We start from the raw sequence: 51,698 nt of genomic DNA on the forward strand, positions 1-51,698 counted from the left end.
GTTTTCACCAATCATGCCGACTAACGCTTCGGTTTGTTCATCAATTTTTCGGTAAGCCACGTCTTTCAATTTCCCGGTCACTGCTTGCTTACTGCGTGTCTGCGTGGCCCGGATACTCGATTCAGTCGCAATCTGCAGGGCATGAATTTTCCCGTCACGACTCTGAGCGATGAGCTGGCGAAAATGGTCATGTACTTCGTTTTTTTCTTCCGGACTCAGAAACGAGTAATTGTAGGGAATCAGTTCATAATAGGCGAAGCACTCGCCGTCATGATTAAAAACAAGATTATTTTCGATGTACTTGATCGGGTACGCCATAGCGTTCACTCCTCACGGCGGTAATCGCTCCGCCGACATTTTCTTTTTTCAATTTCACAGGTTTTCCCGCATAGGTCACTTTAGGGCGGAGCAGGTAGGACAATACGGATTTGAGAAAACCATAGGGCTTTTTTCCATCAAAGGTCTTCTGTGACATGAACCACGTGAAGCCAACCGGAAGACCCACATATTTCAGCAGGACGCCTTGGATGAGGGAGAGGGGTGGCAGGTTGGCAAATAAGATCACGAACAGCAGCGAGCAGACAAACCACGCCATCTGTGTGAAGGTAACCGGAAAGGGCAGTTGGAAATCGTTAATGGCATAGATCACCTTTTCCACGTTCCAGATACTGGTATAACTTCTGATTTTTTTCACCTGTCATCGGTCCTTTCTGTTTAAATTTCCAAGTGAAAAAGCAACCTGTACTACAATAGATGTACGGGTTGATTGTTTAAGAGACTTTTTAGTTAACTGACGTATTCAAAAACACCGTGTGGAGTGACCAGAAAATTTCCTTCAATCTCCAAATCACGCCCGTAGGCTTCATAATCGATATAACTCTGTAAATGAGAGGGAACTTCACCAAGCGTGCCGGATTCTTCCAACAGGTAACGAGCCACATCTGCCATATCATCACAGTCGGGATAACAGATGATGTCATCCTTATGCTCGACCATTTCTTCAAAGCTGCCAAAGAAAGTGTTCTGGACTTCCCGCATCTCTTCCTCAATTGGCGTTCCTTCCAAATCATCCGCCAGAGCACACAAACGGTTGATTTCCTCAATGGGCGTGTACTCATCAATGTCAAAGGGCAATTCGTAATCGTGGATGGCATATTCTTCATACGCGTTATTAAGTCCGATACGCTCCTTGACGTCCTCAAAGTCTACGGGCGGAGTGAACCACGCACCAACTAATTCGCCCTCGTTGTATTTACCTAGATTAGCGATATAGACTTTCATTTCCATGGATCAATCACTTCCTTTTTCTAAAAATAGATACAAAAAAAGCAGTGGATTTTTAAATCAACTGCGCAATGGCTACCCATTTATTTAGATAAAAGAGCATTTCCCTGTCGCACTACCGTTTGACGTACCGGTTTTTTGGCCTGCATAAGAAAAGCCCTTATACAGGCCAAAAGAACAGGTGTTAATGTTACGCACCCACGACTCTGTTAAACAGATTCAGCAGGACATCTTTAACCCCTGCCGCATTGAAGACCAGGCCCACAGCAATCAGCGCAATCACTAGAAAGCCAATAAGCTTGGAAAATTCCCGTTTAAAACCGAGGTAAAGCCCAATGACCACAATCGCCATCAAGACGAGAGACTGAGCATTATTTAAAAACCAGGTGTATAAGTTCCGTCCAAAATTCATGAGCGCTTTCTCCTTTAATTCATCCAATTTGTGATTAAAATTTCGTTGATGCATTGTTTAAAGATCATTTTTGCCGATGATGATTCGTGACCATCTGTTCGGCAGCATCGGCCTGCTGCTGGACTATTTTTTCGTGGCGTTTCGTGAGCTTGGCATGTCGGATCATGTCATCAATAACCGTGGTATCTTTGATCTGATCAAGCCAAAGCGCCACTTTTAACGTCGGGGCTACCTGTCGTTGTAACCAGCCTAAGGTCCGGTCAAAAGAATACGGCTCCGGTTGCGTGGTTAATTTCAATTTCTCCCGGTTTTTCCCGATAAACCAGGCCCAGTTTTCGTTCATTTTCCATGTGCTGCGTCGCTTATTTTCCACTTTGTCCACAAAACGTAGGTAACGGTTGATGATGGAAAAAGCCGTACGCTCCGCATCGTGGTAAGCCATCAGGTCAAAGATGGCGTGATCGGCACGTTCGTTTTTCAGGCGGATTTCAAATCGGTTTTTGACTTCGGCTTCCTCGATAGGGATGTCACTCTTTACAAACTGCTCGTAGTCCTTTTCATAAAGGCAGAAATAGATTTCACTTTTCAGGGAACCGATATAGAGCGTGTGCCCCATCGCTTCCTTTTCCTCTCGGCGGATGAGCTCGCCGCTGCGATAACTCTTAAAACTGCGAAACACGGAGATGCATTCCTCATTTCGACACTTCTCCGTCAGCAGTGGGATATCCAGGATGCCTGCCTTGTCATCGATCGCTAAGTCTAACCGTTTGAATACGCCTCCCTCGCCGATGGTATCCATGAAAAAATCGTTCCAGCCTCGATGTTGAGCTAAAAGAAACCCCTCAAACTGACGACAGCCCCGTCCTTTCAGTTCCAGCAGCACACCTTTCTGTTCATCGGGAGAGACCATCACGAAAATGTCTCCTAAAGCGTAGTGTTCCATGTAGGAATAGAAACCGTAGTCTTCATGGAGCATGTAGTCTATCTTCAGAAGTAGAATGTCTTCGATGACATGCTTCACATCCGTGGTTGGGAATCGTATCCGCACATAGTCAAACAGCATCTCAAGCGGTGCATCGGGATTGAGCCGTTCAAGTGCTTTCAGCAATGCTGTCTTGATGTCAGCCGACGGGAAAGCTCGACCGTTTTCAATGTCGTTTAGATACTGCCGGGTAATACCGGCGGCGACCGCCAGACGATTTTGTGAAAGGCCGAAGGAAAGCCGCTTTTCTTTAAATTGGTGCACCCATAAGCCAATTCCGCTCAATGGTCACCCTCCAATCAAAAAGAGGATGTCAACTGAAAGGGCTATAGTTGACATCCTCTAAAATTCTTGAAACCTCTATGGAATAGGGTGTTTCCTGGATTTTGAAACTGTTTTTTATTGTATTTGTGCCCCCCTGTTAGATACGGGGGGCTAATCGCTGGTGTGGCTCACGCCACACCAGCAGCAGGCTAGTCCGTCCCTACGGCTTTCGCTTCGCACGCCGCCGGTCCGTCCGGCCTGCTGCTGACCAGTTTTCCGATTTTTGTAATAAAATCGTATCCTTTAGGCACTAAAGGGGTATAAAATTCTGAGATGACACTTCTGCCGGTATCGACATAACCGCGTCCCTTGATAGGTTTCAGAAAAAAATCCTTTTCCACCTCATTAAACATCATGTTGTAGCCCATCTCTGACATTCGTCCTAGTGCCACACGAAAATTGAATTGATCTCTAATCCCATCGCCTAAAAATTTAGCATCCGGACGCTGGCAGGCCAAAATCAGGAAGTACCCAGCCTGTCGTCCAAGCATGACGATCTGCTTTAGCTTACTTAAAACCTTAGTACTTTCTTTTCCAATCATCTCCATAAACGCCACGTATTCATCAAAGAAGAGAAAGTGGGGAGGCAAGCCCAGATAGGCATAGTTTTCTCCCGTTTTGTAGCCATCCATCTGTTTCATGGCTTCACTGCGCGCCATCATTTCGTCATAAAATTGATTCAGGCAGGTCATCATGTCTTCTTTCCGATAGTAGACGTTGGGCATGACTTCCGAAAGATCGGCAAGGTCTGCATTCTTCGGGTCGAGGATGTAAAGTCTGGCGTCGGTGCGCGCCAATGCCTCGATGAGCGAGAAGATGAAGTATGTCTTTCCTCCGCCTGTGCCTCCGGCAATGAGCATATGAGGTAACTTATCATACTCCCAATAAACAGACTTCATCAGCTTTAATCGACCGTCTTTAGCAGTGACTTCCTCAATGGAAATGCGATTAGCAATCGTATCATAGAGTAGAGTATAGGCGACATAGGAATCTTTGAGTTCTTTGTCCACCAGTTCACAGTACAAACCACTTTCCAGTTTCTTCTCTAAGTGTAGGAGCTGATCCTGATATTTACCCAACGTAATTTCTACGTGGATGTAAATCAGCCCATCTTTGATCCGGTAATACATCTTTGGGAAATGAGTGATTTTCTCCTTTGTCCTGCCGGATGGCCAGTCTTTGAAGAGTCCGTCATGTTGCACCTGTTCGGATTCATACCATTTATTTTCTAGAATCATTTTGGCTAGCTTTTGGCGGTGCACGAGCTGTTTCACACGATCACGATTAAAATGGTAAAAAAGGCAGGTTGCGAGTAAGCTCACTCCTACGGCAGTACTTACACTGAACACGAGATAGGGCGTGATAGCAAACTGCAAGCTGCCGTCATGTAAAAATCGTACTTTCTGCCAGTCCGTTAGTATGAGTCGCTTTCCATGGAAGGCCAGCAATACGAGTAGGAAAACGAGAACAAGCGAGGTAGTAGCAAATCGAAAAACAAGGTGTTGATCACCTGCTCGAATCCGTTTTCCTTTATACACGAAATGTTTCATAAATGATCCTTTCCAGAAAATAAAAATGAATTATTTCCCTTTTGTTTGTGGCTGCGATTGAGCGACGGCTTGTTTCTTTTTCAACACAATATCCTCGGCCTTGATGTACCAGTCCACATCTGCACCTCGGAAAGTAGCGGTTGCCACTGTATTTGCCACCGGGTTGATCAGTTCCACTTCAGCATTATAATCAAATTCTTTTAATGGGACCGTAGCTGGGATACTAACTTGGATCATCCGTCCCTGTCCACGAGATTTCAGGTCATAAGTCCGTTCTTTAATTTCATCACTAACCGTCCCGTCCTCATTATTCACGCGCACCTCACGGCGGAGTGCGGAGAATTTCAATGCGCCAAATGTCTTTTCCTTATCAATCACAATACCTTCAGCTAATCTCATTTTTTGCCCTCCTTATGCTTTCACCATATCGTCTGCGTGCAGAATATAATTTGTAAAACCACGAGCACCAATTTTATAACCCTCAGCGGTAATGCGAGGATTAATCAGTTTCACTTTGTCTTCGACTTCAAAATGCTTTTCGCCCGCTTCCGGTGCCAGCACCAAGACGATATCATCCGCTCTCTGGATGTCAGAATACAAATTATAGCTGCGGGAAAGGATCATCGTACGGCCATTTACTCTGCGCTGTTCCACATTGCCTTCTCCAGCATATTCGAGGTTTCCAAATGTCTTTTCCACGTTTGGAATAATGTGTTTCAGTTCCATAAATCATTTTCCTTTCTGTAAATTATTTTGTTTTGATTAATAAGCTGATTCAAACTTAAAGTTTGTCGGGAAAAGAGCGGGACGCTTTGGTTAAACCACATCCCTTCCAACGCCAAAAACTTGAAATAAAAATGCTGAAATGATTTCTCATCTCAGCACAGGATTGATTAAAATTTGTAGCACAGTAAGGGTACCTTTCGAAACAGAATGACTTGGCGGAAAATAAGACAAAAAAAGAAGGCATATTCTTCTAAATATACCTTCCGAATCTTGAACTAACACGGTTCTCTGACTTCAATCCTTGGCGGAATTTTGGCGGAGATCCTTATCAATTTAAGTGTTTTTATCCATTTTACCTTTGCCAAAAATGCTGTTAAATCAACGTTTCGACACCAAACGAGGTATCTACTTTATTCCCACTCTATCGTTGCCGGTGGCTTGGATGTGATGTCGTACACAATCCGGTTAACATGCTCCACCTCGTTGACGATTCGGGTTGAGATTTTTTCAAGGACTTCCCATGGAATCCTCGCCCAGTCAGAGGTCATGCCGTCGATCGAGGTGACGGCTCGGATGGCGACGCAGTTGTCGTAAGTCCGTCCGTCACCCATGACACCGACACTTTGAATGTTCGGCAGGACGGTGAAGTACTGCCAGATGTCACGGTCGAGGCCGGCATTCTTGATTTCTTCGCGGAGGATCGCGTCGGATTCGCGGACGATTGCCAGTTTATCTTCCGTGATCGCGCCGAGCACGCGGATGCCGAGGCCCGGCCCCGGGAACGGCTGGCGCCAGACGATATCGTCCGGAAGGCCGAGCTCGGTGCCGAGCTTGCGCACTTCGTCCTTGAACAGTGTGTTCAGCGGTTCGATCAGCTTGAACGTCATGTCTTCAGGAAGCCCGCCGACATTGTGGTGCGACTTGATTGTCTGCGAAGAACCGCCCGCGCCGCTTTCCACAACGTCTGTATAAAGCGTTCCCTGTACGAGGTAGGAGATATCATCCAGTTTGCTGGCTTCTTCTTCAAAAACATAGATGAACTCGTTGCCGATAATCTTGCGCTTTTTTTCCGGATCATTGACATCTGTCAGTTTGTCCAAAAAACGTTTCTTCGCATCGACGAAAATAAAATTCATGTGGAACCGGTTCTGGAAGGTTTCGACTACGCCTTCCGCTTCACCCTTCCGAAGCAGACCGTGATCGACAAACACGCAGGTCAGCTGGTCGCCGATTGCTTTGTGAACCAAAGCGGCTGCGACTGACGAATCCACCCCGCCGCTTAGTGCGCAAAGTACTTTTTTGTCACCGACTGTTTCCCTGATCTTTTCAACCTGCTGATCGATAAAGTGAACCATCGACCAATCATTTTCCGCTTTGCAGATTGAAAAAACAAAATTTTTCAACAGATCATTACCATACTTTGTGTGGCGCACTTCCGGGTGGAACTGAACGCCATACAGTTTTTTCGCATCGTGGCTCATCGCCGCTACAGGACAGGATTCACTCTTTGCCTCAACCTTGAATCCGGCAGGTGGTGCTTTGACCAGATCACCGTGACTCATCCAGACTGTCTGTTCCGCCGGCTGTCCAGCAAACAATGTGCTGTCCGTATCCGCGGAGATTTCCGCTTTTCCATATTCGCGGTGAGAAGCGCGTTCTACATCAGCTCCAAAATGCATGCTCATCAGCTGCATGCCATAGCAGATGCCAAGAATCGGAATACCCAATTCAAAGATCGCCGGATCGCACTTCGGCGCACCATCGTCATAAACACTACTAGGACCGCCGGAAAAAATGATGCCTGTCGGCTGCTTTTCCTTAATCTGTTCCGCTGTCAATGTGTTAGGCAGCAACTCGCTGTATACACCCAGATCACGAATTCTTCTTGCGATCAGCTGATTATACTGACTGCCAAGATCCACCACAATAATACAATTCTTAGGTTGTCCCATTCCCACGCGCACCCCGCAATCTTTTTTTCCGTGACCCAGTTTCTCATCTTCATATTAAATCGGGACGCGCCTTCCAAAGGCATCCCGCTTGTATCCTCTAAAAAAACTTTTTTTCAGTGCTACTTTCCTATTTTATCAATCTGCCTGAACTTCATCAACCCGTCACAGTAAATACCTCAGGTAGACGTATATTGTTGCAATCACAATCGACAACAACATCACCGGCAGGCCGATTTTCATAAAACGGATGAATGTGATCGGATACCCTTCTTTTCCAGCAAGCCCGGCAACAACGAGATTGGCACTGGCCCCGATCAGCAGGCCATTCCCGCCAAGACAGGCGCCGAGTGACAGACTCCACCACAAGGGTTCCAGATTGTTCATCCCCATTTCACCCATGTCCTTGATCAGCGGGATCATGGTCGCAACGAATGGAATATTATCCACAAAAGATGAAGCAAGGGCGCTCATCCACAGAATGAGAAAAGTGGTGGGCACGGGTCGGCCACCGGTCAGCTCCAGCGCAGCCGCCGCGAGTCGGGTAATCACGCCCGTCTCCACGAGTCCACCCACAAGAACAAACAGGCCGGCAAAGAACCAGATCGTGCTCCATTCCACATCTGAAAGCGCCCGATCCAGATAATGATCACCAGTTAGCAGCAGGAGGAGGAAGGCACCGGCAAGCGCAACAGTAGCCGTCTCTACCCCAAGCGCCTGATGAAAGAAAAAGCCGGAAACCGTCAGCAATAAAACAGTCAGCGATTTTACAAGCAGCACCGGATTGGTAATTTCATCCCTAGGATCCAGATCAGCGAGCCTGTTCCGCATTTCTGCACTGCCCCGAAGTGATTTCCTGTAATAAAAACTCAGAAGCAGAAGTGTGGCCACTGAAATAATCAGGATTACAGGAGTCAGATTTGTTATGAAATCCGTAAAACTCAGGCTTCTGACACTGCTTCCGATCATGATATTCGGCGGATCCCCGATCATCGTTGCAGTACCGCCGATGTTGGCCATAAAAATTTCCGACATTAGGAAAGGGACTGGTGAAATATCAAGCTGTCTTGAGACACTGAAGGTTACCGGCACCACCAGCAGCACCGTGGTTACATTATCCAGAAAAGCAGAGCCAAAGGCAGCGATCAGCGAAAAGACAATGAGCAGAGCAAGCGGATGTCCGTTAACGCTTTTCGCAGCCTGTATGGAGACAAATTTGAACAAACCGGTTTGAGCAGTGATCGAAACAATAATCATCATGCCGATCAACAGCCCAAGCGTATTAAAATCGATATAACGAAGCGCGGCCGCCTGATTCATCACCCCGAAAAAAATCAGCGTCAGGGCACCGGCCATCGCAATGATGGTCCGGTGTATTTTTTCGGAAATAATGAATCCGTATGTAATCATAAATATAGCAATGGCGATGAGTGCCTCTTTATCCATAACTGCATGCCTCTCCTTAGATCAGTTCTACTAGCTGGTATCAACATTCTTCATCTTCCCAGGCTACAGCCTTGATCAAATGAAGCTGAAAAAGGTGAACGATAAACGCTGTATAGGCGCTTCGCTGTACAATGACCTGGTACTCACGGTTTTTGAGCGAATAAAAAAGAATATCTGTGTACACTTTATCGCTCTCAAAAAAATGCCGGATTTCGTGAAGGCGGTGTTCCGCCTCCCCGGTCTTCGCGGTAATCAAGAATTCTGCATCATTTCCGTTTCTCTGTTCTTTTACCGCGATTAAGGTTTCATCAACTTGATAGCTCAAACTTTCCATCAGCCACACATCCTGAATCTATTTTTTTATTCCGGTGATTTCGCAGCGGCGACTAAATCAGCATCGCCAAAAGCAACTAGGATCAGCAGGGTGTAAAATACTTCTTTCAGCAAGTGCGCGCCGATTCCGACAGAGGTCAGAATCAGCGCCGCCTCTTCCACCATGCCCGCTGAAGACTTCCAGTTATATCCGGTCAGTCAGGCATCGGCGAACTCAGTCAAGATTGTTATCGCTGTCATGATCACAATACATCCAAAACGTCCTTTCTTTAGCTCAATCAAAGCAAAAGGAGCCTGTATTGACAGGCTCCACCAGTTTACTCTCCGTTATTCAGTTCCTTTTTTCAGAATACCTGTATCTCACTGAAATTGTCAAGGAATCGTTTTATCAGCCGTTTTGACTCTCGGGCAGATAGGGCTATAGAATTGATATTTCGAACCATTGCCCAATTTGTAATTTTGTTGATTTGTTCCGGTTTAATGTCGATTTTCTCACTGGTCGTGTCGATTCCCCTCCGGTTTTTGTTGATTCTTATGCTGGTTCCGTCGATTTTCCCTCTCTTTTATTACTTGCTGCATCATGAGAATAAAAAAAGAGCCCCTTCACAGGGACCCGTTAAGAATAAAAGGGGGAAAGCTAGATTATTCTTGCTTCAACATCTTAAGAATAGCGCCGATTCCTTAAAAATCGCTTAATTTTGATAAATATTTGATTTCGAAATTTATAGTTGACACTTTGCATCTACTTGAAAATTTTGTAGGGAACGTTCAGATGAATGATTCCGTTCGAATACGGAGCCACCTCGTATTCCTGAAAAATGAGCACAATACCTTGATCATAAAAATAGTACTGTCCGTTGCGGTTATCGATGCTTTCGAATGCGTCAGCGAAAAAGTCATAGCGGCCCCTGTCTTTAAGGTCAATCATCCTTTTTTTAACAAATGTGTTTACTCTTTGCAGTTCTTCTTTATTTTTAATGATGTCGCTCAATCGATATTCTTCTCCGGACCGATTGTCGAAATTATAGACTTTCTCATAGTGCATGCCATGTGCCCCGCCGGTGTAGGACTCATCGATGAATGAAACGCTCAGCAACCGCGCATTATTATACCGGACAAAGGGTCTCGTACTAGCATAGTAAGAACTCGCCGCGCTGATCAGCCGGTCGTGTTCATACTGCTTTTTGTATTTTCTGTCCGTCTTCTGGATGTCTTTTGCGTGTGAATAAAACGTTCGATTTATTTTTTCTTTACTGCGTTTCTGAATCCCTGATGTGACAACGGGGTAAAAAATGTCATCCGAGAGTCTTTGTATTTTTATTTTCAGCGGAATCCATTGTCCGGTGCTCGCGCGGACCTCTGTAAAGCTATAAAAATTCATAAAAAGGAGCAGAATCAATACAAGAAGGGCCGCTAAAATTCGCCTGCCTGTGGCCGCCATATCAAAGCCTCCCTTAATTCTTTACCCTTATTGTGCCCGAAAACGCGGGGACTATTGACATAGATGATGGACGATCAGGCCGCTTTGATACTTTTCCCCGCCCATTCCATGTAAAATGAAACTGGAGGCGATTGTGATGATTATCATTCATGCCCTTTTCAAGGTAAAACATGAAGCAAGGGATCTATTCATTACCGAAACGGTACCGCTGATTGTCGGTTCGCGGATGGAAGCAGGCAACATTAGCTACAGCCTTTATGAAGACCTATCGGCGCCGGATACGTTTATCATGGTTGAGGAATGGAAAAATGAGCAGGCTGTTGAAGGGCACAACAATTCCGCACATTTTGTTCGATTTGGTCTCAGAGCCGAATCATTTTTCAAGATTCCGACCCAAGTCAGAGTTTTCAACGCGGAGGAAAAAAGCTGAGAAACCAAAACTCCTGCAGGTCATCAAAAATGCCCTTCAGAAAGCTATCTGCGTTCTGAAAGGCATTTTTATTCGGATCGTTTTTTCTGTCATAAAAAATGAGCAAACGATTTGGAAATATCAGGATTAATGACACGGACTGTGATATTCTTAATAAAAGGGGCGGTCGTATGTGGTTCACTGAGTCGGAATGCGTTCATGCCATGAAAGTAGCATCACACTATCTCGGATTCTCTTTCACAAGAAATGAATATTCAATCTGGCAGAACGCACATCCGGAATATCCGACGGCCGCCCAGGTTGCCCATCGACTGCACGGATTTAATGAAGCAAAAGTGCAGGCTGGCTTGATTCCGAATGCCGTAGTCAAAACCTCAAATCAATTTTCTGACGATGAGCTGATGTCTGCTCTGAAAAACTGCTATCAGGAACTGGGTGGGAAATTCAGTGCACGCGCTTATCATGCATGGCGGAAAAAGCAGGATAAAATGCCGGCTCTCGACACAATACGGAATAGACTGGGCAATATCGCCGAACTCCAAAAGAAGCTGGAGATGGATCCATCCAGTCTGAATGCAGCATCCATCTACGACAGCGATAAATGGAAAAATCCACTGATCCAATTCATCGCTGGACAGCTCAGCCTCAGGGCCTATAAAAAATGGGCCAAGGAACATAAGGGCCCGTCTGTTTCCGCTCTTCAACGCGATGTGGGCAGTTATGAAGAAGCTATTGTTGAAGCAATGAATCGCTACATACAGCAGATTAAAGACGGTGATCATATACCATTAAGGCATCACTAACAATGAACAGCTGTGTAAGCAAACCATTTTTAAGTCCGGCAAATATCGGGGGAGAGATTTCTGCAATGCAGAACATTGGCCGGCTTTTTCTCAAAGTAATGGTTTTCGTTGGCCAATGGATGCTGTTCCGTTGGCTGCTCGATCTTACCGGATTCCCTCAAATTAACTCCGTTGCCAGTCTTTTCAGCATTGTACTGGTTTCACTGGCTGCCTTGTTTTCGATGATTATTGTTTTTCGCAATCGCTAATACTACCGCGGCTGGAAAAATAAGCATGTGAAAGAGTATTTTAACCAATAATCATGACCATAATGATATTGTTTTCCCCAAACCTCAATACCCATTTGCTGTTACCCCGCGCTTTGGCGTGGGGATTTTTATGTGCTCTTTATCCAGGAAACTCTATTAAGGGCACAGGAAGGGAATTAATTTTATGAAAATATACATTCTTACCTGAAGGGTGAAAGAGCTATTTTGACACCTGAACGATGCAGATTCATTATATGAGTTTAGCTAGTGCAGATAGGTTTCAGCACAAAAGACAGTGCATCTTCTCCAATTGCTTCTACTGTGAGACACGGCATCAGGAGTTTAAATCGGCCAATTTGCCAATTTACGGCTAGGGTCATTATGTATACCCGGTCCATGCCGGGTTTCTTATTCTGAAAAGTTTCAACGATTCAGTGCAGACTTCCAATTCCAGTTTTAGAAAATGCGTCTTCTTGTGCTTAAGAGGAAGATCGCGGCGATTAAGAAAAACGGGATGAATCTCCGTCTAGAAAAGCGATCGCGAAGGAATATGCCTCCCCGTGGATCCACGCCGTCCATTACTCCCCAATAAACCCTGCCATGACAGTCTCGAACTTCGACCGGTTGTCCTCGGTAACTCATTAAATAGTCCATCTAATCATTCCTTTTAAATAATTTTTTATCACCTCAATCTAAATTATGTAATCTATGAATTGTTCGAGTGGATCATCTCATCAAGGATAGCGAAAATCCACGGTTACCGCCGGTTATGTATGCCCGCATAGCGGGCTTTTAATCTATCATTTTGCAAGTAGTTGCTTAAATTCATCCACTGACAAGTCAGTAATCTTTCTTACATCGGCCATGGTTGGTTCAACGGCTTTTTGGACTGCGCCCGTTTCCACTTCGCTTACACTTTCATCGGCACCCGTATTAATAGGCACGTCCTGCGCCGGTACGGTAGCGAACAATGCCTGCTCAGTTTTCATTTTCTGCACTTCTGCTTCAATGAAGGCTGATAGTTTGTCGCCGGTCAGTGACTTTAAACCCAGTCGCCGGGCTTCCTGGGCCACCATGTCAACAACCTTTTTATATTTTTCCTGACCGGATGCTGTAGACAGGTACTGTTCGGCATAGCGAACTGCAATACCGACATAATCACTAATTTGTTTGTATTTGCCGGACGACCGAAATTGCTTGTAGAAAAAGCTGCCGATCGTTGTCATCACTGCCAGGATAATTGTGTCTGCATACTGAGAAAAAATAGAAAAAATTTCATAATGTTTTTAGCCGTGTCGAACATCTCCTCAGTAATATTGATTATGTATCCACCGGTTTTTTAACCGGCGGCTTTCTTACATTATGTTTTATTTTGCAAGCAGTTTCTTCAACTCGGCTAATGTCAAGTCCCCAACCTTCTTGGCATCTTCAGCCACAACATTTGCTGCTACCTGAACAACCGGCTGTGCCGCTTCTGCGACCATTTCTGAACTGTCTGCCGGTGCTTCGGTTGACGCGTCTTGAGCAGGTGCGTTGGCATAAGAGACAAGTTGCGTTTTCAGGCTGCATACAGAAGACTCAATCAGCGCTTTGATGTTATCCGGATCCAGTTTGATATTTGCCTTCGATGCCAGCAGAGTCAGATATTGAGAAGCGACCCGATATTTCTGTTCGCCTGCAGTTCCAGCTGGAAGCGCTTGTTCGGCGTAACGAACCGCGCGATCAGCGAACGTTTCAAGATGATGAGACTGAACAAACTTCTTAACCGGATTGATCAGGAAACCGGCTACCACTGGAATGAGTGCCAATAGAATAGTGTCAATGGAATTAAAAATTAATGTCTGCATGAATGATCTCTCCCTTATTTAACTCGTATTTTTTGTTTCAGATAAATGGTGTACTTGCTGTTCAGATGGTTCCAAGACTTGATCTGACTGATTGACACGCCATAATGAGCGGCCAATCTTCCTACTGTATCGCCATCTGTGACAATATGATAAACGGCAGGTGCCGATTTAGGTGCGGGTTTGCTAACCTGCTGTGACAAGTAGGCGGCTGCCACATAAACCTGGCTGTTATTGCTCTTAAGCGCCGCCCATCCGCCTGATATGGAGATCACCCGTACCTTGTCCCCATGGTTAAGTGTTCCAATGGCTGCACCATTCGGTGACTTTCTGATATTAAGCCTGTCCGTCGTAACAAAATACGAGGTTGTCTTGACAGCGGCAGTGACTGGGGCGCGAGCGCCCACAGCGGTGGCTTCCAGCGGATTGAGCAACAAGCTGTTAAAGTCGGCACCGGAAACATTCTCATCCACATCCCCCGCGATGCCTGGCACACGGGCGTCTGAACAATGTTGCCATGCGGCGTAGGTCGTCACAAGCGGTTTATAAGCATATTGCGCATACCATAGCGGGATACCCGGATGATGGCCACGGAGATTGTCCAAGTAGAAATAGCCCATTGAGTACAATCCAACCTTCTTGCCACTAAGTTGCTTCAGCTCTGTGAAGAACGTGAACATGCTGGTGACAAGTTGGCCGCCTGCATGGTTGACTTCCAAGTCCAGCATGAGTGCTAAATCCAGCGGTTGTCCCTTGACGATAGACCAAAAATACCGTGCTTCTTTCTGTGCGGATGCCGGGTCAAAAAAATTTGCAAAATGGTAACCCCCGATTTTCAAGCCTGCTTTATGTGCGCCCGAAACGTTGCGTTTAAACGTTGGATCGGCGTATGAGGCACCCTGAGATGCCTTTATAAAGGCGAAAGAATAGCCCGCAGCAGCTACTCTTTCCCAGTCTACAGTGCCCTGCCAGTTCGAAACATCAATTCCTTTCAATAATTTCACCTCTCATTTTCTAAAATGCTGGATTTCCCGGATCTCAAAATACAGTGGTGACGAATACCAGGATCCTTAGAAACAAAATGTGAGAACTAAGGCAATAGCAAACGTAACAGCCTGGTATCCCAGCTTTTTAAGCATGATGATCATCTCTTTCAAATGAGCTGTACAAAAAGCGCAGCAAGATAGGCAACACCACAAGCCAGTTCGCCGACAATACCATGAATGGAGGCGGTCAAATCTGAACGGGCTGTACACATTAAAGGAGATCCAGAAGGCAATCAGGATAAAAAAATGATGACAAAAGAAGAATTTGTCATCCAGTGAGCTAATTTCTTAATGCTTTTGTTATACAAAATGGATCACCCGCCAAAATGGGCCAGTACGAATGAGACAACAGCGCCGATCATTCCGCCCAACAAAATGGTTAAAACCGCACCCCACGGAGGCAAACTTTGGAGCGCTTTTCCAGACATTTTAATGATCAATTCTCGCAAATCGCTGAAATGAGCTTCGTTGTCATGCTTGATATCACTCATGTCATCCTTAATTCCAGATATATCGTCCCTTAAATTAGCGACATCGCGCGACAACTGGCCATAATTTTGTTCTAGCGTGCCGACTTTCGTTTTTAGGATTGCAACATCTGTTATCATGTCAGTTTCCACATCATTCATCTCCTATTAACCAGCTGTAGATCCAACAAGTGCCTGTACCGCAGGCCCGATCAGTGCCACAATGGCACTCACTTGTCCGGCTGTTGCTGTAAACTGATCGAGCGTGATGTGTACTGATCCGTTGACATTGTCGCCCGTGGTCGAGTCTGTACCGCTGTAATAGAGAATGACCCCGGTGTAGTTTCCACTGCCATCTTTGACAAAACCTGCGTTGTTAAGTGTGTAGTTCATGGTGATTCCTCCTAAAATTTTGTATTAAAAAAGCACCTTATTTGGCACTCTTCTTGGCTCCTGCTTTTTCAAATTGGTCACACAGATAATCGTAGGTGTCAGCTTCCTGACCTGTTAATTCCTTATCGCATTCATCAAGTATTTTTTTCACTGTCAGCATAACAACCTGATTATCTCCACCGTCAATGACTCGTTCTTCCTCATACAGTTCTTTTCGGGCTGCCATAAAGTGGTCTAAATTCTTAATATCTAGCAGTTCCTGACCAGCCTTCCTATACGTCTTCGGTTCGCCGTCTTCACCAAGATTGCATTCCTCCTTCCGCATGTCCTGCTCATCTTTCGCAAAATCGTCTAGCTTCGCTTGCAGCAACCGGATAAACTTTGTCCGATGTCTGGACTGCTGACCCCTCAGAGAGAGTGAGTATAATAGATTGATAGATAGTACGAGTTTCTGATTTTCGATTCTAATTTCCATTATGATGCAGCTCCTTTTAATTGTACGATTTCTGCTTTTAATTGCTTAATCTCATCATCATGCCGCTTTGTTATAGGGATGAGTAGTGTCCAGAGTCGACTGTACTCGATACCCTCTATCTCTCGATTACCATTGTTATCTGCTGCTCCGTAGGTTACATACTCAGATAATCCTGTTTTTATTAAGTCCTCAGCAATTAATCCGTAATAACGCTGCAAATAGCCGGAACTCATGATGCTTTCATCACGACCGCTTTCTATATACGCTGCAAAGGCTTCGTCTTGTGCCTTATCATGCCAACTAGCGGGTCTCAAGCCGAGGATCTGATCCGCATAATCATCCGTAATGTTATATTCAATGTTTTCCTTATATTTTGTAGCCGACGTACTACGACGAAAATATCCGTTACCATCTATAGTCATATTTGCTGCTCCTGAAGTAGACTGATTATAGGTTCCCATGTTATAGATAGCGTTTGAATCTATATACAAGTTTTGAGATCCACTTCCGGAATGAAGCCATAGAGCAGCCACATCATCTGATATTGAGTTGCCGCCATCCATATAGACATTCCCACTCTTTATTTGCCCGGCGTTATACACTTTCCAGCCTTCCATATTTAGGTTCCCGAAGATGTTAGTTTCCCCAGCCACGGTCTGTATCGCTGTACCTGATCCTGCTAATAGATTAACTGCTCCTTTTCCAATAATGTTTAGATTCTGACCATCATTGCAATAAATATGGTTATTCATAGTTCCGGTGGCATCAAAGCTTATACTACGGGTATTCATATATAAGTCCGTGTTAAAGGCGGCTTGAATAACTCGGCTTCCTATAGCGCCAGTTTGGGTCGCCTCAAACACATTGTAGTAGGTTGTACTCGTCGCCGTATCCCTAATGATAATCTTAAAGTCTCCACGTCCTGCCGCAAAAGCGGTACCGTCCGTATTCGCTTGAAAAGAGCTGGGGAAATAGTTACCATCTGCATAGCCAATCGAAACATAGTTATTTCCTGATTGCGTTGTAAAGCTAATCCCATTATTTGTACCATCATACGTTGCTACTAGTGCCCCAATGTTTGATCCGTCTGCCCCGTAGAATGAAAGCTGTCCAGCTTTCATTTCTATTTTCTGGTCTTGGCTATTCATCGTGACGATATCTGCTCCGTTGATGGTCACACCATTGATTATCCCAGCGTTGACTGTGCCGAGATTCGCACTGATAGCTGCTAGGCTAGTCACCGCCAATTTATCTGCTGTGACCGTTCCTGCACCGATTCGTGCGGCATTTAATATACCGGTATTAATCGTACCTGCATCTACGGACGCAATCATTGCACTCGTAATCACGGCGTTGTCAATCGTCGTCTGCCCGGTGATATGCACCTTATTCCCGGAAATCAGGATAGATTCTGTGGACAAATTGATCTGGTTGACCACATCATTCTTCTGCACCCGCAGATTTATGGCATTGGATAACTGGGTGATCTGTGACTGGTTCGCCATGTCGGCAGGAGCCGGAGACCAATCTGTAGCCTTGTTGCCTGATTCCAGTTTAATTGGGGCAATATCTATATCAGTTATTGCCCCTAATGTCAACCTGATTTTGAATCCACCGTCTATTGGAGAGGTGGTAACAGTCGCAACATGCCAGTTTCCATCTGCAATCATCGTACTATTACTTTTGATAATCGTATTATTCGCTAAGTTTGTTAGACATGGAAAACCGTTTCCTACACTCGTAGATGATCCAGGCACTAATTTATAAGGCAGCGAAACGGTGTATTGCGTCCCATTTTGGAGACCGGTTATACTTCTTAGCAAGCCTTGATCTGTGCCAGAACCCACGCTATTTATGTGCCATGTAGATTGATTATTATAAAAGGCCGAGTTTTCCGTAACCGTGATCGTGTTCGTGGTACTTCCCGAAAACTCAGTAACCGCCCAATTAGCTGAACTGTAATCAGTCGAATTACTCAATAGGTTTGTCCCGCCCACTTGTACATTATTAACTGCTGTCGTAATCTGACTGGTCAGACTGTTTGATGTCTGGCTCAATGCGCTTTGTGTGGCATACGTATTAGATGCATCTGTTTGTGTCAAAAGCGTGGCAATCGTGTTCGCCGTCTGTGCCATGTAACTGTTATAAGTGCTGGTATCAACTTTATTAGCAACCTGTGTGCTGATGCCGTTAACGGTCTGATTCAGCGTACTAAACTGCGTCGCTGTAGCCATATCAGCCGGAGCCGGGCTCCAGCCAGTGGGTTTGTTTCCCGATTCCAGTTTAATTTGTGATACCCAAACCTGAGCTGTGCCCGCAACGTTTTTAAAATCCATCATTAAGGATCCAAAGTAGGCAACGGTTGAAACTGTACTGAATGAAAAGACTATTTTGTTCCATTGTCCCGGTACAAGCTGACCGTTAACAATATCCGTTTCAGGTGCAGCCACAACATAATTACTGCTGTTATACTCAAAAATATAGATACGTAGATTTTTATCAGACGGAATGTCCATAACCGAACTAATGTAGACATATAAAGAAAGCGTATAGGTTGACGACGGGTTGAGCAAAGGTGCAGAAAGGCTATGAACTCCATCGTAACCCGAAGCTGTCGTTGATATTTTTAAAGAGTTATTTCCGTTATAAAGATTAGTAGAGTCGATGACGTATTGACCTGAACCCGTTTTTGCCCATTGTGAGAGATCAGAAAAAGCAGTACCTAACACTAAGTTCGTCCCGCCGACCTGCACTGCAGCAACGGCTCCATTAACATCAGACATCCACACCTTACTATATATGGACTGCTGAGCGCCGTTTGCCGTGCTGGTTGCTGAGTTGGCCGTACTTATTGCCTGCTGGGCTTGCGTGACTGCGCTGCCCGCTGTCGCCACGGCACTGTTTGCCTGGGTAATGGCATTTGCGGCATCCGATGAAGCCTGCTGTGCCGCCGTAGTCGCATTATCCGCCGCCTGCTGGGCTGAGGTAGCGGCGTTCATTGCATTGTTCGTATCGTTGGACAAGATAAGATTCCATGCAACCCCATCAAATCGATACATATCTGTATATTGTCCATTAACAATCTTGTACCAGATGTCACCTGAGATAAGACTTCCCGTTGGCTGAGTCGCAGAGTAATAGGTTTTATTCTTTCCGTTCGCCTGTGTTAGAGCATATCCCGATGTTTTGACTGCTTGATTAGCGGCTGCAGACAGGCCCTGTAAGGATGTCTGCATGCCAGCTATATCAGTAGCAAGGTTTGTTTTAAATTGTCCCAGCTGCATGCTAATGTATCGTTCAAGCAAAGTATCATAAACGGTCTGTATAACCTCAGCCTTTTCGTCAATACCTAAATTCTTAAATCGAACGGTGACCAAGTCGCACAGATTGACCTTTTCAAGCGGCGCGATACTCTTATATTCTTCCGTTTGCCACAAGCTAATAAAGCTGACCGTAAAATTTACGGTAGGCTGCCCGATATTATTATCTGTGATGTATTTTTGCGCTGCTGACCTCAAAGAAGCGACGTCTGTCACAGTAGTGGAACTTAGATCGACAGGGAGACAGCGATTAAAAGCATAGTTGCTGACATACTGGCTATTAATGTTCTTTTCAGGTAATTCCAGAATTATATCGTTCCCGTTAGCATCCTGAATAGTCGCATAGGGATAAATCGACGTATAAGTCTGGTCAATTAGTTCCTCCTGAGTCAGGTCAGTTAGATTTTTACCGTAGGCAATAACGACCCCTGTATCTGTACCACGGTTTTGGGAATGATGAATAACAAAGTTGTCCCACATGAACTCACCTTGCCAGTTCTCAACCAGACTACCATCACCATTTGTTCCCTCTAGGGCATCACCGGCAGACATATGGGACAATGTGGATGTTGCGTTCGTCGTTACATCACTGACACCAGTAAAAGAGTGTGGAAAAACGGTATTTTGCAGAATAGCATCCAGCATAGACTGACCGTTTCCGTTTACGCTTATCTTGCCGATCGGATTGTATTTCAGCATATAACTGATATGCTCGGCCTTATAATCAACCACGCCATTAATCGGTTTTGATATATCGTAAATACGAAACAGCTGCGGATCCATATTGGCGTTATCGTTGGCTTTAGCCTTAACGATGGAGTCTTTCTGAATCAAATTAAATAACGGACTGCTGACCGGATAAGTAAATTCCAGTTCAAACAATCCGTTTCGCTCCTCTGTCACTTGTGCAGATATCGTATCCGTTAATGTTCCTATACCATGATGATTAAAGTTTGTCTCGTTTGACGAGTATAGAATCGGTATCATAATGCCCACCACCTTGGCACGATGTCAACCTGTGTTACAGTTCCGTCCCAACTGATATTGTTGACCCCTGGTTCAAGCACCGGACAATCTGAAAAAAGTTGATTGTTCAACAACTGCGTGCCCTTATAAGCAGATTGTAAATTCGTGTCCAGCTCGATATACTGGCTGACTGATGTTAAAACCACATCCTGATCGTTAATATGCAGCGTGATATTGCCAGTACCCGTAATTTTGATATAAGGGTTGGATGCCCACACTTCCGGATTTGTTATCGTCCCCGGAGCAGTCAAAGTTTGTGTGTTGTCGCCATCTACCCGATATTTAAAAGCCTTGCAGGAAAAAATAATGTTTGCTTTTCCAAAGTATTTGATGACTTCCTGAAGATCGAGCGCGCTATTGCAAAAAGCCATATGGTAATAGTCTGGATCAATGTCAGTCCATAATTTTTGATAACTAAACACGGATTGCAGCCAATTTTTAATAAGACCTGCCTGTTGCGTTAGATCAAGGCCATTTTTCGGGAAAACAGAGCAGTTAAACGAAAAGTTGACGTTTTCGAAACGTTTATTATCAATGACCAAATCCCCAGTTCGTCCCGGAACAGCCTGGAACGTCACATCACGCGAAGGTGAAGGAATCGTCAAGGGCATTGCAACCTTTAATCCGTAGTCAAGCGATGAACCATTATTAAAAGTGAAGTATCCGCTTGTCATGATTTCAGCCCCTTCTTTCTGCGCGTGTAGAAGCTCAGTTCTTCACCGAGTTGCTGCGGACCTTTGCCTGTGTTGTCATAATAATTGTCAATATGCAACGTCACACCACCATCGTTTTGCGTGATGTTTTGCGAATTTCCAGCCAATCCCCCATATCCTGAAATAGAAGGAATGACAATCTGTGGTTGATTAAGATGGGACAGCAATCCATTGACGTTTGGTGTGCCATTGGCATAGCCGACATATCTTCCACCATGAGACGTGGAAACTATCCCGGGAACATTCATAATATTACCGTAGCGTTTGCGGATATAATTGTAGGATGCAATGATGCTGTCGATTGGATTGAGAATATTCTTAAATCCTGGCATCACATTCGCGGAAAAAGTGGATCCAATCATCTGCATCAATCCCATAGATGGATGACCAGCCTTTGCATTAGAGTCCCAATGGTTTACTGAATTTGGATTGCCTCCGGATTCATGCATCGCTATAGAAGCGAGACCTGATGCCCACGACGCTGGAATACGTGCGATGGACATTGCTTCTCCAATCCAGTTTTTAAGCGTTCCAGACACTTTACCTGGAATTTCCAGAAGTCCGCCAATCCAATTCGACATATTTCTTTTCGCCCAATTGACTGCCAACGATCCTGTCTTATCGAGCATACTCCAGGCCACATTGCCAAATTGACCGGGAACAGCATTTGCCATTTTACCTAAACCGAGTGCATTTAATGAGTTATTGATGAATTTGCTTGGGCCCTGTAAGAGCCAATTAAGAACATTGGATAATATTCCTCCCGCGTAGTGAGGAACCATGCCAAACAGTTCTCTCGTAGCTGTCGCTGAGAGTACCGATGTTCCTGCAGGCAAGTCCACTATGGTTGGTTGAGCAGGAGAAAACGTTAATTGCCCACTGGGCAGGAAAATCGCTTCAGGTCCTGCGTTGGATCCGACACCATCTCCAACTAGTGCACGGCCACCCGGATGTCCTCCTATGCCATGCGCATAAGCCATGCCATGCGTATTTGTGGAATGGCTATATGCAACAGGTGAACTTCCTTTACCCGTAAAGAAATTGACAATACTTTGCCACCATCCCTTAATCGTGTTCACCATATCGTTCCAAGGCGATAGTACATTTCCAGTTTCCCAGTCAACCTGATCGGCGTGTCCTTTTGCCTGCTGCTTTGCGTAATAAACAGTCATATCACGCATATTCTGCGCTTTACTTACCACTTGATCGTGCTGCTGTTTTGCACGACCAATTACTCCATCTCGTTCCTGTGTAGCCGTAGTTATAATATCGTCATACTGTTTTCGCGAAATTGAATGATTGACGTAATATTGCTGATCAGCCCAGTTTTTCACGCCATTGAATTTTTGGTTTGCACTTTTTATAACTTGCTTGTACTCATTATTGGCGGCAGAAATAGCGCCTTGTTCCTGTTTATTGGCATTGCGTACAATCGATGCAGCTTGCTGTGCAGAAATACTCCCAGCGTGATCCTTGAGTTTGCCAAGTATAATTTCCTGCTGTTTTGAACTGTTAGACATGGACTGCACCGCGTAGCTATTCATTTTACCTTGCAATTTATTGATCTGTGACTGCTCACTTGCTGTGAGTGTACGATGATTTTTAGCTGCATTGTTATAAATTGATTCAATTTGGCTTTCAATTTTACGAACATTGCTTTCTTTCTGATTCGTACTAGTCGTTGTTTCTTTTAATATTGCATCGTATTCACTCTTGTTTGTTGTTTTCAAACCTGCAAGGGCTTTAGCAGCACCTGATTTCGTCCGGTTAAAATGACCGATAATATCATCAGCCATTTGTTGATAGGGTTTAACTAATGAACCAACATTCTGTTTAGAAACTTTCTGGCCCGTTACAACTATATTTTCAAGCTGACGCTGTGCCGTGTCCGAAAATCCAACATATTGGTTAAGTGCCGACTGAGTATTTTTGCCGACACTTTTCCCCCAATTAATTGACGTATTGATTATTGGTTTTCCGATTTCTTCTACATTTTTCTGTATCCATGATCCGAATGCTTTCCCAAATGCAGAACCGGCGAATGATCCTGCAGCGGCACCAATTGCTCCTCCGATCGGTGTTCCTAGACCGAGTGTGAATGGATCGGCTAAAGTTCCAATGGCCGCACCTGTAGCAGCTCCTCCCCATGTTCCACCGAGTGACCCGATGGTATCTCCAACATGAGATCCGATCGTTTTTTTCGTCATGCCCATTAGACCTGATAAAGAAGAAATTACATCTAATACGGCTGACCCCGCCTCAGCTGCTTTTCCAACCTTTCCTAACGTACCAAGAATTCGTCCGCTTCCGCTTAAATCTTTGGCAATCGTTCCACCGTCTTTCACGACCGTCTCGCTGTCTTTGGCAACTGTTTCACCTGCTCCAACCGCTCCCTTGTTTTTTCCAACAGTTCCTCCTCCAATACCTGAACCGCCTGATCCAATCTCTGCTTCAGCTGATGCCAAGTCTTTGGCACTAGCAGTTGTACGTGAGAAATGTGTTCTGAGTTGTTTTAAGCTGTTCATAACCGTATCAAAGGCACTTATGATCGAGGCAACATTCTTTAGAGCAGCTACTGCTCCATCGAGGCCACTTTTCAGCGTCAATATAACACCTGTCACTCCTGTGTTGGCAAAGACGCTCTTCATATGATCATAAGCGTCACTGGTTTTCTGTGCGGCAAGCCGAAGGTCCTGCAGCTGCGCAGACGCTTCATCTTTAGCTTTGACAGTTATCGTCTTTTCCCTGGGAATTTTATTTATGTTATCTCTAATTTGTTCCATGCTGCCACGTGTTTTATCAACTACTTCGACAATCTGTTTAATTGGAGAAGAGACAGCCTTTTTTATCTCATCATGAGTTTGCTTGACATCATTAACCATTTTGTCGGTGTTTTTGGCAAATGATTTATACATCGTGTCACCCGCGGTAGCACCCATCGCTTTTAAAATAGCTTCAATTTTTGATGTATCAGATTTAATTTTTTTGTCATCCAGCGTTACTTCAATAACTGCCGACCCATTGCTCATCATTTATCCTCCCTTCCTTGCCATGTTTACAAGCGTGTCAAACATGTGGTCCATTCGTGTTTCCTGCTCCTGCCTGTTCTGTTCGCTATCCAGTGCATAAGCACTTTTGAGCTGTAATATACGCTCTCGTTCCGCCTTCTCATACTCACTGCTGCCGTTTGGTACATCTGTCGCACGAATTCCAATGATCTGGTTAATCTTCGTGTTATCACGCAGACCCTTGAATAGGGCGATAAACTTCTCCCATCGCATCACACCCTGTTGGTCAATGAGATCAATGCCGTATTCCTGTAAAAAGGACGCGTAAATATATTCTGCATCCTTCGAAAAACTGTAATATTGTGTTTGATCGGATGTCTCCTGGCCGTCATTGGGTTCTCCGGCAATATACTTAGAGATTGCCTGAATCGCCTTGATCTGTGTGTCCACGTCCACTTCACATTCCGGGATGAACATCTCAAAGGCGAGCAATATTTTCCCCATTTCATTTATACTGTCATCGTCAATTAATTCATACCAGCGCAGGACATTATCAAAACTTAGATCAAGAAAATAATCCCGTCCATTTATCCTGATTTTGTCATCAAGCGGTTGCTTTAGACTCAGCACAGCGCATCACCGTTTGTTCCTGTGGTAATGGATATATTTACTTTTAATGGCTTTTAAGCGTTCTTTACGTTCACTGTCACGTTTGAGAGACAGTGCCGTTGCTAGTTCCTCCGTTTTGTCGCGAAGATATTCTGTAGATTTGCCACACTTTTCATAGATTTTCTGGCCTTCACCTTTGCCAAAAATAAGATCAAGAAACTGAATACTCCCGTCACGCTGAGTTTCAATCAGATCAATGCTCTTTTTTGCAAGAACATCACCGGTTGCCTTTTCATCAGCGGCTAGGTCGTCATATTCCTTTATCACTTTCTCTAATTTTTTGCCGATCTTTTCAAACGCTGCAGCATATTGCTTCTGCTTTTCATCGGAAAAATCAATATTGTAGTGCGTACCTCCAAATATGACTTCTTCCAACTGTTTGTTTTGTTCTATGTCAATATTTATCATCATCATCTCTCCTTTCGGTTATGTACCGGGGCCGGAGCCCCGTAAATCAGCCTGCCGGTGGCGTAGTAACAGCCGGAAGGCCGTTGAAGTTCGCCGTGAAGCTGAAAGTCTGCTTTGCATTTGCCGCACCGCCACTTGCTGTAATGGCTGTCAGAGAAACCTGAGCAATAATGACGGTACCGTCTGTTTTAGTCCATCTGAGTAGCGTTTTGGCTTCGTCACCCAATGCAAACTCTTTACTGACAATGAAATCCTGTGCCGGATCTCCTTCGACACGGTTACCAGCGAACGCCAGTGAAAAGTTAATCCCGGTACGATCAGTCTGAGAAAAACCTTGTCCGTCATAATATGGTGTATTGTCGGTTGTATCACCAGGTGCCGGGGTCACGGTCTGAATACCTTTGGCAATCGTGACAAAGGTAGCACCCGTTGTCACCGTCGGATCCAACGTTCCGGCTGTGTCAATTTCAAATTTGTTTTTAAAGTTCAGATTAAAAGCTACCAAACTCATTCATCTCCTTAGTAAAGTAGTAATTCTGCTTGATGCATGGACGTATAAACGTAACCGTAATCGTCCTTTAACAAAAAGTTGGGACTGGTTACCTGTCCATTGACAAAATAAAAAGAGCCATTTTGGCTCTTAATATCATCTGGATTTAACCCATCGACATACCAGCCAATCGACAACAATGCATTCAGTGCTGTCAACTGGTCTGTATGCCGGCATGTTACTTGAAAAGCAAACGTTTTGTCCCACTGCCCATCATAGTTACGAAAAGCCTGACCCATTGGTATCAACGTAAAGGAGATACCATTTTGCGGCGTTCCATTCGATGACGGCGGTATGAGAGGAAAACTTATATAAGTAAATAAGTTACAGTTTGCCTCAACGGCTGCGATCATCTGATCCTGAAAGTCAAGTTCAGTTCCTGCCAAGGTATCCCATCACCACCTTTTGTACCACGTCAGGTCATTGTGCCTAAATTCTGTTTTTACCGTATCAAACCAAAGCGCGTGGCCTCTTTGTTCTCATTGGTTTGAAATCATATTCCGGATAATAGATGACCGGCTACCAGTTGTGTAATGTTGAGCGATACAATCATCGGCAGCTCTCCGTCCGGATCTTGCGGCATGACTGTAAACTACACGTCCATTCCGATGGATATTCACTGCCATCCCTGATCAGTATGTAGTCGCCAAACAGATCAGGGATATTATCAGCGGGTGCCGCAATTATCTCCTGCTGATGAAATTAAATAGCGTTAGATTACTTCCCTTCGTTTATGACATGGAATCTAATGGTTCTGGGTCTTCAAAAAAGAATTACAGGCCCAACTGGTTTGGAAAAATTGTCCATGTGAATCCTCCTTTTTTAGTCATAAAAAATAAGCCTTTTAACGCCATGCTGAGGGCAAAATATAAAGACTCACAGATTCTTATTAAGCTCAAGTTTTTTAACCTGTTTCTAAACGTCATCTGGAGAAAATTAAATAAAGGGTATCATCCACTACGGGACACTTTTATAAAAGTGTCCCGTATCCTGATCTTTGCCAAGGGACCTTCTCAACTCCCCGCCCTCTTTTCATGATACTATAATACAATAAAATTGCGGGTCAAATGCACAAGCTTTGCACACGATTCATAGCCAGCCAATTTTATCAGCAACTATAAGCACGAAATCTTTCCGGTATTTAGTAGCCGTATTCCGGTGCATATTACATCTGTCAGCTATACTGTCCCAAGTTAGATTTAAATTGCTCCAATAACGCAGCTTAATGATTTTCCGATGATCTTCCGTTACCTGGCTGTATGCAGTCTCGATCGCCTGAACTATTTCTTCAAGATTTCTCAACTTTCTGTTTGTTGCCAGTCTTGTCGCAATCAGTTCTGTTGGTCGTCCAGGATAGTTACTTCGCCCGCCACCCACATTTTCATCATCGTTGTTTACTCCAAATATAACCTCTTCGCGCAACTTCCGAATCTCTTTCTTGGTATCATTAAAGGCATACAGTTCCGCTTCTATATGTTTAAACGTTGCCGATCTTAATTTCTCACTTACTGGCATTCGTTTCGCCTCCATCTATCTGTAAGCCATCCATTCTTCTTCACGCATCTCTGGAACGGGCAGAGTCCTTCTTTATCCAACCAGATGCAACCTTTGCATCCATATTCCGGATCCTTAGTCTTCACCACGCCCACACTCCTTCCAACAAACAAATAAATAAATCATACAGACACTAGCGCTTGGTTAAACACACCCATCAATTGAAACGCGTATTTCAATATTCCGATTTCTTTTGCTTTGCCATGCCCACGTTAAACAGGCTTTTTGACTCATTGATCTGTCCCTTTCATACACATCTTCCACTCATAAAATGTATTAACACATGATGAGGAGGTGTTCGATGATGTGTTCTGATGGTGGATACAGCGGCGGGTATGGCAGCGGCAGCGGATTTGCGCTGATTGTCGTTCTGTTTATTCTTTTGATTATCGTTGGCGTTTCCTTTGTAAGATGGTAGACAACCAGATCCGTCAAAACTAACAAAAGGACATTGCCAGCCAAGAGCACCTGCACCCGGGTGCCCTTTTGGCATTCAATCAAATTTCTTCCAGCCGCTTAGCTTTCCTCCTAGATATTGCCCATATAAGCTTCCAGCCATTGCGCTCTCTCTTCAGTCGTCATTCCCTCCGGAAAGGCTGAATCATCCTCATGCTCGCTTTTTTCTCCCTGCTGTTTGTTTTTCATCCATGCGGGTTCCGGCTCATGATGAACATGGGCAGAACCACTCTGATCGCTTTGCCGCTTCTTTGAATCCATGAACTTTTTCTGTTCCGCATTTGCCTGGGCAACGTTTTTAATACCTTTTTTGATCCAGCTATTCAAAATGGACCGGGCATAGGGATACTGTTTGCCATTTTGAGACGCCTTCTCAAATGCCAGACAGACAAGACTTTCAGATAGTCCATCGTTATCGATGTAATCTGTGATTTCGTCCAACAAAAGCGGCGTTGGCTGGCGTCCGAAGCAGATCATGTAAGAATCAAAAAAGTTTGACTTGGAAGCAGCAGTATTATTGCCTGTTTTGTTTCGTCCACTGCTAACTAATGTGGCCGGGTTGCCGGCATGACTGTCTGCACAGTTGTCGGCGCGATTGCCACCATCAGGTGCAAACAAAGTGTTTTTTACCCATTTACCCGCACGATTGTATGCATCAGGTGCAGACAAATCTGCCAATTTATAAACTGCGGCTTGATTCCCCCGCCGTGACCGAAACTCAATAAATCCGTTCTGCTTTAATTCATTTCTTGCTTTGAAGATGGTACGTTCCGCAAGACCCGTCTTAACACATAACACCGATACAGCTACCGGAAATTCTCTCCGCCATGCAGCTTTATTGTTTATATGCATCAGGGCATGCCATAAAGTAATTGCCGATGTGCTCAGTGAATTCGTCTCGAGCCGATCATAAAATGCGTTAATCTGAGTGATATAGTTCACAAATCATCACCTCACAAGCTGCGGGACTGTCAGAGTCCTGCCGCAGCCGAAAATATGAAACACGGCCTGCCCATGCTAGCTGATCATTACAAGCATTACTCCATGCCAGTGCATCATCCAAGCCGGCCGGGCTTGTTCCATCATCAACTCCTGTTAATCGGGCTTTTGTCATTTCAAGCCCCCTCGATAAACTGATCTTCATTCTCATGGGCAGAACATTACCTGACACCAAAGCCGACAGCCTGTAAATTAATTGCGTGCCAAGTTGTGGTTCACGTCCTGTTTCTCTCCACAGTTAAAATTATTGGCAGATTACAGAAACGTGAATGAGCAGATTTAAGCTCTTCTGAATACTTCACCAATGCATTCTTTATTGCACGTTACAAATTCAATAAAGCCATCTCTGGGACATCTGCTCTGAACCCGGGTCATGTGATTACCTTCTTTCAACATTTTTTAAGCAAATCGTTTTGGCTTATATGCTTCAACACATCGGATAGCATCCTGGAGTTCCCGGCGCAAGATGTCTTTGTAGCTGGCGACGGCGAACCTTTTCTTCAGTTCCCGGTAAATTTCCTGAAACAGCTTGCGCTGCTCGCCCTTATCAACTTCGAGCGCATAGACACGGTGGGCCACAGCCTTCTGCAACCGGCGCTGTTCACCATGATCAAGGGTGATCTGGGATTCCACTTTTTCATCCAGTTCTATGATTTTTTGTGCCTGCTGCTGAGTGACTCTCTTCAATTTCTCCGTATTCTCAGCCGCCACTGCCATCAGACTCATACAAGCGATCAACGATTGTCTTTCGTCCATCGTTTTCATGGCCGTTTTTTTTAAAATCGGCAGCACTTCGTGATTGACCCAGTACTGAAAAGGTTTTGTCTCCGGTTTTCGGAAATCATTAAGGAGATGATAAAGCCCCGGCTCACTGATGAAGTTGGTTTCGCCTGACTGGCTGACTAGATTGAATCCAGTCATTTCATATTTATCTAACCCTTTCATAGCGTCCGACGTATTCTGTATTTTAAGTGCGTCGCAAACATTCTGAGCTTTGAACCAAATTTCACCGGCCTTGTCGATGACTGAAACTGCTAAACCTTTAAAATCGAAATGCTGCAGTTGCTCCATTTTCCTTCTCACTCCCTTATGTTGGATTGGTATTCCTCCCCTGGCCGAGAAGTCGGAACCAAAAGAAATAGATCCACATCAATTTGCTCCCACTGTTCTAGTCTCCATTCCTCCGAATGGTGCCTTCCAAAATCCGGGCATTTCATTGTAAAATCATACAGATCTGAATCGCTCTTACCTGATACTTGTTTCGATTTTTTCTTAGTCTGTTTTTGGCTGCTTATGATACCTCTCATCTTTTTGTACACAGTTTGTGACATTACTGTTCAAAAAAAATTGTCCAATCAAAGTTCAGAACTTGAGCAATTTTTTTCGCAATATCAACAGATGTGTTTCTTTCACCGGTTTCGATCATGGCATATGTTGTTCTTGCTATATTAGCTTTCTCAGCAACATTAGCCTGTGTCATGTTTCGTCGTTTCCTGACAGCAATTAACCAATCCCTCGTTTATATCATCCCCTTTTGATGACGCGTATTGTGTAACCGATTTATGTTTAAGATTATATGTCACGTTATGTGTCTAGTCAAGTATAAACTTGCAATGATTACTCTTTTCGTGTAAATAATAATATGTCACATATTGTGGAGCTATAATTATATTAATAAATTAGAGGACTGATATGATGCTATTAAAAGATAGACTCAGCCTTTTACGAACCCAGAAAAAAATGACACAGGAAGATCTAGCAAACAAGATTGGAATTGCCAGAACCACTTATGCAATGTATGAACAGGGTAATAGAAACCCTGATTATGATACATTGCAAAAATTAGCCGATGTGTTTGGCGTGACCAGGGCTTATCTGTTAGGAGATACCGACATTCCAAACTCCAATGAAAGCGTTGATGAAGAAATTCAAAAGTTAATGGAAGATCCAGACTTCACTGCAGCGTTTAAGGACATGCCGGGTAATCCTGAGGAAGCAAAAAAAGACTTGATTGGTTTTATGAAGTTTTGGAAAGAGCAGGACGAAAGAAAAAACAAAAAATGATTTTTTTACTTTCAGCTGTATACTTTTAGCATCATTCCCAGTGATATAATAACTTAATGATGTTTAAGGACCTAATGGTGATTTCTCAATCAACTTAACAAGTACATGTTAACTAATCTTTTTTCACTATCGGAGAGAAGACGGAATTCCACTACTTTAAATGCATATATCTCCTCTCCCCTATTAATTTAGTATTTTGCCGGAAAGGGCGAAAATAATTTATGGGGGAAACCATTATGAAAAAGTTTCTAAAGGTCATTACAGCTGTTGTTCTGTCATTAAGTATCCTGTCAGGCATTTCATTCACACCTCATGGAATCGCCCAAACTCAGAACACAGCTTATGCTAAGATAACTCCGCTTAGAGTGACAAGTACACATCTAACTGTACGGCGCGGTCAGTATGCTTATTTCACAGTAGAAGGGAAAAGAAGTTCAGAAGGCTACGCGACCGTTTACTATAAAGTCCGGTAAGAGCAGATCACAAACATTGGGCTATAAAAAGTCAAATAGTAAAGGCTATGCAACTTGGCGTTGGAAGGTTGGGACTCGTACCACTCCGGGCACATGGAAGGTATATGTGAACCTGGGCGGCCAAACTGACTATCTTTACTTGCATGTCGGATAAATAGACAAGCCCCCTTTACGGGCTTTTCTTTTGGTTTTATAATCGAACATATATTCCTGTATAGAGGTGATCCTATTGTACTTGCACCAAACAAAATTAGAAGACTATATCAAATATCTTTACGATTCGATAAATATATCAAATCCGGATGAGCTGGCTATGGACGAAATTGCTCAGAAACTGCATATTGAAGTCCTGCACTCCAGTTTCTGCAATAAGTCCGTTCGTTCAAACGGCCGGGTGGTCATCAATCTGAATACAAAACTGATCAGCCCTGAAGACCAATGGGAAACGTTCGGGCATGAGTTGTTCCACGCCTTGAAAGATGCCGGCAACCAGATCTACTTTCCGGTACCTCTCCGAGAGTTGCGCGAGAATAAAGCCAGAAATTTTGCCCTGCATTTCTGCATCCCAACCTTCATGCTGGATCAACTGCACTGGCCGGAAAGCGATGCCTCTCCTTTTGTGGCCGGAAAGTTCCATGTCAACCCGGCTTTTGTTGATCAGCGACTGGAACAATATCGGCATCGGATTCTGCAAAATCAGGCGGATGAATATGAGGCCATCATCTGTGAACCGGCGCCCCCCAGATACAACCTTTCGGAACAATCGCCTGAAACACAGCGCATCATGAAGCAATTAAAAACACAACTGACAGAGAAGGGCGAAAAATTTGAGATCAAGAATTTATTATGATACTGATCATGAAGGCCATCTGTTTCCGCTTTGGTATGCGATAGAAGGCACAATTGATTGGAATGACAGCAAACTTTTCTTTTTTGTCGGCGCACCATTTGAGCGAATCGGCAGCATTGATTTTGACGATGGACGCATCGGGTGCTCTGTACACGCCGGGGAGATGATGATCAATAAAGAAATGCCGGAACAAATAGGCATCAATCTGAAAGCAGTCAAATGCCGCATCAGCCAGTTTATTGAACCAGAAAAGATTGAAAGGCTGATCTTTCAAATATCCGACATAGAAGAAATTTTGCAAATCGGAAAAGAACGATTTGTTTGGATCTAGACGTTTCCTACTCTGTTGTCCTACCAAGAGTTTTTATTTTGCATCATTATCTATACGTTGCGTTAAATCACGGATGAAAAGTCTTTTGTCCCGCACATTAGTCAGGAAAAGTCCGGTTTTTCACTTTCTGAAGCATACGCATAACTCTCTTGTCGCGGCGAATGACAACCTGATCCGGATTATGGAACGGCTCGGACATGATGCAACCACAAAAAGGTTTTATCTCAATGCGGCAAAAGCACAAAAAAGAGGCTTCTCAGAAGTTTAGAACCTCACGAGAAACCTCAATTCTTAAATTATGGCACATATTCAACACATAATTCTTCAAATGTGTTCTGAATCCCTTGCTACACAAGAGGTCCAGGACTTTTTACATCATGCCGCCCATTCCGGGTGCGCCTGCAGGCATTGCAGGTTCCGGATGTTCTTCAGGCTTGTCAGCGACAACAGCTTCTGTTGTCAGCAGCATAGCCGAAACAGATGCGGCATTCTGCAGAGCGGAACGTGTTACTTTTGTAGGGTCAACAATACCTGCTGCAATCATATCTACCCATTCGTCCTTGGCTGCGTCATAGCCAATGCCGGCTTTCTGGCCTTTCAGTTTTTCAACGATGACGGAACCCTCGAGTCCTGCGTTCTCGCCGATCTGGCGAACTGGTTCTTCCAGTGCGCGGATAACAATGTTTACGCCGGTCTTTTCATCACCTTCAGCTTCAACAGCAGCAACATCCTTGATGACGTTGGCCAATGCGGTGCCGCCGCCGGCAACAATGCCTTCCTGAACAGCCGCGCGGGTTGAGTTCAGGGCGTCTTCGATACGAAGCTTGCGTTCCTTCAGTTCCGTTTCGGTAGCTGCGCCGACCTTGATAACGGCTACACCGCCGGACAGTTTTGCCAGGCGTTCCTGAAGTTTTTCCTTGTCAAAATCAGATGTGGTTTCCTCAAGCTGAGCTTTGATCTGGTTGACACGTCCGGCGATCTTGTCGGATTCACCAGCGCCTTCGACAACCGTTGTATTGTCTTTCGTCACGATGACTTTGCCGGCAGTTCCCAGCTGATCAACGGTCGTTTCTTTCAGTTCAAGGCCAAGATCGCTCGTGATGACCTGTCCGCCGGTCAGAACAGCGATGTCTTCCAGCATTGCTTTCCTACGATCGCCGAAACCAGGTGCCTTGACTGCGACGACATTGAATGTACCGCGCAGTTTATTAAGAACGAGAGTAGCCAGTGCTTCGCCTTCAACATCTTCAGCGATAATCAGCATCGGTTTGCCTTGCTGAACAACTTTTTCAAGTACAGGCAGGATTTCCTGGATATTGGAAATCTTCTTGTCAGTAATCAGGATGTATGGATTTTCCAGTACGGCTTCCATCTTATCCTGATCCGTAACCATGTAAGCTGAAGCATAGCCGCGGTCAAACTGCATACCTTCAACGACATCCAGTTCGGTTGCAAAACCCTTGGATTCTTCAATCGTTACAACACCGTCGTTGCCGACCTTTTCCATCGCTTCAGCAATCAGTCCGCCAACTTTTTCATCAGCGGAAGAAATCGATGCAACCTGTGCAATGGATGCTTTGCCTTCGATTGGTTTGGAGATTTTCTTCAGACCGTCAACTGCCGCCTGTGTTGCTTTTTCAATGCCGCGGCGAATGCCCATCGGGTTAGCCCCGGAAGCGACATTCTTCAGTCCCTCACGAATCATAGCCTGAGCAAGCACGGTTGCAGTTGTCGTTCCATCACCGGCAACATCGTTTGTCTTGCTGGCAACTTCGGAAACAAGACGAGCACCCATGTTTTCAAATTTATCTTCAAGTTCAATCTCTTTAGCGATAGTAACACCGTCATTTGTAATCAGCGGTGATCCGTATTTTTTATCCAGTACCACGTTGCGGCCTTTTGGTCCGAGTGTTACCTTCACTGCATCTGCCAGAATATCAACACCGCGCAACATGGAGCGGCGTGCTTCTTCGCCAAACTTAATATCTTTTGCCATCTTGGAAAGTCCCTCCTAAATTTTTTTGCCCGGTCTAAGTTTAAGTCAGTCAATAACAGCCAGAATATCGTCCTGACGAACAACAAGGAAAGTCTTGCCGTCATACTTGACTTCTGTGCCTGCGTATTTTGAATAAATGACTTTTTCTCCTTCTTTTACATCAAGAGCAATACGCTCGCCCTTATCGGAAACCTTGCCGGCACCGACTGCGACGATACGTCCTTCCTGCGGCTTTTCCTTGGCCGAGTCAGGCAGCACGATACCACTTGCTGTTTTTTCTTCTTTTTCCTGTGGTTCGATAACGATCCGATCACCCAATGGCTTTAACATTAAAAATACCCTCCTTAAAAACGTTAAGTTAAGTACTTTGTTAGCACTCACTTCGCCTGAGTGCTAATCCATTTAATATGATAATCAATTCCCTTTGGATTTGCAAGTTTTTCCCGAAATATTTACGAAATATCATTACTGTTTTACAAATATGGAAAACAGGCAGCATTTCTTTGCTCTTAAGCCGGTTATGATAAAATAGTAGTGACCCTTCAGGCCCTTTCTTAGCGCATTTATCAATGGCTGCCTATTCCATTTGAATATGAGGTGTTCTTTTTGGTTAAAAGATATACTGCAATCGTCGTTATTTATTTGCTGTGCTATCTCTCTCCGAAAATACCGGGTTTCATGTCCCTGGCCGATTTGTTTCCGAATCAAAGCCAGGGTTACGGCGATATTTACACAGCTGTTTTTTTTGTGACCCTGCTCTTCGTTTCACTCCTGCTTATTCCAGAGCGAAATCTGCGGATCGAAGAGAAGAAAGCCCCTCTGGGCATGTCCGTCCTTTGGGCTGTTGGCGGCGTGTTTGCTCTGTTTATCCTGCAAATTCTCGCAACGCTGATTGAGTTCTCAATTTTCGGCCAAGTATCCGCGTCCACACATACCAAGCAGATAGAAACGCTGACTAAGTATTCCCCCTTTTTCATTTTAACGGTCAGTATTATCGGACCGATACTTGAGGAAATTGTTTTCCGGAAAATTTTCTTCGGAAGCCTGAGAAAAAAAATCGGTTTCTGGCTTGCAGCTATTATCAGTTCGTTGGTCTTCGCGCTCATGCATCAGGACATCCAGCATTTACTCGTCTATTTCATGATCGGTGTATTTCTCTGTTTCACTTATCAGATGACGCGGAGAATCGCCGTCAATATGTTCATGCACGCAACGATGAATGCCGTTGTTGTCCTGTTCAGTTATTATGGTTCCGCTACAGGATTAATTTATCTGCTTAGTCGCTGAATAATCAAACATGCAACCTTGACATAAAGGGCCGGGGGAGTTCATCCCCTGGCCCTTTTTCTTGTACATTTATACAACCATTATTTTTAAACGGATCATTCAGAATCGCTGTCATTCAGAGCCGTCAGAATTTCCGGGCCATTCTTGGTAATTGCTAATGTGTGCTCATACTGTGCGGAAAGCGAACCATCGACTGTCCGCGCTGTCCAGCCGTTGCCATCGACCTTGGCGCGCCAGTCGCCCGTGTTCAGCATCGGCTCAATTGTAATCGTCATGCCTTCCCGGAGACGCAGTCCGCGTCCCGGCCTCCCATAATGAGCCACTGCCGGATCCTCATGCATGGTTGGTCCGATGCCGTGGCCGACAAAGTCACGCACGACACTCAAGCCCCTGGCTTCAGCATATTCCTGAATCGCATAGCCAATATCGCCGAGACGGTTGCCAATCACTGATTGTTTGATCCCCTCGTACAGTGCTTCTTCTGTTGTCTTAAGCAAATGCTGCGCTTCATCCGAAATCGTCCCGACCGCATAGCTCCATGCGGAATCAGACAGAGCTCCGTTCAGATTGACAACCATATCAATTGTGACAATGTCCCCATTGCGGAGGGGTTTTTTGTTTGGAAAGCCATGGCAGATTTCATCGTTGACAGACGCGCAGGTTGCAAACTGGTAACCCTCAAAACCTTTTTCTTCCGGAGTCGCACCGTGCTTCGCCAGAAACTCATTGACAAATTCCTCAATTTCCCAGGTTGTGACTCCCGGCTTGATCATCGATTTAATTTTCTCATGTGTCTGTGCAAGCAGCTGACCTGACTTCTTCATTTCTGCAATTTCATTTGTAGATTTTAACTGTATCATTTATTCTTTCCACCTCTGTGTCCTTTCCTCTTTGAAAAGAAATAAATCGTTTCTCCTCACCCGCCGACAATAAAATTGTGACATTTGTATTTTACCACTTTATTGATCCCTGAATCATTCCGCACGGTTCTCTTCCATCGCATGATTCAAGAAATAGATCAATGCCTGAAGTTCAATCGTCATATCTACATGGCGGACATACACTTCCGGCGGCAGGGAAAGCCTTACCGGTGAAAAGTTCAGAAATCCGCGGACACCCGAAGCCATCGCCTGTTCGGCAGCCTTCTGAGCCTGGTCAGCCGGTACAGTCAGGATGGCCGCCGTGATATCACGATTATCATCTGAGACAAGATCATCCATCAGATGGATTTCAGTCTCACCTACTTTTTTTCCTACCTTTGAAGGATTAATATCATACGCCTTGACAATCCTTGTGTTATTATTCTTTTGAAAGTTGTGATTCAGCAGAGCCGTTCCAAGATGTCCGACTCCGATCAGTATCACTTTTGATAATTCATCCTGATAAAGCGTCTTTTTGAGAAATTCCATTAAATGCTTTGTGTTGTACCCGTACCCTTTTCTCCCCAGTGCACCGAAATAGGAAAAATCTTTACGGATTGTTGTCGAATCAATCTGTACAATCTTCCCGAATTCAGACGATGAGATTCTTGTCTTCCCATTCGTCACAAGGCGCTGCAGAGACCGGTAGTAGAGCGGCAGTCGTTCAGCCGTTGCCTGAGGCACTTTCTGAGTTGCCATACTCCTGTCCCCCCTGATAGGCGGCTAGTTAAACTGTTCCCGGACCGCCTTTTTCTTTATCATTTCATCCAGGCATTCCTTTTTCACTATACATCATTATTATCCGGTTTTGTTATCCGATTCACAAACTTTTTAAAACATTGGTGTTCCTTTGCACAATAAAAAGATAAACGTATTTATACGTCCCGACAAACCTTCTTCACGATACCAAAGCCTTTATGAAAAGCATTGGAAGGTTGTATGCTGTTCACAGAATACTAATAAGCGAAACATCTTCACGTCGCTGTTTTCAGTATAAAAAAATAGCAATTGTCAATTAAAGCCAATTGCTAAAAATTAATCTTTTATAAACGAATGATACAGTAGCGATAGATATTATAGCTATGATGTTGCTGTTCAGCAATCAGACAGAACCCCCAGTCAAGTTAAATAAACTGAATGATCTGCATGAGAACAGGGACAACAATGACAAACAATACGGTACTCGTCGTAACCACATTCGTTGCATATTTCACATCGCCATGCGATTCATTGGCGAGGATCGGCAATACGGCTAACATGGGCGTTGCAGATTGAACGATTTGAGTTTGCACTAACATAGATGGCAAATGGGCATGTGAAAGATGCATACCGCTCAGAAGTAACACAATCAGGACAATCGGCGAAATCACGAAACGCCCTAACAAAGCAACAATCGTATCGCGGTCAAAACGAATGCTTGAGAGCCCCGCATTGTACAGAACGATACCGATATATACCAGAGACAGCGGCGTAACAATACTGCCCACATATGTCAATGTGGAATCAATAAAACCCGGGATCGGAATATTTAATAGCAGGAAAATCAGACCGGCCACAAATCCCAGTAATGGAGGTGGCAATATTTTTTTCCAGTTGATTTTGTTTTTGCCTTTTTCCTTCGTTTTGTCTCTCGTCGGATCATCATTTGAGATAAGAAAAACACCAAATGCCCATGTCGAAACGGTATTGGTAATGTAATAGATCAGAAAATAAGGCAGACTCTGATTTCCAAACAGTGCAATATTCAGAGGCAAACCGATAAAAATCGTATTTGCATTGACGACAGCATTCATAAAAATACCGCGGCGTCCCGGACGAATCTTTAACAGTTTGACCAGCCCAAAAGAAATGAGGTAAGAAATAATGACGGCAATCACCGGATATATGAGACTGCCGGACAACTGAATTAAACTGCCCCGGGTTAGATACTTTAGGACCGATACGAAAATGGATGCCGGCAAAGCAACTTTTGTGATCAGAGATGAGATGCTTTTTCCGAAGTTATCATCAAACCATTTAAATTTTTTCAAGAAATAACCCAGTGCGATCATGATGATGATCGATATGACACTTTGAATCGATTGTAGAAATACCATGCGTACAGACCTCCTTTTCTCAACGATATCGTTTTAATTTAAAACAAGTTCAGAATAGTTCGGTTCCCACTTCATGTCGGCAACAGCCTTTTTAATATCCGAAATAGGTTCTCTGTTTAACTTCTGGTCTATAACACTTTGACCAACGACTTCGGCAATGGTTTGAGAGAATTCGGTCAGTTTTGCAACAGGAGGCAAAACAGCGGCGCCGGGTTGTTCCGTATCGACGATGCCGCCCAGAGCATGGCTCGCCTGAGACAGCATTTCTCCATTGACTCGCTTTGCCGTCGAGGCGATAATACCGAATCCGAGTCCGGGATACATCAGCGCATTATTAGCTTGTCCGATCTGATAAGTAACGCCCTTGTACTCAACAGGAGCGGCAGGAATACCGGTTGCAACCAGCGCTTTGCCATCTGTCCAGGCAATCAGGTCTTCAGCTTTTGCTTCCGCCAGTTTTGTCGGATTGGATAATGGGAAAATGACCGGGCGTTCCGTATGGGCTGCCATTTCTTTAATAATTGATTCCTTGAAGGCGCCGGGTTGTGTTGATGTACCGATCATAATCGTCGGATGAACCGCTTTGACAACGGCTTCCAGATTCGTCAGCTCTCCACTGTTCGTGAATTCAGAACGGGCGTGAACGAATTCCTTTTGTCCCGGAGTCAGATCTTCCGTATCGTTGAACAACAGTCCCTGCTTGTCCACCAAGAAGAAATGCCGGCGTGCCTCTTCTTCCGATAAGCCCTGGCGTTTCATTTCATCCATAATCTGATTAGAAATACCGACGCCGGCTGTACCCGCACCGAAAACCAGAACACGCTGATCCGTTAATTTTTCCTTCGAGATGTTCATAGCTCCAAGAATACCCGCCAGAACAACAATCCCAGTACCTTGAATATCATCGTTAAATGTTGTGATCTTGTCCTGATATTTTTCCAAAATAGTCGCCGCGTTCGAACGGCCAAAATCTTCCCAGTGCACTAAAGCTTCGGGGAATAATTTTCCGGATGCCTTCACAAACTGATCAATGAAATCATAATATTTTTCCCCGCGAACCCGTTTATGTCTGTTTCCCAGATAAAGCGGATCGTTGAGCAGCTTTTCATTGTTTGTACCGGCATCAATGACGACCGGCAGCACCTGTGTGGGATTAATCCCGGCAGCAGCGGTGTATACCATCAGTTTGCCAATGGCGATATCAACGCCATTCACACCCCAATCGCCTATGCCTAAAATACCTTCTGAATCTGTGACCACAATCAGGCGGATGTCACGGCCTCCCGCAGTGTTCTTCAGAGTCGCTTCTACATCATCCGGTTCATCAATTGACAAAAAAGCGGCATCCTGTGGGTTGAGAAACAATTCATTATACTGTTCAATGGAATCCGCAACCGTAGGATCATAAACAATTGGCATAAATTCGACGACATGATCTTCCATTAAATGATAAAATAAGGTACGATTCGTATTATATAAATTCATTAAGAAAATTCTTTTCTCCAAATCAGTCGATTTACGTAAATACTGACCATAAACCTGATCCGTCTGTTCTTCAATTGTCTGAACCTTAGGTGGTAGTGTTCCTTGCAAATTGTAGGCTTTCCGTTCTTCCTTTGTAAAAGCTGTATCTTTATTCAGGAAAGGATTATTTAAAATTTCCTGTGCTGATAATGCCATGATGATTTCCCTCCTCGTTTGAAATCATGAAATTTTTTTTCCTAGCAGAGAAAACTATAACAACCTATGAAATTTATAGTCAAACCTTTAGACCATGATAAATTTTGTTAATATGAAGAAAAAAAGTGGATAATAAGGGGTTCCTTTCGTGAATATCAGGGATTTACAGTATTTTAAACAATTGTTTCAGGATAACAGTTTTACAAAAGCAGCCAACTTTTTCAAAGTCAGTCAACCGACGATTACCGCAGCCATTCATAGATTAGAGAATGAGCTGGATACACAGCTGGTCATCCGTGATCAGTCGCATAAAGAACTTATTTTTACGGAAAGCGGAAAACAATTTGAAAAGCATATCACACAAATTCTTCAGGAATTAGGAACCGCTAAATCCGAAATAACGGCAATAAAAAAAGAAAAAGTCCGGCTGGGACTCCCTCCAATTATAGGTGGTTATTATTTCCCAACGCTTTCCGCCAAGATGGCTGAAAGAGACTTACTTTCAAGCCTGGATACACGTGAAGACGGCTCCAAGTCGCTCCTGAATAAACTGATAAACGGTCATCTTGACATCGCGCTGCTTGGATCAGCTCATCCTATTGAAGATGCCAAACTATCCGTGCATCTGCTGACCCACAAAAAATTTAAAATCATTGTCAGCCCAAATCACCCGCTTGCAGGGCAAAAATCGTTAGCCTTCAAAGATTTGAAAAATGAATCGTTTATTCAGTTAAACGAAAGGTTCGTTCATTCTATTGCATTCCAGCAATTAGGACGGCAAACACATACTAAGCCCGGAATCATTTATCGGACGAACGATATTCAGATTATTAAGGGGATGGTTGCAAATAACGTCGGTATCAGTTTCTTAACTGAACTGGCTATTTCGCCGCAGGATCCTGTTGTTGCTTTATCGTTAAACGATGATCCGCAACCTGAATTTATCATTCAGCTCGTGTATCGATCAAATCATATTCTGACACCGGTACAGCAAAAAATCGTTCAACTGTTAACTCAGAACAAATTGTGAAAGACAGCCAACAATAAAAGAGCCTCAGGGACGGGCTATTTAAAACCCATTTACTTTTTGATTTGCACTCTCTCCTGACATGACCCCGTACAGGTTGCTGAATAAATCCGGATTGGGCTACAATGAGAAAGTGTCGGGAAGGATTTTTCACATAGGATCCGGATGCCCGGCGAACGTCAACCGTCGAGGTGAAAACTGATGATTCTTCTGCAAACTAACGAGATCAGCAAGTCGTTTGTTACTGATCTTATTCTGTCGAATATATCCATCGAGGTAAAACTTGGTGAACGCGTAGCCCTTGTCGGGCGGAATGGCGCGGGGAAATCAACACTGCTGAAAATTATTGCCGGAGAAATGAGTGCCGACAGCGGAGAAGTGATTATGCCCAAAGACAGGACCATGGGCTATCTTCCGCAAAACGCCACTCTGAATTCTACACGTGGAATTTACGACGAGTTGCTCACTGTCTTCCGTCCTCTGACTGAAATGGAAAAAAAGCTTCACAGCATGGAAGGCCAGATGTCGGATCCTGACCGGTTCGCAGACAAAAAGGATTACGATCAGCTGCTGAAAAGCTATGACATTCTGCAGGCCGAGTTCAGGTCAAAGGGTGGCTATACCTATCAGGCTGAGATTCGCAGTGTATTGAACGGACTTAATTTCGGAAGCTTTCCCGAGGAAACACCCGTCAATAATCTCTCCGGTGGACAGAAAACTCAGTTGGCGCTTGGCAAGCTGCTGCTGATCAAACCGGATTTACTGATTCTTGACGAACCAACCAACCATCTCGACATTGATACACTCACTTGGCTTGAAGGATATCTGCAACGCTATCAGGGCAGTGTGCTCGTTGTCTCTCACGACCGCTACTTTTTGGACAAAGTCGCGACCAAAGTATACGAAGTTGCCGGACATAACGTACATAAATATGACGGGAATTATACCCGCTATATTGAATTGAGAGCGGCAGCGTATGAGAGTGCCGTGAAGAGTTACGAGAAACAACAGAAAGAAATCACGCGGCTGAATGACTTTGTTCAGAAGAATATTGTGCGGGCATCGACGACCAAGCGCGCGCAGAGCAGACGAAAACAGCTGGAGAAAATGAATGTTATGGAGAAACCGCGCGGAGATGAAAAAAAGGCCTTCTTCTCATTCCAGATTGAGAAACAGAGCGGCCGTGATGTGCTTGGCGCCTCCAATCTGTCTGTTGGCTATCCACCGGAACCACCGATGTTTTCCGGACTGAATTTCCACATTACGCGGTCTGAGCGTGTCGCACTTGTCGGGCCAAACGGCATCGGAAAATCAACGCTGCTGAAATCAATTGCCAGTGGCTCAACCCTGCTGTCCGGCGAGGTGCGTCTCGGCAGTCAAGTATCCATCGGTTACTACGATCAGGAGCAAACCAGCCTGACACCTGAAAAGACGGTACTGAACGAGTTATGGGATGATTATCCGCTTCATCCGGAAAATGAAATGCGCAATGTACTCGGGGGCTTCCTCTTCTCAGGCGACGATGTGGCCAAATATATTGCTCAGCTGAGCGGTGGTGAAAAGGCCAGACTGATGCTTGCGAAGCTGATGATGCGCCATGACAATCTGCTGATTCTTGACGAACCGACCAACCATCTTGATCTGGACAGCAAAGAAGTGCTCGAAGCTGCTCTGATCGATTATCCGGGCACGATCCTGTTTGTTTCCCACGACCGGTATTTTATCAATGATATCGCCACCCGTGTGCTTGAACTCTCCCGAAACGGAATTTCAGAATATCTCGGCGACTATGACTATTACCTGGATAAAAAAACCGAACAGCAGCAGATCGCCGAACTGGACGCCCAGAGCGCACCCGCCGTGAAACATGAAGAAGTTCCTGTCGCCGGAAAGCAGCAATTTCTAAAAGATAAAGAGCAGAAAAAGAAAAAACGGCAGCTAGCCCGTTCAGTAGAAGAAATGGAAGGAAAGATTGAGCATCTCGAAAAACTGATCAAAGCAGACGAAGACTCCCTGCTCACGCCGGAAGTCTTTAACGATGCAAAAAAAGCCAAGCAAGTTCAAAGAGAGATTGATCAGAATAAAGAACAGCTGAACCGATTGATGGAAAAATGGGAGGCTGACCAATTGGCCCTTGAAGAATTTCCCGAATGACCAATCCACAGCTTTTCAACATCAAACAGAACCTTTTCCACATTCTAGGTGCCTTATGCACAGCTTTATCCACAGAAAATGTGGATAACTTATGATAAGTTGTTCTTTTTATTACTGAGCTCTGCTAATTTTTTGATTTGCGGAAGTACTTTGTCCCATATTTCTTTTGTCATGCTGCAGTATTTTTCACCATCATCCATTACGGAAAAGTCGCCCTGCAAAACTTGAAAAGTTGTTTTGCCGTTTTTCTTGGAAAGCCGATAAGTGATGCCGTCTTCCTCTGTCATAGGTGGCCTGTCCTGACTCCGGATGTCAAATACAGTAAACCTTAAAAATTTATGCTGTTCAAGCGCTGTTACGTTTTCCTCAAAGAGGGGTGAACCGTTTTCGTCGATCCACAGAACCGGACTGCCTAGTCCCCAGTCAGATTTAATGTAAAACTGCGAGTTTCCACCCAAAAATTCTCCTGCCCACTGTTCAGAATACTTTTGCTGAGTCAGTACACCCCAAACTACCGCTGCAGGGGCATTGATTTCTATTGATCGATCAACAAACAGTTTTCCCATAATAGCCTCCTTTCGAACATATCGCCCAGCTTCAGTTTACTCCGTCGATTCGCTTCATATCCAAAGGAATAAAGCAGCCTTATTTTCGTGAAAATCTATTTGTTCTTGCGCGGGTCGATATTTTCCAATAACTGTTGATCTATTTTCCAGGCGGATGATAAAATTTGAATGGTGCTTTTTCAGCGAGGGTTCACACCGGTATCTATAATAGAGAAACCTGATCTACCGCAATTAATTTCAGCTCGGGCACCATAAGGAATTAAGCACTTCGGTTCATTATGGCCAAAACTTGCATTGTACAATATAGGCATTTCTTCTCTGTCAAATTCCTTTGCAATGCGCCGAATCACTGGCTTGTATTCTTCGTAAAATTTATTTTTTAGCGGTTTTCCAAAAATAAGCCCATTAATTCTATTGAATATGCCCATCATTCCATAGCTTCTTAAGCTATCTTCCACCATCCATAGAGGAGGGCATTCTTCTGAAGTTTCAAGAAATAGGATGGTATCATTGAAGCAGGATATATCTGGGAAAAGGGAAGTTCCTTTTATCATGTCTAATACTTCAAGGCAGCCACCAATTAATTTTCCAGTGACTGATTTCTTTCCCTGTAAAAGTTCGTACCCTGTATTTCTTAGAAATTTTCTTGAAATATCCTTATTTTCAATGACCCACTCCAGTCTTTCACCTGTCCATTCGTTTGATGTAGGTATTTCACCAATTGTTTCATCATGAAAAAGTATCTTATTGACCCATTCAACCGAATATTCGGGCATTGAGATATTTTCAGCAAGATCGTTGAGAACGGATAAGCCGTAGAAACTTGATAGTCCTGCCTTTAGGCACATAAGGTGTGTCACAGTACCTTTTATAGAAGGATCGGCAAACGCCTGCATTAAGTCTTGGGCTCTTTTTTCAGGATGTCTGTAGACGAAATCAGTTCCCATTAACGTATGCGGCATTTCAACAACTTCAAGGCCAAAAACTTCATTTAGTCGTTTCTTACCTTGTTCATAACGCCAGAGTAATGCTTCATCCCCAGCTCCACCCCACGAGAGACTGACTGTAGCGACCTTATCCCCCCGCTTCAATTTTGCCGGTTTAATCAGATCCAACATTTTATCATCCCGACCCCATTATTATTTGAAATAAATAAACTGGTTATACTATTAGCTCAGTTTCTTTGGTTATAAAAAAATACCGGTTTTGCCCGATATTTTTTTGCCTGTCTGTTTAAAATGCCTCGATTGGAAGGTTCGGGCTCCCGTTTAAGGACAGGTCTGCCCGTGTACCCTTTAAAAAACCAATGGTTCCGGATGCGGCAATCATCGCCGCGTTATCTGTGCAAAGCTTAAGCGGAGGAATAGTCAGCGGGATGCCGCGTGTTCCGGCTGCCTGTTCCATTTCTAGCCTGATTTTGCTGTTGGCTGAAACTCCGCCGGCAACAAGAATCTGTTTTGCACGATAGCGCTCGGCTGCCATCATTGTTTTTCTTACAAGTACTTCAGCAACACTCTCCTGAAAACTTGCGGCAATATCCACTTTGCTGATCTCATGACCCCGCTGTTGTTCGTTATGAATATAATTGATGACTGCCGATTTTAAGCCGCTGAAGCTAAAGTCCAGAGATCCTTCCTCAAGCCAAGCTCTTGGAAAATGAATCGACGGTTTTCCGTTACCCGCCAAATTGTCGATCTCGGGACCGCCCGGATAAGGCAGTCCGAGCGTCCGGGCGACTTTGTCGAATGCTTCCCCGGCTGCGTCGTCCCGTGTCGTCCCGACCACTTGATAGGATCCATGTTCTTTCATATAAATCAATTCAGTGTGCCCGCCGGACACAACCATCGCAATCAGCGGAAATTCCAGCTCACGGACAAACCTGTTGGCATAAATGTGCCCGGTAATATGGTGAACCGGAACGAGCGGAATGCTATGTGCAAAGGCAAGTGCCTTTGCCCCATTCACCCCGACGAGCAGGGCTCCGATCAATCCGGGTCCCTGGGTCACAGCGATGGCATCCAGATCTGACCATGACACTCCCGATTTTTCTATTGCCTCTTCGCAAACCAGCGTGATCTGATCGACATGGTGGCGAGAAGCTACCTCCGGGACCACACCTCCAAACCGCCGATGGATATCAATCTGGGAAGCCACCGCATTGGATCGGATGATCCTGCCATTTTCTACAACAGCTGCCGCTGTTTCATCACAGCTGGTTTCAATCCCAAGAATTAATGTTTTCTGATTTACATTGATACTCATAGCCTCACCCACATCACAAGTGCATCTTCACCATTATTTGAATAGTAATTTTTCCTGATGCCGCCGCTCCTGAATCCAAGCTTCCGGTACAGGTTTTTCGCAATATCATTTCCGACGCGGACTTCCAGGCTGACAGTCCTTGCTCCCTTTGCCCGGGCGTACAGCATGACTTTACGAAGCAGTGTTTCCCCAACCTTGTTCCCCCGGTACCCATCGAGCACTGCCAGATTAGTAATGTGCGCTTCATCAACAATCACCCACACACCGCAATAGGCAATAATTTTCTGGCCATATTCTGCAACAAAATAGGCAGCAAAGTGATTATTAACCAGTTCATTTTCAAATGCGTTTCTTGACCACGGGACGTCAAACGCGCTGTGCTCGACAATCATCACCTGATCTATGTCACTGATCGTCATCGGCCTGATGTTCACTGTTTCCAGCTGTGCCATAATTATCGCTCCTGTTTGGCCTGCCATTTGGCCTCAGCTTCGGCAAGTCGGAGATAGGTTGGCAAAAAATGATGAATATCCGCTGCCGGCAATTTTTCCACACCCAGTCTGGCAAGCTCGGATGGTCTTGGAATGTTTTGTGCAGGCGTGCCGAATACCGCATTGGGAATTGATTTCAGGCGTTCTGCCCACTTTTCTATATCATTACTGAGAAACAGCACCGGCTTATTTGTCTGTTTCAATTCTTCAATCCAGTTTTCCATCAACAGAAGTTTGTCCCGGGCCACAGAAATAACCTGATTTTTTTCGCTCTTATAGACACCGGTAAAAACCTGGCCACGGCGTGCATCAAAAAAAGGGACAACCAGTCCGTCAAAATGGATCCCGTTCTGAGCCACGATCTCCAGGCTTGAAACGCCGACCAGTTCCTTTTTCAGCGTCCAGGCCATCATTTTGGCTACAGTGACGCCGATACGCAATCCTGTATAAGATCCGGGGCCTTGAGCCACAGCGATCCGGTCAATTTCTTCAGGTTTAATGCCGGCATCTTCCAACAGCTGTGCAATAGCCGGCATCAACCGTTCCGAATGATTTTTTTTATTATTTGTCATCAATTCGCCCAGCATTCTGCCATCGGAAGCTACCGCCACTCCCATAACCAAATTGGACGAATCAATCGCGAGTACATTCATCCTTCACTATCTCCCCGTATAAACTTTCAGATCTTTTCCCACTTGCTGATAATGTAATGTTTCTTGAATGCTCATCTATTCTTGCAATCTCAACGTTTAGGCAATCATCTGGAATCCAGGAGGGGATATTTTCAGCCCATTCAATGACTGTAACTCCTCCCTTTTCAAAATAGTCTTCCAAACCAATGTCTTCTTCGTCACTGATCCGGTACACGTCCATATGAAAAAGCGGAAGACGTCCGCTTCGATATTCTTTGACAATTGTAAAAGTGGGACTGCTTACTATCTCATTTATATCCAGTCCCCTTGCAAGCCCCTTCGTAAAAATGGTCTTTCCGGCACCAAGATCTCCGGAAAGCGTTAGTACATCGTCCGGCATCAAATAGCCGGCCACTTTTTCAGAAAAGGCCATTGTTTCTTCAGGAGAATGAAAAATCCATTGATGCATTGTTTACACCTTCTTATGCATACTCCAAACGGAGCCGCATGCTTTAAACAGAGAGAGCCGAGTTTTATTTTTTTGCCTTCACAAACATGCACCGGCTGATCCCGATTGATCAAAGATTGCATAGATTAAGTGTAACATAATTCATCACTTCGTGTTGATGCAAAAAACACGCACCTCTCAATCCTGAGAAATGCGTGTTGTTCATTCGCCTGGCAGTGACCTACTCTCACAGGGGGACAGCCCCCCACTACCATCGGCACAGAAGAGCTTAACGGCCGTGTTCGGGATGGGAACGGGTGTGACCTCTTCGCTATAACCGCCAGACTAANTGAGAAATGCGTTCATTCGCCTGGCAGTGACCTACTCTCACAGGGGGACAGCCCCCCACTACCATCGGCACAGAAGAGCTTAACGGCCGTGTTCGGGATGGGAACGGGTGTGACCTCTTCGCTATAACCGCCAGACTAAATACCCGGCTCGAACGAGCCTTCAAAACCGGTAACGAACGAAACAAGCGCCTTGTCTTCCACAGACTGACCGTCTGGGTTAAGCCCTCGGCCGATTAGTATCTGTCCGCTCCACGCGTCACCGCGCTTCCACTCCAGACCTATCTACCTCATCATCTCTGAGGGGCCTTACTGGTTTGAAACCATGGGAAATCTCATCTTGAAGGGGGCTTCATGCTTAGATGCTTTCAGCACTTATCCCGGCCACACATAGCTACCCAGCGTCTGCTCCTGGCGGAACAACTGGAACACCAGCGGTGTGTCCATCCCGGTCCTCTCGTACTAAGGACAGCTCTTCTCAAATTTCCAACGCCCGCGACGGATAGGGACCGAACTGTCTCACGACGTTCTGAACCCAGCTCGCGTACCGCTTTAATGGGCGAACAGCCCAACCCTTGGGACCTACTTCAGCCCCAGGATGCGATGAGCCGACATCGAGGTGCCAAACCTCCCCGTCGATGTGAACTCTTGGGGGAGATAAGCCTGTTATCCCCAGGGTAGCTTTTATCCGTTGAGCGATGGCCCTTCCATGCGGTGCCACCGGATCACTAAGCCCGACTTTCGTCCCTGCTCGACTTGTGGGTCTCGCAGTCAAGCTCCCTTGTGCCTTTACACTCTGCGAATGATTTCCAACCATTCTGAGGGAACCTTTGGGCGCCTCCGTTACCTTTTAGGAGGCGACCGCCCCAGTCAAACTGCCTACCAGACACTGTCTCCGGACCGGATCACGGTCCCGGGTTAGAATGCCGGTATCGTCAGGGCAGTATCCCACGGGCGCCTCCCCCGAACCTAGCGGTCCGGCTTCTCTGGCTCCTGCCTATCCTGTACAAACGATACCCACATCCAATATCAAGCTGCAGTAAAGCTCCATGGGGTCTTTCCGTCCTGTCGCGGGTAACCTGCATCTTCACAGGTACTATAATTTCACCGGGTCTCTCGTTGAGACAGTATCCAAATCGTTACACCTTTCGTGCGGGTCGGAACTTACCCGACAAGGAATTTCGCTACCTTAGGACCGTTATAGTTACGGCCGCCGTTTACTGGGGCTTCGATTCAAAGCGGCTCCCCGAAGGGATGACCTCTCCTCTTAACCTTCCAGCACCGGGCAGGTGTCAGCCCCTATACTTCACCTTGCGGTTTCGCAGAAACCTGTGTTTTTGATAAACAGTCGCTTGGATCTTTTCACTGCGGCTCTCTGGGCCCGAAGGCCCGTCGAGCACCCCTTCTCCCGAAGTTACGGGGTGATTTTGCCGAGTTCCTTAACGAGAGTTCTCCCGAGCGTCTGAGAATTCTCTTCTAGCCCACCTGTGTCGGTTTCGGTACGGGCGCCGTGACACTCGCTAGAGGCTTTTCTTGGCAGTGTAGGTACAGGCCCTTCGGTACTCTATTTCCCTCCTCATCACCGCTCGGCTTCCTGCAGCGGGATTTGCCTCGCTGCCGGCCTCACGGCTTGAACGCACTCTTCCATCCGTGCGCTGGCCTTGCCTTCCTGCGTCCCCCCATCACTCAAACGTGTCTTGGCGGTACAGGACTTTCCACCTGTTGTCCATCGCCTACGCCTCTCGGCCTCGGCTTAGGTCCCGACTAACCCTGAGCGGACGAACCTTCCTCAGGAAACCTCAGGCTTTCGACGGAGGAGATTCTCACTCCTCTTTTCGTTACTCATACCGGCATTCTCACTTCCAAGCGCTCCAGCCCACCTTCCGGTGAACCTTCTACGCCCTTGGAACGCTCCCCTACCATGACCCATCGGGTCATCCGCGACTTCGGTGCTGTGTTTGAGCCCCGTTACATTTTCGGCGCAGCGCCACTCGACCAGTGAGCTATTACGCACTCTTTAAATGGTGGCTGCTTCTGAGCCAACATCCTGGTTGTCTGGGCAACGCCACATCCTTTCCCACTTAACACACACTTGGGGACCTTAGTCGGCGGTCTGGGCTGTTTCCCTTTCGACGACGGATCTTATCACTCGCCGTCTGACTCCCGGACGTAAGCGCCTGGCATTCGGAGTTTGACTGAACTCGGTAATCCTGTGGGGACCCCTTATTCAATCCGTGCTCTACCTCCAGGCCTCACGCGTCCGAGGCTAGCCCTAAAGCTATTTCGGGGAGAACCAGCTATCTCCGTGTTCGATTGGCATTTCACCCCTACCCACACCTCATCCCCGCATTTTTCAACATGCGTGGGTTCGGGCCTCCATTCAGTGTTACCTGAACTTCACCCTGGACATGGGTAGATCACACGGTTTCGGGTCGGCAACCCTAAACTCATTCGCCCTCTTCAGACTCGCTTTCGCTGCGGCTCCGCCTCTTCAGCTTAACCTAGCTTAGAATCGCCACTCGCCGGTCCATTCTACAAAAGGTACGCTGTCACCCCCCGAAGGGGGCTCCAACTACTTGTAAGCACACGGTTTCAGGATCTCTTTCACTCCCCTTCCGGGGTGCTTTTCACCTTTCCCTCACGGTACTGGTTCACTATCGGTCACTGGGGAGTATTTAGCCTTGGGAGACGGTCCTCCCTGCTTCCGACGGGGTTTCTCGTGTCCCGCCGTACTCAGGATCCACTCCGGAGGACGCGCCGCTTCGGCTACAGGGCGTTTGCCTTCTCTGGCCGGCCCTTCCAGGCCGTTCGCCTGCTGCGCGTCTTTCTGACTCCATGTGGAGTGTCCTACAACCCCAGGGGGCAAGCCCCCTGGTTTGGGCTGTTTCCGTTTCGCTCGCCACTACTCAGGAAATCGCATTTGCTTTCTCTTCCTCCGGGTACTGAGATGTTTCAGTTCCCCGGGTCTGCCTTGACGCGCCTATGGATTCAGCGCGCCATCCTGCCCGTTCGGGCAGGGGGTTCCCCCATTCGGAAATCTCCGGATCTCAGCTGACTTACAGCTCCCCGGAGCTTATCGGAGTTCGTTCCGTCCTTCATCGGCTCCCAGTGCCAAGGCATCCACCGTGCGCTCTTTAAAACTTAACCACTCGATCAAAGACGCCATCTTTGATCCTCGGTCGTTATGGAATGACTTGACTTGTTGCTTGTTTCTTTCG

At 45.3% G+C, this 51,698-nt stretch carries 54 protein-coding genes and 3 rRNA genes (1 of these 57 running past the window's edge); 12 read left to right on the top strand and 45 right to left on the bottom strand.

The window, feature by feature from the left end; all coding sequences use genetic code 11:
* From tcpF to COP04_RS18780, 13 genes are all read right to left on the bottom strand, one after another.
* A protein-coding gene (gene tcpF / locus COP04_RS18725) for a conjugal transfer ATPase TcpF (RefSeq protein WP_100489400.1) crosses the window boundary here: on the bottom strand, positions 1 to 318 show its 5' portion. The gene continues 2,133 nt to the left of window position 1, outside the view; 318 of the gene's 2,451 nt are visible here — the first part of the coding sequence; the start codon lies at positions 316 to 318; its stop codon lies beyond the left edge, outside the window.
* Positions 287 to 694, bottom strand: a complete 408-nt coding sequence (locus COP04_RS18730) for a conjugal transfer protein (RefSeq protein WP_100489401.1) — start codon at positions 692 to 694, stop codon at positions 287 to 289. The genes tcpF and COP04_RS18730 overlap by 32 nt, the downstream gene beginning before the upstream one ends.
* A 92-nt stretch (positions 695 to 786) precedes the next feature.
* Positions 787 to 1,287: an antirestriction protein ArdA gene (locus tag COP04_RS18735; protein WP_100489402.1), complete on the bottom strand. Its 501-nt coding sequence runs from the start codon at positions 1,285 to 1,287 to the stop codon at positions 787 to 789.
* Positions 1,288 to 1,474: 187 nt separating this feature from the next.
* Positions 1,475 to 1,696: a hypothetical protein gene (locus COP04_RS18740; RefSeq protein ID WP_010023708.1), complete on the bottom strand. Its 222-nt coding sequence runs from the start codon at positions 1,694 to 1,696 to the stop codon at positions 1,475 to 1,477.
* Between the two features lie 64 nt (positions 1,697 to 1,760).
* Positions 1,761 to 2,963: a MobT family relaxase gene (gene mobT, locus COP04_RS18745; RefSeq protein ID WP_100489403.1), complete on the bottom strand. Its 1,203-nt coding sequence runs from the start codon at positions 2,961 to 2,963 to the stop codon at positions 1,761 to 1,763.
* A 188-nt stretch (positions 2,964 to 3,151) separates the two neighbouring features.
* Positions 3,152 to 4,552 carry an FtsK/SpoIIIE domain-containing protein gene (locus COP04_RS18750; protein ID WP_100489404.1) on the bottom strand — a complete coding sequence of 467 codons (1,401 nt, stop codon included), beginning with the start codon at positions 4,550 to 4,552 and terminating at the stop codon, positions 3,152 to 3,154.
* 30 nt (positions 4,553 to 4,582) lie between these two features.
* On the bottom strand, positions 4,583 to 4,951 hold the full coding sequence (locus tag COP04_RS18755) for a YdcP family protein (protein ID WP_100489405.1): 369 nt from the start codon (positions 4,949 to 4,951) through the stop codon (positions 4,583 to 4,585).
* A gap of 12 nt (positions 4,952 to 4,963) precedes the next feature.
* Entirely contained in the window at positions 4,964 to 5,278 is a 315-nt protein-coding gene (locus tag COP04_RS18760; RefSeq protein ID WP_100489406.1) for a YdcP family protein, read from the bottom strand.
* Between the two features lie 410 nt (positions 5,279 to 5,688).
* On the bottom strand, positions 5,689 to 7,230 hold the full coding sequence (gene guaA / locus COP04_RS18765; protein ID WP_100489407.1) for a glutamine-hydrolyzing GMP synthase: 1,542 nt from the start codon (positions 7,228 to 7,230) through the stop codon (positions 5,689 to 5,691).
* 162 nt (positions 7,231 to 7,392) lie between these two features.
* Positions 7,393 to 8,673, bottom strand: a complete 1,281-nt coding sequence (locus COP04_RS18770; protein ID WP_100489408.1) for an ArsB/NhaD family transporter — start codon at positions 8,671 to 8,673, stop codon at positions 7,393 to 7,395.
* Positions 8,674 to 8,713: 40 nt separating this feature from the next.
* Positions 8,714 to 9,007 (bottom strand): hypothetical protein, encoded by a 294-nt coding sequence (locus COP04_RS18775; protein ID WP_100489409.1) that lies wholly within the window; start codon positions 9,005 to 9,007, stop codon positions 8,714 to 8,716.
* Between the two features lie 26 nt (positions 9,008 to 9,033).
* Positions 9,034 to 9,171 (bottom strand): hypothetical protein, encoded by a 138-nt coding sequence (locus COP04_RS19815; protein WP_157800386.1) that lies wholly within the window; start codon positions 9,169 to 9,171, stop codon positions 9,034 to 9,036.
* 577 nt (positions 9,172 to 9,748) lie between these two features.
* The gene (locus COP04_RS18780; protein ID WP_100489410.1) at positions 9,749 to 10,447 is read right to left on the bottom strand and encodes a DUF3298 and DUF4163 domain-containing protein; all 699 of its coding nucleotides are present in this window, start codon (positions 10,445 to 10,447) and stop codon (positions 9,749 to 9,751) included.
* Positions 10,448 to 10,583: 136 nt separating this feature from the next.
* Here COP04_RS18780 and COP04_RS18785 point away from each other — a divergent pair, with 136 nt between their 5' ends.
* From COP04_RS18785 to COP04_RS18795, 3 genes are all read left to right on the top strand, one after another.
* Complete coding sequence (locus COP04_RS18785) at positions 10,584 to 10,877, top strand: putative quinol monooxygenase (protein WP_100489411.1); 294 nt, start codon at positions 10,584 to 10,586, stop codon at positions 10,875 to 10,877.
* A 170-nt stretch (positions 10,878 to 11,047) separates the two neighbouring features.
* Entirely contained in the window at positions 11,048 to 11,680 is a 633-nt protein-coding gene (locus COP04_RS18790; protein ID WP_100489412.1) for a hypothetical protein, read from the top strand.
* Between the two features lie 65 nt (positions 11,681 to 11,745).
* Positions 11,746 to 11,928, top strand: coding sequence for a hypothetical protein (locus COP04_RS18795; RefSeq protein WP_100489413.1), 183 nt, complete (start codon positions 11,746 to 11,748; stop codon positions 11,926 to 11,928).
* A gap of 800 nt (positions 11,929 to 12,728) precedes the next feature.
* Here COP04_RS18795 and COP04_RS18805 read toward each other — a convergent pair.
* The 14 genes from COP04_RS18805 to COP04_RS18875 form a co-directional block, all read right to left on the bottom strand.
* The gene (locus tag COP04_RS18805) at positions 12,729 to 13,157 is read right to left on the bottom strand and encodes a phage holin, LLH family (RefSeq protein WP_157800387.1); all 429 of its coding nucleotides are present in this window, start codon (positions 13,155 to 13,157) and stop codon (positions 12,729 to 12,731) included.
* A gap of 138 nt (positions 13,158 to 13,295) precedes the next feature.
* Positions 13,296 to 13,775 (bottom strand): phage holin, LLH family, encoded by a 480-nt coding sequence (locus COP04_RS18810; RefSeq protein ID WP_100489416.1) that lies wholly within the window; start codon positions 13,773 to 13,775, stop codon positions 13,296 to 13,298.
* Positions 13,776 to 13,789: 14 nt separating this feature from the next.
* Positions 13,790 to 14,767, bottom strand: a complete 978-nt coding sequence (locus COP04_RS18815) for a GH25 family lysozyme (protein ID WP_162297129.1) — start codon at positions 14,765 to 14,767, stop codon at positions 13,790 to 13,792.
* Between the two features lie 365 nt (positions 14,768 to 15,132).
* Positions 15,133 to 15,438: a hypothetical protein gene (locus tag COP04_RS18820; RefSeq protein ID WP_100489418.1), complete on the bottom strand. Its 306-nt coding sequence runs from the start codon at positions 15,436 to 15,438 to the stop codon at positions 15,133 to 15,135.
* A gap of 15 nt (positions 15,439 to 15,453) precedes the next feature.
* Positions 15,454 to 15,678 carry a hypothetical protein gene (locus COP04_RS18825; protein ID WP_100489419.1) on the bottom strand — a complete coding sequence of 75 codons (225 nt, stop codon included), beginning with the start codon at positions 15,676 to 15,678 and terminating at the stop codon, positions 15,454 to 15,456.
* Between the two features lie 37 nt (positions 15,679 to 15,715).
* Entirely contained in the window at positions 15,716 to 16,153 is a 438-nt protein-coding gene (locus COP04_RS18830) for a DUF1617 family protein (protein WP_100489420.1), read from the bottom strand.
* Positions 16,153 to 20,460, bottom strand: a complete 4,308-nt coding sequence (locus COP04_RS18835) for a phage tail spike protein (protein ID WP_100489421.1) — start codon at positions 20,458 to 20,460, stop codon at positions 16,153 to 16,155. The genes COP04_RS18830 and COP04_RS18835 overlap by 1 nt, the downstream gene beginning before the upstream one ends.
* Positions 20,457 to 21,173 carry a hypothetical protein gene (locus COP04_RS18840; RefSeq protein ID WP_100489422.1) on the bottom strand — a complete coding sequence of 239 codons (717 nt, stop codon included), beginning with the start codon at positions 21,171 to 21,173 and terminating at the stop codon, positions 20,457 to 20,459. The genes COP04_RS18835 and COP04_RS18840 overlap by 4 nt, the downstream gene beginning before the upstream one ends.
* Entirely contained in the window at positions 21,170 to 24,127 is a 2,958-nt protein-coding gene (locus COP04_RS18845) for a lytic transglycosylase domain-containing protein (protein WP_157800388.1), read from the bottom strand. Before COP04_RS18845 ends, COP04_RS18840 begins: the two co-directional genes overlap by 4 nt.
* Before the next feature lie 117 nt (positions 24,128 to 24,244).
* Positions 24,245 to 24,850 carry a Gp15 family bacteriophage protein gene (locus COP04_RS18850; RefSeq protein WP_100489424.1) on the bottom strand — a complete coding sequence of 202 codons (606 nt, stop codon included), beginning with the start codon at positions 24,848 to 24,850 and terminating at the stop codon, positions 24,245 to 24,247.
* A 6-nt stretch (positions 24,851 to 24,856) separates the two neighbouring features.
* Positions 24,857 to 25,297, bottom strand: coding sequence for a hypothetical protein (locus COP04_RS18855; protein WP_100489425.1), 441 nt, complete (start codon positions 25,295 to 25,297; stop codon positions 24,857 to 24,859).
* Between the two features lie 46 nt (positions 25,298 to 25,343).
* On the bottom strand, positions 25,344 to 25,802 hold the full coding sequence (locus tag COP04_RS18860) for a phage tail tube protein (protein ID WP_204988058.1): 459 nt from the start codon (positions 25,800 to 25,802) through the stop codon (positions 25,344 to 25,346).
* Positions 25,803 to 25,816: 14 nt separating this feature from the next.
* On the bottom strand, positions 25,817 to 26,233 hold the full coding sequence (locus COP04_RS18865) for a hypothetical protein (protein ID WP_100489427.1): 417 nt from the start codon (positions 26,231 to 26,233) through the stop codon (positions 25,817 to 25,819).
* A 703-nt stretch (positions 26,234 to 26,936) separates the two neighbouring features.
* Positions 26,937 to 27,362 carry a transcriptional regulator gene (locus tag COP04_RS18875; protein WP_100489429.1) on the bottom strand — a complete coding sequence of 142 codons (426 nt, stop codon included), beginning with the start codon at positions 27,360 to 27,362 and terminating at the stop codon, positions 26,937 to 26,939.
* Between the two features lie 343 nt (positions 27,363 to 27,705).
* Between COP04_RS18875 and COP04_RS18880 the strand changes: the two genes are divergently transcribed.
* Positions 27,706 to 27,819 carry a YjcZ family sporulation protein gene (locus COP04_RS18880; protein WP_100489430.1) on the top strand — a complete coding sequence of 38 codons (114 nt, stop codon included), beginning with the start codon at positions 27,706 to 27,708 and terminating at the stop codon, positions 27,817 to 27,819.
* Between the two features lie 110 nt (positions 27,820 to 27,929).
* Here the strand turns inward: COP04_RS18880 and COP04_RS18885 are convergent, their stop codons facing one another.
* From COP04_RS18885 to COP04_RS18900, 3 genes are all read right to left on the bottom strand, one after another.
* Positions 27,930 to 28,799, bottom strand: coding sequence for a DnaD domain protein (locus COP04_RS18885; RefSeq protein ID WP_100489431.1), 870 nt, complete (start codon positions 28,797 to 28,799; stop codon positions 27,930 to 27,932).
* A gap of 456 nt (positions 28,800 to 29,255) precedes the next feature.
* Complete coding sequence (locus COP04_RS18895; protein WP_100489433.1) at positions 29,256 to 29,927, bottom strand: BRO family protein; 672 nt, start codon at positions 29,925 to 29,927, stop codon at positions 29,256 to 29,258.
* A gap of 259 nt (positions 29,928 to 30,186) precedes the next feature.
* Positions 30,187 to 30,360: a helix-turn-helix transcriptional regulator gene (locus tag COP04_RS18900; protein WP_275656890.1), complete on the bottom strand. Its 174-nt coding sequence runs from the start codon at positions 30,358 to 30,360 to the stop codon at positions 30,187 to 30,189.
* Positions 30,361 to 30,551: 191 nt separating this feature from the next.
* Between COP04_RS18900 and COP04_RS18905 the strand changes: the two genes are divergently transcribed.
* The 5 genes from COP04_RS18905 to COP04_RS18925 all read left to right on the top strand — a co-directional run bounded on the left by COP04_RS18905 (position 30,552) and on the right by COP04_RS18925 (position 32,842).
* On the top strand, positions 30,552 to 30,920 hold the full coding sequence (locus COP04_RS18905) for a helix-turn-helix domain-containing protein (RefSeq protein ID WP_100489435.1): 369 nt from the start codon (positions 30,552 to 30,554) through the stop codon (positions 30,918 to 30,920).
* 236 nt (positions 30,921 to 31,156) lie between these two features.
* Positions 31,157 to 31,393 (top strand): hypothetical protein, encoded by a 237-nt coding sequence (locus COP04_RS18910; RefSeq protein WP_100489436.1) that lies wholly within the window; start codon positions 31,157 to 31,159, stop codon positions 31,391 to 31,393.
* A 229-nt stretch (positions 31,394 to 31,622) separates the two neighbouring features.
* A complete protein-coding gene (locus tag COP04_RS18915) occupies positions 31,623 to 32,243 on the top strand; it encodes an ImmA/IrrE family metallo-endopeptidase (protein WP_100489437.1) in 621 nt (206 codons plus the stop codon).
* The gene (locus COP04_RS18920) at positions 32,221 to 32,574 is read left to right on the top strand and encodes a hypothetical protein (RefSeq protein ID WP_100489438.1); all 354 of its coding nucleotides are present in this window, start codon (positions 32,221 to 32,223) and stop codon (positions 32,572 to 32,574) included. Before COP04_RS18915 ends, COP04_RS18920 begins: the two co-directional genes overlap by 23 nt.
* Before the next feature lie 85 nt (positions 32,575 to 32,659).
* Positions 32,660 to 32,842, top strand: coding sequence for a hypothetical protein (locus COP04_RS18925; protein WP_100489439.1), 183 nt, complete (start codon positions 32,660 to 32,662; stop codon positions 32,840 to 32,842).
* Between the two features lie 102 nt (positions 32,843 to 32,944).
* On the opposite strand, the gene groL is transcribed toward COP04_RS18925, so the two are convergent.
* Positions 32,945 to 34,570, bottom strand: a complete 1,626-nt coding sequence (gene groL, locus COP04_RS18930; RefSeq protein WP_100489440.1) for a chaperonin GroEL — start codon at positions 34,568 to 34,570, stop codon at positions 32,945 to 32,947.
* A gap of 45 nt (positions 34,571 to 34,615) precedes the next feature.
* On the bottom strand, positions 34,616 to 34,900 hold the full coding sequence (gene groES, locus COP04_RS18935) for a co-chaperone GroES (protein ID WP_100489441.1): 285 nt from the start codon (positions 34,898 to 34,900) through the stop codon (positions 34,616 to 34,618).
* Between the two features lie 276 nt (positions 34,901 to 35,176).
* On the opposite strand from groES, the gene COP04_RS18940 reads away from it, so the two are divergent.
* A complete protein-coding gene (locus COP04_RS18940; protein ID WP_100489442.1) occupies positions 35,177 to 35,857 on the top strand; it encodes a CPBP family intramembrane glutamic endopeptidase in 681 nt (226 codons plus the stop codon).
* Positions 35,858 to 35,952: 95 nt separating this feature from the next.
* Here COP04_RS18940 and map read toward each other — a convergent pair whose 3' ends face one another.
* From map to COP04_RS18960, 4 genes are all read right to left on the bottom strand, one after another.
* Positions 35,953 to 36,717, bottom strand: coding sequence for a type I methionyl aminopeptidase (map, locus tag COP04_RS18945; RefSeq protein WP_100489443.1), 765 nt, complete (start codon positions 36,715 to 36,717; stop codon positions 35,953 to 35,955).
* Between the two features lie 114 nt (positions 36,718 to 36,831).
* Positions 36,832 to 37,476 (bottom strand): redox-sensing transcriptional repressor Rex, encoded by a 645-nt coding sequence (locus tag COP04_RS18950; RefSeq protein ID WP_100489444.1) that lies wholly within the window; start codon positions 37,474 to 37,476, stop codon positions 36,832 to 36,834.
* A gap of 425 nt (positions 37,477 to 37,901) precedes the next feature.
* Complete coding sequence (locus COP04_RS18955; protein WP_100489445.1) at positions 37,902 to 38,873, bottom strand: AEC family transporter; 972 nt, start codon at positions 38,871 to 38,873, stop codon at positions 37,902 to 37,904.
* Positions 38,874 to 38,906: 33 nt separating this feature from the next.
* On the bottom strand, positions 38,907 to 40,556 hold the full coding sequence (locus tag COP04_RS18960) for a malolactic enzyme (protein ID WP_275656891.1): 1,650 nt from the start codon (positions 40,554 to 40,556) through the stop codon (positions 38,907 to 38,909).
* A 145-nt stretch (positions 40,557 to 40,701) separates the two neighbouring features.
* On the opposite strand from COP04_RS18960, the gene COP04_RS18965 reads away from it, so the two are divergent.
* Both COP04_RS18965 and COP04_RS18970 read left to right on the top strand, forming a co-directional pair.
* On the top strand, positions 40,702 to 41,583 hold the full coding sequence (locus tag COP04_RS18965; RefSeq protein ID WP_100489447.1) for a LysR substrate-binding domain-containing protein: 882 nt from the start codon (positions 40,702 to 40,704) through the stop codon (positions 41,581 to 41,583).
* A gap of 198 nt (positions 41,584 to 41,781) precedes the next feature.
* A complete protein-coding gene (locus tag COP04_RS18970; RefSeq protein WP_100489448.1) occupies positions 41,782 to 43,734 on the top strand; it encodes an ABC-F family ATP-binding cassette domain-containing protein in 1,953 nt (650 codons plus the stop codon).
* Between the two features lie 89 nt (positions 43,735 to 43,823).
* On the opposite strand, the gene COP04_RS18975 is transcribed toward COP04_RS18970, so the two are convergent.
* From COP04_RS18975 to COP04_RS19015, 9 genes are all read right to left on the bottom strand, one after another.
* Positions 43,824 to 44,300: an SRPBCC family protein gene (locus COP04_RS18975; protein WP_100489449.1), complete on the bottom strand. Its 477-nt coding sequence runs from the start codon at positions 44,298 to 44,300 to the stop codon at positions 43,824 to 43,826.
* Between the two features lie 179 nt (positions 44,301 to 44,479).
* On the bottom strand, positions 44,480 to 45,418 hold the full coding sequence (locus COP04_RS18980; protein WP_100489450.1) for a S66 family peptidase: 939 nt from the start codon (positions 45,416 to 45,418) through the stop codon (positions 44,480 to 44,482).
* Positions 45,419 to 45,533: 115 nt separating this feature from the next.
* Entirely contained in the window at positions 45,534 to 46,562 is a 1,029-nt protein-coding gene (gene tsaD / locus COP04_RS18985) for a tRNA (adenosine(37)-N6)-threonylcarbamoyltransferase complex transferase subunit TsaD (RefSeq protein ID WP_100489451.1), read from the bottom strand.
* On the bottom strand, positions 46,559 to 47,014 hold the full coding sequence (gene rimI / locus COP04_RS18990; RefSeq protein WP_193437435.1) for a ribosomal protein S18-alanine N-acetyltransferase: 456 nt from the start codon (positions 47,012 to 47,014) through the stop codon (positions 46,559 to 46,561). The genes tsaD and rimI overlap by 4 nt, the downstream gene beginning before the upstream one ends.
* A 2-nt stretch (positions 47,015 to 47,016) precedes the next feature.
* Entirely contained in the window at positions 47,017 to 47,706 is a 690-nt protein-coding gene (tsaB, locus tag COP04_RS18995) for a tRNA (adenosine(37)-N6)-threonylcarbamoyltransferase complex dimerization subunit type 1 TsaB (RefSeq protein ID WP_100489453.1), read from the bottom strand.
* Positions 47,687 to 48,154, bottom strand: coding sequence for a tRNA (adenosine(37)-N6)-threonylcarbamoyltransferase complex ATPase subunit type 1 TsaE (gene tsaE / locus COP04_RS19000; RefSeq protein WP_100489454.1), 468 nt, complete (start codon positions 48,152 to 48,154; stop codon positions 47,687 to 47,689). The genes tsaB and tsaE overlap by 20 nt, the downstream gene beginning before the upstream one ends.
* A 207-nt stretch (positions 48,155 to 48,361) precedes the next feature.
* A 5S ribosomal RNA gene (gene rrf, locus COP04_RS19005) occupies positions 48,362 to 48,478 on the bottom strand.
* A 23-nt stretch (positions 48,479 to 48,501) separates the two neighbouring features.
* A 5S ribosomal RNA gene (gene rrf / locus COP04_RS19010) occupies positions 48,502 to 48,618 on the bottom strand.
* 78 nt (positions 48,619 to 48,696) lie between these two features.
* Positions 48,697 to 51,627 (bottom strand): 23S ribosomal RNA (locus tag COP04_RS19015).
* Positions 51,628 to 51,698: the final 71 nt, after the last annotated feature.

The organism is Sporolactobacillus pectinivorans (genome assembly GCF_002802965.1).
GTDB lineage: Bacteria > Bacillota > Bacilli > Bacillales > Sporolactobacillaceae > Sporolactobacillus > Sporolactobacillus pectinivorans.

Bases quoted from the DNA above. Each gene is read 5' to 3' on its own strand.
- COP04_RS18970 (WP_100489448.1), top strand. From the start codon at position 41,782: ATGATTCTTCTGCAAACTAACGAGATCAGCAAGTCGTTTGTTACTGAT.
- COP04_RS18785 (WP_100489411.1), top strand. From the start codon at position 10,584: ATGATTATCATTCATGCCCTTTTCAAGGTAAAACATGAAGCAAGGGAT.
- COP04_RS18810 (WP_100489416.1), bottom strand. From the start codon at position 13,775: ATGCAGACATTAATTTTTAATTCCATTGACACTATTCTATTGGCACTC.
- COP04_RS18950 (WP_100489444.1), bottom strand. From the start codon at position 37,476: ATGGCAACTCAGAAAGTGCCTCAGGCAACGGCTGAACGACTGCCGCTC.
- COP04_RS18845 (WP_157800388.1), bottom strand. From the start codon at position 24,127: ATGTATAAATCATTTGCCAAAAACACCGACAAAATGGTTAATGATGTC.
- COP04_RS18795 (WP_100489413.1), top strand. From the start codon at position 11,746: ATGCAGAACATTGGCCGGCTTTTTCTCAAAGTAATGGTTTTCGTTGGC.
- COP04_RS19815 (WP_157800386.1), bottom strand. From the start codon at position 9,171: ATGGTGGAAGAGGCGGCGCTGATTCTGACCTCTGTCGGAATCGGCGCG.
- COP04_RS18755 (WP_100489405.1), bottom strand. From the start codon at position 4,951: ATGAGATTAGCTGAAGGTATTGTGATTGATAAGGAAAAGACATTTGGC.
- COP04_RS18825 (WP_100489419.1), bottom strand. From the start codon at position 15,678: ATGAACTACACACTTAACAACGCAGGTTTTGTCAAAGATGGCAGTGGA.
- tsaB (WP_100489453.1), bottom strand. From the start codon at position 47,706: ATGAATGTACTCGCGATTGATTCGTCCAATTTGGTTATGGGAGTGGCG.
- COP04_RS18855 (WP_100489425.1), bottom strand. From the start codon at position 25,297: ATGATAAATATTGACATAGAACAAAACAAACAGTTGGAAGAAGTCATA.
- COP04_RS18750 (WP_100489404.1), bottom strand. From the start codon at position 4,552: ATGAAACATTTCGTGTATAAAGGAAAACGGATTCGAGCAGGTGATCAA.
- COP04_RS18910 (WP_100489436.1), top strand. From the start codon at position 31,157: ATGAAAAAGTTTCTAAAGGTCATTACAGCTGTTGTTCTGTCATTAAGT.
- COP04_RS18735 (WP_100489402.1), bottom strand. From the start codon at position 1,287: ATGGAAATGAAAGTCTATATCGCTAATCTAGGTAAATACAACGAGGGC.
- COP04_RS18895 (WP_100489433.1), bottom strand. From the start codon at position 29,927: ATGGAGCAACTGCAGCATTTCGATTTTAAAGGTTTAGCAGTTTCAGTC.
- COP04_RS18780 (WP_100489410.1), bottom strand. From the start codon at position 10,447: ATGGCGGCCACAGGCAGGCGAATTTTAGCGGCCCTTCTTGTATTGATT.
- COP04_RS18905 (WP_100489435.1), top strand. From the start codon at position 30,552: ATGCTATTAAAAGATAGACTCAGCCTTTTACGAACCCAGAAAAAAATG.
- COP04_RS18980 (WP_100489450.1), bottom strand. From the start codon at position 45,418: ATGTTGGATCTGATTAAACCGGCAAAATTGAAGCGGGGGGATAAGGTC.
- COP04_RS18760 (WP_100489406.1), bottom strand. From the start codon at position 5,278: ATGGAACTGAAACACATTATTCCAAACGTGGAAAAGACATTTGGAAAC.
- COP04_RS18840 (WP_100489422.1), bottom strand. From the start codon at position 21,173: ATGACAAGCGGATACTTCACTTTTAATAATGGTTCATCGCTTGACTAC.
- guaA (WP_100489407.1), bottom strand. From the start codon at position 7,230: ATGGGACAACCTAAGAATTGTATTATTGTGGTGGATCTTGGCAGTCAG.
- COP04_RS18955 (WP_100489445.1), bottom strand. From the start codon at position 38,873: ATGGTATTTCTACAATCGATTCAAAGTGTCATATCGATCATCATCATG.
- COP04_RS18830 (WP_100489420.1), bottom strand. From the start codon at position 16,153: ATGGAAATTAGAATCGAAAATCAGAAACTCGTACTATCTATCAATCTA.
- COP04_RS18770 (WP_100489408.1), bottom strand. From the start codon at position 8,673: ATGGATAAAGAGGCACTCATCGCCATTGCTATATTTATGATTACATAC.
- COP04_RS18790 (WP_100489412.1), top strand. From the start codon at position 11,048: ATGTGGTTCACTGAGTCGGAATGCGTTCATGCCATGAAAGTAGCATCA.
- COP04_RS18975 (WP_100489449.1), bottom strand. From the start codon at position 44,300: ATGGGAAAACTGTTTGTTGATCGATCAATAGAAATCAATGCCCCTGCA.
- COP04_RS18775 (WP_100489409.1), bottom strand. From the start codon at position 9,007: ATGGAAAGTTTGAGCTATCAAGTTGATGAAACCTTAATCGCGGTAAAA.
- COP04_RS18740 (WP_010023708.1), bottom strand. From the start codon at position 1,696: ATGAATTTTGGACGGAACTTATACACCTGGTTTTTAAATAATGCTCAG.
- tsaD (WP_100489451.1), bottom strand. From the start codon at position 46,562: ATGAGTATCAATGTAAATCAGAAAACATTAATTCTTGGGATTGAAACC.
- groL (WP_100489440.1), bottom strand. From the start codon at position 34,570: ATGGCAAAAGATATTAAGTTTGGCGAAGAAGCACGCCGCTCCATGTTG.
- COP04_RS18835 (WP_100489421.1), bottom strand. From the start codon at position 20,460: ATGATACCGATTCTATACTCGTCAAACGAGACAAACTTTAATCATCAT.
- groES (WP_100489441.1), bottom strand. From the start codon at position 34,900: ATGTTAAAGCCATTGGGTGATCGGATCGTTATCGAACCACAGGAAAAA.
- COP04_RS18875 (WP_100489429.1), bottom strand. From the start codon at position 27,362: ATGCCAGTAAGTGAGAAATTAAGATCGGCAACGTTTAAACATATAGAA.
- tsaE (WP_100489454.1), bottom strand. From the start codon at position 48,154: ATGCATCAATGGATTTTTCATTCTCCTGAAGAAACAATGGCCTTTTCT.
- rimI (WP_193437435.1), bottom strand. From the start codon at position 47,014: ATGGCACAGCTGGAAACAGTGAACATCAGGCCGATGACGATCAGTGAC.
- COP04_RS18880 (WP_100489430.1), top strand. From the start codon at position 27,706: ATGTGTTCTGATGGTGGATACAGCGGCGGGTATGGCAGCGGCAGCGGA.
- map (WP_100489443.1), bottom strand. From the start codon at position 36,717: ATGATACAGTTAAAATCTACAAATGAAATTGCAGAAATGAAGAAGTCA.